The sequence below is a fragment of the Modestobacter sp. VKM Ac-2978 genome (assembly GCF_026968025.1).
Classification (GTDB): domain Bacteria; phylum Actinomycetota; class Actinomycetes; order Mycobacteriales; family Geodermatophilaceae; genus Modestobacter.
This window is the reverse complement of record NZ_JAPVBP010000003.1, coordinates 558,066-614,448: the sequence shown is the minus strand read 5'-3', so window position 1 is coordinate 614,448 and position 56,383 is coordinate 558,066. Positions and strand designations below refer to the sequence as shown.

Here is a 56,383-nt window from a genome sequence, read left to right as displayed (position 1 = left end):
CTTGGCCACCGGGTCTGCCACCACCTCGCGGCCGGTGTCGGTGACCGCGGAGCGGATCCGCTTCGCGGTCACCTTCGGGTCGTCCAACAGGTTCACGCACCCGGCCGGCGGGAGGCTCTTGCTCATCTTCTTGTCCGGCGACTGCAGGTCCAGCACCTTCGCCGCACCCGGCGGCACGTAGGCCTCCGGGAGGACGAAGGTGTCGCCGTACCGGCCGTTGAACCGGGTCGCCAGGTCCCGGGTGAGCTCGAGGTGCTGTCGCTGGTCCTCGCCCACCGGCACCCGGGCGGCCTGGTACAGCAGGATGTCGGCGGCCTGCAGCACCGGATAGGTGAACAGCCCGACCGACGTCGTCCCGGCGCCCTCGCGGCTGCTCTTGTCCTTGAACTGGGTCATCCGGCCGGCCTCGCCGAACCCGGTGAGGCACTGCAGCACCCAGGCCAGCTGGGCGTGCTCGGGGACGTGGCTCTGCACGAACAGCGTGCTGCGCGACGGGTCGACGCCCAACGCCAGCAACTGCGCTGCCGACACCAGCGTGCGCTGGCGCAGGACCGCCGGGTCGGGCTGCTCCGCCGTGATCGCGTGCAGGTCGACGACGCAGTAGAAGGCGTCGTGGTCGTCCTGGAGGGCGACCCACTGCCGCAGTGCACCCAGGAAGTTGCCGAGGTGGAAGGAGTCCGCCGTCGGCTGGATGCCGGACAGCACGCGGGGAGCAGGCACGCCCTCCATCGAACCACGCGCCCCGGGAGCGCTCGCTCAGGCTCCGGCAGCACCCGCCGGCGCGCTGGTCAGGACGTCGTCCAGCGCGCCGAGGAAGACGTCGTCCTCCTCCGGGGTGCCGACGGTCACCCGGATCCCCTCACCGGCGAACGGCCGGGTGATCACCGCGCGGGCCTCCAGCGCAGCGGCGACCTCGGCGGCCCGCTCCCCCAGCGGCAGCCACACGAAGTTGGCCTGGCTGTCGGCCACCGGCAGGCCGCGTTCCCGCAGGGCGCCGGTCAGCCGGGCGCGCTCGGCGACGACGGCGGCGCAGCGCTCGCGCACCTCGGCCTCACTGGCCAGTGCCGCGACCGCCGCGGCCTGGGCGAGCGAGGAGACGCTGAACGGCACGTGCGTGCGCCGGACCGCGTCGGCCACCGCCGGGTCCTCGGCGAGCAGGTAGCCGACCCGCAACCCGGCCAGCCCCCACGCCTTGGAGAACGTGCGCAGCACCGCGACGTTGGGCCGCCCGCGCATCAGCTCGACCCCGTCGGGGACCTCCGGGTCGGTGACGAACTCGCGGTAGGCCTCGTCCAGCACGACCAGCGTCTGCGCCGGGACGGCGTCCAGGAAGCGCTCCAGCTCCGCACGCCGCACCGCCGTCCCGGTCGGGTTGTTCGGGTTGCAGACGAAGACCAGCCGGGTCGTGTCGTCGATCGCCGCGGCCAGCCCGTCCAGGTCGTGGGTGTCCGCGGCCCCGCCGGGCGTGCCCGGGACGAGCGGCACCTGCTGGGCACGGGCGCCGGCCACCTGGGCGAGCAGCGGGTACATCTCGAAGGAGCGCCAGGCGAAGGCGATGCTCGTGCCCGGGTCGTTGTAGGCCTGGGCGAGCTGCTGGCAGACGGTGACCGCACCGCAGCCGGTGGCCACCTGCGCCGGCTCGACGCCGTAGCGCTCGGCCAGGGCCCGGGTGAGGACGACGGCACCGTTGTCCGGGTACCGGTTCGTCTCCCCCGCGGTCGCGGCGATCGCCTGGACGACCGCCGGCAGCGGCGGGAAGGCCACCTCGTTGCTGGCCAGCTTCACGGCGCGGTCGACACCGATCTCACGGGCCAGGTCGGCGGGGTTGCGGCCGGGTCGGTAGACCGGCATGGCGGCCACGGCAGGGCGGGCGCTGACCACGGGCTCCTCCTCCTCGGTCGGACCGGAGGTCGTCCGGGCCACTCACTAGGGTTGGCGGCATGCGCGTACTCGTCACCGGTGGGGCCGGCTACATCGGCAGCGTAGTCACGGCGGCCCTGCTCGAGGGCGGCCACGAGGTCACCGTGCTCGACGACCTGTCGACCGGCCACGAGGACGCCGTACCCGCCGGCGCCCGGTTCGTCCGCGCCTCGCTGCACGACTCCGCGCCCGTGCTGGCCGACGTCCGGCCCGAGGCGGTGCTGCACTTCGCGGCCAAGAGCCTGGTCGCGCAGAGCCAGGTCGCGCCGGAGGTCTACTGGCACTCCAACGTCGGCGGCTCGCTGGCGCTGCTCGAGGCGATGCGCGCGGTCGACTGCCGGCGGATCGTCTTCTCCTCGACCGCCGCCACCTACGGCGAGCCCGACCAGGTGCCGATCCCCGAGGACGCCCCGACCCGGCCGACCAACACCTACGGGGCCAGCAAGCTCGCCGTGGACGCGATGCTGACCTCCTACGCGGTGGCCCACTCGTTCGCCGCGGTCAGCCTCCGCTACTTCAACGTCGGCGGAGCGGCGTACGGCGTCGGCGAGCGGCACGCCACCGAGACCCACCTGATCCCGATCGCGCTGCAGGTGGCTGCGGGCACCCGCGAGGCGCTCACCGTGTACGGCTCGGACTACCCGACCCCCGACGGCACCTGCATCCGCGACTACGTGCACGTCAAGGACCTCGCCGCGGCCCACCTGCTGGCGCTGCCCGCCCCGGCCCCCGGTGAGCACCGCATCTACAACCTGGGCAGCGGCACCGGCTTCTCGGTGCAGGAGATGGTCGACGCCGTCCGCAGCGTCACCGGGCACCCGCTGCCGGTCGTCGTGGGCGAGCGGCGGCCCGGGGACCCGGCCCGGCTGGTGGCCAGCTCGGCCCGGATCCAGGACGAGCTCGGCTGGGCACCGCAGCACACCGACCTGCGCGAGATCGTCGCCGACGCCTGGGCGTTCACGAAGGACCTCCGCTAGCGCTCGCCGCGGTGTCGGCGTCGTCCTGCTGCGGTGCGGCGCTGACGCTGATCCGGGCGATCCGGCGGCCGTCGAGCTCGAGCACCGTCAGGGTGCGCTCCTCGACCGTCACGGTGTCCCCCAGCACCGGGAGACGCCCCAGCTCGGCGAGGACGTACCCGGCGACCGTCTCGTACGGGCCCTCGGGGAGGTGCAGCCCCGTCGCGCCGGCGAAGTCGTCGAGGTTGAGCAGCCCGTCGACCTCGTGCGGCCCCTCGGCCGGCTCCTCGGAGTCGGGCGTGACGTCCTCGTCGTACTCGTCGTAGATGTCGCCGATGACCTCCTCGATGAGGTCTTCCAGGGTGACGATCCCGTCGGTGCCGCCGTACTCGTCGACCACGATCGCGAAGTGCCGGTTCTCCTTGCGCATCCCCGACAGGGCGGTCAGCACGCCGGCGGTGCCCGGCAGCTGCTTCACCTCGCGGGCGAGGTCGCCCACGGTCGCCGCCCGCCCGGCCGGGTGCGTGGGCAGGAAGAGGTCGCGCACGTGCACGAAGCCGACGACGTCGTCCTCGTTGCGGCCCACGACCGGGTAGCGCGACCAGTTGGAGTCCGCGACCTGCTTGGCCGCGCGACTGGCGGTCATGCCGGACTCCAGGAAGTGCACCTCGGTGCGCGGGGTCATCACCTCGCGCACCTCGCGGTCGCCGGCCCGGAAGACCTCGTCGATCAGCCGGCGCTCGTCGCTGGACAGCGACTCGTGCGCGGCGACCAGGTCCCGCAGCTCCTCCTGGCTGATCGACTCCCCGCTCGCCTGCGGGTCGCCGCCCAGCAGGCGGACCAGCACGTTCGTCGACTTCGACAGCAGCCAGATGATCGGCCGGAACAGCTTGGCGATGGCGTTGAGCGGGGCGGCGACCACCAGCGAGAAGCCCTCGGCCCGCTGCAGGGCCAGCCGCTTGGGGGTCAGTTCGCCGACGACCAGCGACAGGTAGCTGATCGCGATGGTGACGGCGACGAAGGACAGCGGGTCGGCCACCCTGGGCTGCACCCCCCAACCGATCAGGACGTCGCCGAGCGGCCCGGACAGGGTGCTGGCGCCGAACGCGGCGGAGAAGAAGCCGGCCAGCGTCACGCCGACCTGGACGGAGGCGAGGAACTGGTTGGGGTCGGCGAGCAGCTTGTTCAGCGCCTGCCCGCGCCGGCCGGTCTCGGCCAGGGCACGGACCTGGGACTCGCGGAGGGACACCAGCGCGATCTCGGCGCCGGAGAACGCGCCGCCGACCAGCACGAAGGCGAAGACCATGACGATGTTGAGCCAGACGTCGCTCACGGGCGGCGCGTTCCTCCAGAGATGGTCTCGACGGGACTGTCCCGCGACCGACCACGGTAGTGGCTGCGCCGGCCCGCCGATCCGAGACGACCACCCCTGCCCCCTGCCCGGGGCCCTCCTCGCCCGAGGGGCCCGGTGACCGTCCGCATGCGTCTACCCTCGCTTGGGTGACGACCTGTGCTCGGTGAGGGCGACCGCGTGCCGCGCCGCGCCTCCCCGCCGTCCCGGCTGCTACGGGCGGTCCTGCTGCTGACCGTCGTCGCCGCGGTGGCGCTCACCCTCGCGTTGAACGGCGGCTCCCTGCCCGGGCTCGGCGACACGGCGGGCTCGTCGGACGTCGACCGGGGCACCGCACCCCCGGCTGCCGCGGCCGGCGGTGCCGCGACCACCGGCCGCGCGCCGGTCCCCTCCCCGGACACCCCGGCCGAGGTGCCGGCGACGACCACCGCCGCGGCGCCGACCGAGTCCCCTGCGCCCTCGCCGGCAGCGGCCGGGCAGACCAGCACGCCCGCGCCGTCGGTCCAGCCCGAGCCGGCGCGCGGGGCCCCCGTTCCGCCACCTGCGGCCGCCGCGGCGGTGCCGCCTCCCCCGGCCCGCGCCGCACTGCCGCCCCCGGCCCCCGCCGCACCGCCTCCCGCGGCCCGCGCCGCACCGGCTCCTCCGGCGCCCGCTGCACCGGCGGCGGCGCCCGGACCGGAGGGCCAGGTGCTCGCGCTGGTGAACGCCGAACGGACCTCCGCCGGCTGCGCCCCGGTCAGCGCCGACGCCGGCCTGGCCGCGGTGGCCCGGGCACACAGCGCCGACATGCGGGACCGCGGCTACTTCGACCACGTCACGCCCGAGGGCCTCGACCCCTCCGCCCGCGCCCGCGCGGCTGGTATCGGCTACGCGAGAGCAGAGAACATCGCGTCCGGCCAGCCGGACGCGGCCGCGGTGATGGCCGCCTGGATGTCCAGCCCCGGGCACCGGCAGAACATCCTGAACTGCCAGCTGCGCACGTTGGGGGTCGGCGTCGCCACCGGTTCCGGCGGCCCGTGGTGGACCCAGCTGTTCGGCGCCTGACCGTCCGCCCGCCGCGCCGAGCTCGGGCTGATGGCTGTCTCGCCGTGGTCGAGACAGCCACCAGCCCGAGCTGATCACTGCAGGGCCGCGCGCAGCCGGGCGATCATAAGCTCCGGGGAGTGGAGATCGGCCGCGGTCACGACCAGCACGCGCCAACCGGCGGCCGCGAGTGCACTGAGCCGCTGCCGGTCCCGCACGAACTGACCGGGTCCGTCGTGCCAGACCCCGTCGTACTCCAGCGCCACCCGGCGCTCGGGCCAGCCGAAGTCGACGCGGGCCAGGAAGCGCCCATCGGCGCGCACCTCGAACTGCGCCACCGGCGCGGGCAGCCCGTGCGCAGCGAGCAGCAGCCGCACCCTGGTCTCCTGGGGCGACTCCGCCCGCCCGTCCGCCGCCGCTGCTGCCCGGCGGGCCCGTGCCGACCCGCGGCAGGTGGGCAGCGCGCTCACCGCCGCGCGGACCTCGTCGAGGCCCACGACCCGCGCGTGCACGAGCTGGTCGAGCAGGACGACCGCCTCCTCCGGCGGCGCGAACCGGGCCAGGTCGACCGCCGTCCGCAGGCCGGTCGTCCAGCGGAGGAAGGCCCCGCGGGTCAGCACGGCACCGTCGAGGTGCGCCGCCCGGACGACGATCCCCGGCTCCGGGTCCCAGCGGGTGCCCCGCGCGACCACCACCTCGACCGGGTCGCCCGCGCCCGCCACGTCGCGCACCCCGAGGAGGTCCGCGGCGCTCCGCCCACCCAGGACGGCGCCCCGGGGCATCCGCAGCGCCGCGCCACGGGCGTGCAGCCGGTGGGTGTCGGGCAGCGTCGCGTCGGCGTACACGTCCTGGCGCAGCCGGCGCCATGCCGAGCTCCGCAACTGCGCCCTGGTCAGCAGGCCGACCTCGATCGCCCAGGTGCCACGGAAGACCCGCCCGTAGAGCACCGCAGGGCGGTGCGGAGGAAGCGGCACCGGGGCAGCCTGCCGCGACCAGCCTGCCCTGCGTGGGCGTCGTCCACAGGGAGGTGATCACCTCGGGCCGGTGGCTGCCTCGTTCGGACCGAGGCAGCCACCAGCCCGACCTCGGCACCGCACCACGACGCAGAACGGCCCCCGCGACCAGAGGTCGCGGGGGCCGTTCTGAGCTACGACAGCTGTCGTCAGGCCATGGCCTTCTGCAGGTTGCTGTCGATGGCCGCCAGGAAGTCCTGGGTGGTCAGCCACGGGGCGTCCTTGGAGATCAGCAGCGCCAGGTCCTTGGTCATCTGGCCGCTCTCGACGGTCTCGACACAGACCCGCTCGAGGGTCTCGGCGAACCGGGTCACCTCGGGGGTGCCGTCGAGCACACCGCGGTGGGCCAGGCCCCGGGTCCAGGCGAAGATCGACGCGATCGGGTTCGTCGAGGTCTCCTTGCCCTGCTGGTGCTGGCGGTAGTGCCGGGTGACCGTGCCGTGCGCGGCCTCGGCCTCGACGGTCTTGCCGTCCGGGGTGGCCAGCACCGACGTCATCAGGCCGAGCGAGCCGAAGCCCTGGGCCACGGTGTCGGACTGCACGTCACCGTCGTAGTTCTTGCAGGCCCAGACGTAGCCGCCCTCCCACTTGAGGGAGGCGGCGACCATGTCGTCGATGAGCCGGTGCTCGTAGGTGATCCCGGCCGCGTCGAACTGCTCCTTGAACTCGGCCTGGAAGACCTCCTCGAAGATGTCCTTGAACCGACCGTCGTAGGCCTTCAGGATCGTGTTCTTCGTGGAGAGGTAGACCGGGTAGCCGCGGTTGAGCCCGTAGTTCAGCGAGGCCCGGGCGAAGTCGCGGATCGACTCGTCGAGGTTGTACATCGACAGCGAGACGCCGGCGCCGGGGGCCTGGAAGACCTCGCGCTCGATCGGCTCGCCGCCGTCCTCGGGGGTGAAGACGACCTTCAGCGTGCCCGCGGAGGGGAACGTGAAGTCGGTGGCCCGGTACTGGTCGCCGAAGGCGTGGCGGCCGATGATGATCGGCTTCGTCCAGCCCGGCACCAGCCGCGGCACGTTCTCCATGATGATCGGCTCGCGGAAGATCACGCCGCCGAGGATGTTGCGGATCGTCCCGTTCGGGGAGCGCCACATCTTCTTCAGGCCGAACTCCTCGACCCGCGCCTCGTCCGGGGTGATGGTGGCGCACTTGACGCCCACGCCGTGCTGCTTGATCGCGTTGGCCGCGTCGACCGTGACCTGGTCGTCGGTCGCGTCGCGGTTCTCCATCCCGAGGTCGTAGTACTCCAGGTCGACGTCCAGGTACGGGAGGATCAGCTGGTCCTTGATGAACTGCCAGATGATCCGGGTCATCTCGTCGCCGTCGAGCTCGACGACCTTGCCCTCGACCTTGATCTTGCTCACGTCGTTCTCCTTTGTGCGCTCATGGCCCCGCTGCAGGGCCCCGCCGCGCGCGTGCGAGCGGTGGGGGGCAGCGGGGTCCTTCCTCAGAGGTCGGCTACGTCGGCCTGCTTCGCGCGTACCGCCTCGGCGGCCTCGCGCAGGCCGGCCAGCTCACTGTCGGAGAGGTCGCCTTCGACGACCTTCCGGACACCTTCCCGGCCGATCTCGGCCTCGACCCCCAGGTAGACCCCCGAGATCCCGTACTCGCCGTCGACCCAGGCACACACCGGCAGCACGGCGCCGCTGTCCTCGATCACGGCGCGGGCCATCCGGGCGGCCGCGGCCGACGGCGCGTAGTAGGCGGAGCCGGTCTTCAGCAACGCCACGACCTCGGCCCCGCCGTTGCGGGTGCGGTCGACCAGGTGGGCGATCCGGTCGGCGGCCAGCACGTCGGACAGCGGCTTGCCGTCGACGGTGCAGCGGGAGGGCACCGGGACCATCGTGTCGCCGTGCGAACCGAGCGTCAGCGTGCGCACCGAGCCGACCGGGACGCCGAGCTCCTCGGCGACGTTGTTGCTGAACCGCGCGGTGTCCAGCATCCCGGCCTGGCCCATGACGCGGGCCTTCGGGAACCCGGTGGCCAGCTGCGCCAGCGCGGTCATCTCGTCCAGCGGGTTGGACACGACGATGACCACGGCGTCCGGAGAGGTCTGCGCGACGTTCTCGGCGACCTGGCGGACGATGCCGGCGTTGGTCTCGATGAGGTCCATCCGGCTCATGCCGGGCTTGCGCGGCAGCCCGGCGGTGATGACCACGACGTCGGAGCCCTCGGTGCCCGCGTAGGAGCCGCCGCCGACCCCCACGACCTGGGTCTCGAAGCCCTCGATCGGGCGCGACTGGTTGATGTCCAGCGCCAGCCCCTCGGGCTTGCCCTCCACGATGTCGGTGAGCACGACCGTCTCGAACACGTCGTACTCCGCCAGCCGCAACGCGGTCGTCGAGCCGTAGAAGCCGGCACCTACCACGGTCACCTTGCTGTTCCGGGCCCGATCTGCCATGCCCGCCAACCTAGCCCGGCACGGCGTCGTCCGGCCATGCGGGGGCCGCTCCGGGCTGGTCAGGACGGCGGGATGTTCAGTGCCATGAGCACCAGCGCGACGCCGGCGCACCCCGTCAGGGCGACGTCGACGCGCTGGCTGCGGACGGCGAGGAAGCCGATGCGACGCAACGGGAGCAGCAACCGCAGCGCGGCTGCGGCGACCAGGGCGAGCCCCATCACGACCAGCCCCTGACGCCACCGGTCACCGGCGACGAGCAGCAAGCCCACCCCGGCGATGACGATGACGGCCAGCAGCGGCCACTGCCGGAGGAAGCCGGCCAGCAGCGGTCGGCGCAGGTAGAGCGGCGACCGGTCGGGCGCCGGCGCGCCGGCGCGCCGGCTCATGCCGTCAGCACCTCGAGCCCGGCCGCCTGCTCGGCGGCGAGGACGACGTTGGCCAGCAGCATCGCCCGGGTCATCGGGCCGACGCCACCGGGGTTGGGGGCCACGAAGCCGGCCACCTCCCGCACGTCCGCGGCGACGTCGCCGGCGATCTTGCCCTCGACCCGGCTGACCCCCACGTCCAGCACGGCCGCCCCCGGCTTGACCATGTCGGCGGTGATCAGCCCCGGGACGCCGGCCGCCGCGACGACGACGTCGGCCGCGCGGGTGTGCGCGGCCAGGTCCCGGGTGCCGGTGTGGCAGAGGGTCACGGTCGCGTTCTCGGTGCGCCGGGTGAGCAGCAGGCCCAGGGGCCGGCCGACGGTGATGCCGCGGCCGACCACGACCACCTCCGCACCGGCCAGCGGCACGTCGAAGCGGCGGAGCAGCTCGACGATCCCGACCGGCGTGCAGGGCAGCGCCCCGGGGACGTTGAGCACGAGCCGGCCGAGGTTGACCGGATGGAGGCCGTCGGCGTCCTTGGCCGGGTCGATCCGCTCGAGCACGACGCTCTCGTCGATGCCGCGCGGCAGGGGCAGCTGCACGATGTAGCCGGTGCAGGCCGGGTCGGCGTTGAGCTCGTCGACGACGGCGAGCACCTCGGCGAGGTCGGCGGTGGCCGGCAGCTCCCGCTGGATGCTGGCGATGCCGACCTGCGCGCAGTCGGAGTGCTTGGCGCCGACGTACCAGCGGCTGCCCGGGTCGTCGCCGACCAGCAGGGTGCCCAGCCCCGGCCGCCGCCCGGCCGCGGCCAGGGCGGCCACCCGCTCGGTCAGCTCCGCCCGGATCGTCGCCGCGGTCGCCTTGCCGTCGAGAGTCGTCGCTGCCACGTGGTGCAGTCTGCCCGATGCGCCCGCCCCCTGGGCTCGACGTGACCAGCCGCTGCCCGACCGGCCGTCCGGGTGGGTGACGCCCCGGCCGACTGCAGCCCTCAGTCGGCCACCAGGGCGCCGTGGGCGCGGGTGAACAGCACCGCCTGCACCAGGTCCAGCCGGACCCCGGTGGGGTCGAACCCCTGCCAGTTGACGCCGTCGGTCTCGGCTCCGCGCAGGTCCGCCCCACGCAGCAGGGTGGACTGCAGCCGCGCCCGCCGGAGGTCGGCCCGGGTCAGGTCGGCGTCGGTCAGGTCGGTGTCGGTGAGGTCGGCCTCGGTCAGCTTCTGGCCGGCCAGGTCGACGCCGGACAGGTCGACGCCCCGCAGCGACACGTAGGACCAGTCGGACTCCTCCGAGGTCATCGGCCGCATCGTGGCACCGGGGAACTGCGAACCGGTCAGCTTGCAGCCGGTCCAGGTGACGTTGGAGAGCTTCGCCCGGTCGAACCGGCAGGAGAGGAACGCCGTCCCCTCGTGCCGGGAGCCCGACAGTGCGGCGCCGGTGAGGACGCAGCGCTCGAACACGCACCGGCTGGTGACCAGCTCCGCCATCGAGGCGTCGTCGAACCGACAGTCGATGAACGTGACCCGCTCCAGCCGGACCCAGTCCCAGTCCACGCCCGCGAGGTCCTCGTCCTCCCAGACCGTGTCCGGCTCCGGCGGTTGCGGGTCCTCCATCAATGCGCGAAGTGGCGGGTGCCGGTGAGGTAGAGCGTCACCCCGGCGGCCTGCGCGGCGGCGACGACCTCCTCGTCCCGCACCGACCCGCCCGGCTGCACCACTGCCCGCACACCGGCGTCCAGCAGGACCTGCAGCCCGTCGGCGAACGGGAAGAACGCGTCGGAGGCGGCGACCGAGCCGGTGGCCCGCTCCCCTGCCCGGGCCACCGCGAGCCGGGCGGAGTCGACCCGGTTGACCTGCCCCATGCCGACCCCGACGGTGGCCTTGTCGGCGGCGAGCAGGATGGCGTTGCTCTTCACCGCACGCACCGACCGCCAGGCGAACACCAGGTCGTCCAGCCCGGCGGCGTCCAGCGGTGCACCGGCGGCCAGCGTCCAGCTGGTCGGGTCGTCGCCCGGGGCGTCGATCCGGTCGGCGGTCTGCAGCAGCAGCCCGCCGCTGATGGCGCGCAGCTCCACCGACAGCCGGGGGGCCTCGGGCATGCGCAGCAGCCGGATGTTCTTCTTCGCGGTCAGCACGCCGAGGGCGTCCTCGGTGAACGACGGGGCGACGACGACCTCGGTGAAGACCTCGGAGATCTGCTCGGCCAGGGTCAGGTCGACCTCACGGTTGGCCGCGATCACGCCACCGAAGGCGGAGACCGGGTCGCAGGCGTGTGCCTTGCGGTGGGCGGCGGCGATGTCGGCCCCGACGGCGATCCCGCAGGGGTTGGCGTGCTTGATGATCGCCACGCACGGGTCGGCGTGGTCGTGCGCGGCCCGCCAGGCGGCGTCGGTGTCGACGTAGTTGTTGTAGGACATCTGCTTGCCGTGCAGCTGCTCGGCGTCGGCCAGCCCCGACTGCCCGCTGCGGTACAGCGCCGCGCCCTGGTGCGGGTTCTCGCCGTAGCGGAGGACCTCGGTGCGCTCCCAGCTCCCGCCGACCCACTCGGGGAAGCCGCTCGCGTCGTCCGGGGCGAGCACGTTGCCCATCCACGAGGCGACGGCGACGTCGTAGGCGGCGGTGTGCCGGAACGCCTCGGCCGCCAGCTCCCGGCGCTGCGCCAGGGTGAACCCGCCGGCCGCGACCGCCTCGACCACCTCGTCGTAGCGGCCCGGGTCGACGACGACGGCGACCGAGGGGTGGTTCTTCGCCGAGGCGCGCACCATCGCCGGGCCGCCGATGTCGATCTGCTCGATGCACTCGTCGGGCGATGCGCCGGAGGCCACCGTGTCGCTGAACGGGTAGAGGTTCACCACGACCAGGTCGAACGCGGCGATGCCCAGCTCGTCGAGCTGGGCGACGTGCTCCGGCCGGCGGCGGTCGGCGAGGATCCCGGCGTGCACCGCCGGGTGCAGCGTCTTCACCCGCCCGTCCAGGCACTCGGGGAAGCCGGTGACCTGCTCGACCGGGGTGACCGGCAGGCCGGCGGCGGCGATCCGGGCAGCGGTGGCGCCGGTGCTGACCAGCTCCACCCCGGCGTCGACCAGCCCACGGGCCAGCTCCTCGACGCCGTTCTTGTCGTAGACCCCGAGCAGGGCGCGGCGGACGGGGGTGCGGTCGCTCATCGGGTGCTCTCCTGTGTCGGTGCGTCGGTGGGGGGCAGTCCGGCGGCCTGGACCACGAGGCCGGCCAGGGTCTGCACCAGGAGCTCCCGCTCCACGTCCTTGATCCGTTCGTGCAGGCGCTCCTCGTCGTCCCCGGGCAGCACCGGCACCGGGCGCTGGGCCAGCACCGGGCCGGTGTCGACACCCGAGTCGACGAGGTGGACGGTCGCGCCGGTGGTGGTGACGCCGGCGGCCAGGGCGTCCCGGACGGCGTGGGCGCCGGGGAAGGCCGGCAGCAGCGCCGGGTGGGTGTTGACCACCCGGCCACCGAACGCGCCCAGGACGGCGGGGCCCAGCAGCTTCATGAAGCCGGCGCAGACGACCCAGTCCGGCCGGTGGCGGGCCAGCTCCGCGGCCAGCGCAGCGTCCCAGCCGGCCCGGTCGGGGGCGTCGCGCAGGGCGGTGACGAAGGTGGGGACGCCGGCGTTGCGCCCGTGCGCCAGCCCGGGGGCGTCGGCGCGGTCGGAGCCGACGGCGACGACCTCGGCGGGGTACCCGGGCGTGGCGGTGGCGGCCAGCAGCGCGGCGCACAGCGTGCCGGCGCCGGACAGCAGGACCACGACGCGGGCCCGATCGGGGCCAGACCGCGGGACGGCGGTCGCGTCGGCGGACACGCTTGCCAACCCTAGCCGTCACCTCGGACGAGTCCGACCGCGGCCGGGGTCAGCCCCGCGAGCGCCAGCGGCAGACGGCGGCGGCCACGGCGGCGGCGAGAGCTGCCTGGGCGGCGATCGCCAGCCCCGTGGCGAGCGCCGGCGCACCCACCTCGGCCAGCGCCGCGTCACCGAGCCGGCCGCCGGCGACCAGCACCCACAGCCCGGCGCAGACCCCGACACCCAGCCCGGCGACGACGCCCCACAGCGCAGCGATCACCGTGCCGCCGTCGTCGTCCCCGAGTCGACGACCGACCACCGCACCCGTGACCAGGCCGGCCACCGCGGGCAGGGCCTGGGAGAGGAAGGCCAGCAGCGGCACCGCCTGCGTGTCGGGCAGCGCGGCGAGCAGCGGCAGGGCCGGCACGCTGCCCAGCGTCACCCCGCTGGTGGACACGAACGTCCCGGCGCCCACCAGGAAGCCGGGGCCGGCGGCGAGGCCCATCACCGCGGCCACGGCGTTGGGCAGCAGCAGCAGGCTCAGCCCCACCTGCCCGGCGGCTCCGGCACCGGCGCCGCCGAGGCCGGTGATGACCCGGCCGAGCCCGGCCACGTCGTGGACGAGGGCCACCGCGACCACCGCGGTGCAGCAGGCGGCCAGCGCCAGGGTCCCGGCGGCCACCGCGCGCAGGACCACCCGGCCGGGACCGGGGAACCGGTCGACCAGCTCCACACCCAGGCCCGAGTCGCGCAGCACCCCCAGCCCGCCGGCGACGAGTGCGACGACGCCGGCTCCCAGCACCGCACGCGGCAGGGCGACCGAGGCACCCGGGGCCTCGACGACCAGCGCCAGGCCGGCGGTGAGGGCGACGTGGACGGCGACGACGACCGCCAGCACCACCGCCGCTCCCCCTGCGGTGCGCGACCGCCGGAGAGCCGCCACCGACCCTGCTGCCCGGCTGATCCCCCAGGCGATCCCCGCGGTCACCGCCAGCGGCGCGAGTCGCAACGGGCCCGAGGACAGCTGGAGCTCCGCGCCCTGCGCGAGCAGCCACAGCTGACCGGCCACCCGCGCGGAGGCCGTCAGCGGCAGCCCACCGTCGGGGTCCAGGGTCTGGACGACGACGACGGCGAGGGTCAGACCGGTCAGTCCCAGGACCGACACGGCCAGTGCTGCGGCCACGGCCAGGACGCCGGTCAACCGGGTGCGACGCTCCCCCGGCCCGACGGAGGGCAGGCGCGTCCGCACGGAGGTCACCCCTCCACTGTCGCAAGGCACACCGGGCCTGGCCCGGCGCACGCGCCGGGGCGACTCAAGTCACGGTCCCGGCCGTGGCACGGGGTCAGTGGTCAGGTGCAGGCCGTGGTCGGTCGGGACCGACCGGCGGCTGCCAGGGCTCGGCAGGCTGCCCGTACTGCGGCTGTCCGTGGTCCGGCTGTCCGTACGGCGGCTGTCCCCAGCCCGTCGGCTGTCCGTAGTGCGGTCGGCCGTACTGCGGCGGCCCGCCCAGCGGCCCCCCGTGCTGCAGCGGCTGGCCCTCACCGGGCCGGCTCCCGGCGGGCGCCCCGGCCGGGCCGGCCTGCTGGCCGGACCACGCGCGGAGCCCGGGCAGCAGGGACGACGCGGCCAGCACGGTCACGGCGGCGGCGACGAGGACGCCCAGCAGAGCGGGGAACTGGAAGCCGTAGTCGAGGCTCCGCAGCCACGCGATGAGCGTGCACAGCAGCGCGAACGCGGCCAGGACGACGGCCGGTGCGGCGCGCAGGAGACCGGCCCGGTCCGGGCGGACGGCCGGGAACACCGCCCACGCTCCCGCGCCGAGCAGCAACAGCGCGCTCAGCACGACCAGCGCGGAGAACTCGTACCCGCTGGCCGTGATCCGGCCGGCGAAGTCGAGGGTGACCGAGGCCCACGGGAGCAGACCGACGAGCAGGTAGAGGACGGCTCCCCCGGCCACCAGGAGGTCCACCGTCGTCAGCCGGCTCCGGTCGAACCCGCGGACGCCCGCCGGCGGGGGCGGTGGCGCCCAGGCCGGCTCGGGACCACTCGACGTCATCGTGCGCTCCTCGTGCGTGGACGGTCGGGTACGGGCGGGCACCCGCGAGTCTCCGCCGTCCCGGCGCCGACGGGCACCCCGGGCACGCCGCTGCCCGGCACCCTCCGCAGAGAGGCCGGGCAGCAGCGGTGCAGTTCGGCTCCGTCCCGGGGAGGACGGGGTCCTCCGTCAGCCGCCGACGATCTCCCGCATGAGGCGGGCGGCCTCCGACGGGGTCTTGCCGACCTTCACGCCGGCGGCCTCGAGGGCCTCCTGCTTGGCGGCGGCCGTGCCGGCCGAGCCGGAGACGATGGCGCCGGCGTGGCCCATCGTCTTGCCCTCGGGGGCGGTGAAGCCGGCGACGTAGCCGACGACCGGCTTGGTCACGTTGGCCTTGATGAAGTCCGCGGCGCGCTCCTCGGCGTCGCCGCCGATCTCGCCGATCATCACGATCGCCTCGGTCTCCGGGTCGTCCTGGAACGCCTGGAGGCAGTCGATGTGCGTCGTCCCGATGACCGGGTCACCGCCGATGCCGACGGCGGTGGAGAAGCCGATGTCCCGGAGCTCGTACATCATCTGGTAGGTCAGCGTGCCGGACTTGCTGACCAGCCCGATCTTGCCGGCCTGGGTGATGTTCGCCGGGATGATGCCGGCGTTGGACCGCCCGGGGCTGATCAGGCCGGGGCAGTTCGGGCCGATGATCCGGGTCGAGCCGCCCTGGGCGTGCGCCCAGAAGTAGGTCGAGTCGTGCACGGGGATGCCCTCGGTGATGACCACGGCCATCCCGATCTGCGCGTCGACGGCCTCGAGGACGGCGTCCTTGGCGAACTTCGGCGGCACGAAGACGACGGTGACGTCGGCCCCGGTCTCCTTCATCGCGTCGGCGACGGAGCCGAAGACGGGGACGGTCGTGCCGTCGAAGTCGACGGACTGGCCGGCCTTGCTGGGGTTCACGCCACCGACGACGGCGGTGCCGGAGGCGAGCATCCGCGCAGTGTGCTTGCGGCCCTCGGATCCGGTGATGCCCTGGACGATGACCTTGCTGTTCTCGGTGAGGAAGATCGACATCTGTCTGGTGTCCTGTTCGAAGCGGGGCGGTCAGGAAGCGGCGAGCTCGGCGGCGCGGCGGGCGGCGCCGTCCATGGTGTCGACCACGGTCACCAGGGGGTGGGCGGCCTCGGCGAGGATCCGCCGGCCCTCCTCCACGTTGTTGCCGTCCAGCCGCACGACCAGCGGCTTGGTGGCCTCGTCGCCGAGCAGGCCCAGCGCCGAGACGATGCCGTCGGCGACGGCGTCGCAGGCGGTGATCCCGCCGAAGACGTTGACGAAGACGCTCTTCACGGCCGGGTCGGACAGGATGACGCCCAGCCCGTCGGCCATCACCTGGGCGGAGGCGCCACCGCCGATGTCCAGGAAGTTGGCCGGGCGGACGCCGCCGAACTCCTCACCGGCGTAGGCGACGACGTCCAGCGTGCTCATGACCAGGCCGGCGCCGTTGCCGATGATGCCGACCTGGCCGTCCAGCTTGACGTAGTTGAGGCCCTTCTCCTTGGCCGCGGCCTCCAGCGGGTCGGCGGCGGCGGAGTCCTCGAGGGCGTCGTGCTCGCCGTGCCGGAAGGAGGCGTTCTCGTCCAGGGTGACCTTGGCGTCCAGGGCGAGCACGGTGCCGTCGGGCGCCTTGGCCAGCGGGTTGATCTCGACCAGGGTGGCGTCCTCCTTGCTGAAGACGTCCCACAGCTGGACGGCGATGGCGATCACCTGGTCGCGGACCTCGGCCGGGAAGCCGGCGGCGTCGACGATCTCGGCGGCCTTCTGGGCGTCGACACCGATCGAGGCGTCGACGGGGACCCGGGCCAGCGCCTCCGGGCGCTCGACGGCGAGCGTCTCGATCTCCACGCCGCCCTCGACCGAGGCCATGGCGAGGAAGGTGCGGTTGGAGCGGTCGAGCAGGTAGGAGAAGTAGTACTCCTCGGCGATGTCGCTGGCCTGGGCGACCATCACCCGGTGGGTGATGTGCCCCTTGATGTCCAGCCCGAGGATGTCCTGGGCCCGCGCCTTGGCGGCCTCAGGGTCGTCGGCCAGCTTCACGCCGCCGGCCTTCCCGCGGCCGCCGACCTTCACCTGCGCCTTCACGACGACCGGGGCGGAGATCTCGCGGGCGATCGCCTCCGCCTCCTCGGGCGTCTCGGCTACGCCGCCGGGGAGCACGGGCACGCCGTGCGAGGCCAACAGGTCACGGGCCTGGTACTCGAAGAGATCCACGAGCAAGGACCGTAGCCCGCCACCGGGGCGCCTGCGTCAGGTGCCCTCCGACCGAGGGGGACGTCTCACCCGTCTCTTCCGCTGAGCGGGTGCCGGACGAGGCGGTCAGGCCTCGGCGGAGACGCCCACGTGGTCCCGGACCCAGCCCACGATCTCCTCGGTGTTCGCGCCCGGGGTGAACACCCGGGCCACCCCGAGCTGGGCCAGCTCGGGCAGGTCGGCGTCGGGGATGATCCCGCCCCCGAAGACGACGACGTCGTCGACGTCCCGCTCGCGGAGCAGCTCGGCGAGCCGCCGGAACAGCGTCATGTGGGCGCCGGAGAGCACCGAGAGGCCGACCGCGTCGGCGTCCTCCTGGACGACGGTGTCCACGATCTGCTCCGGCGTCTGGTGCAGCCCGGTGTAGACGACCTCCATGCCGGCGTCGCGGAGCGCCCGGGCCACGATCTTGGCGCCCCGGTCATGGCCGTCGAGGCCCGGCTTGGCGATCACGACTCGAATGCGCTCAGCTGCCACGACCGCGACTCTAGGGGCGCAAGGGTGGCCCACGTCACCCCCGAGCGGGGGAACCGCGCCGCCAGCGCCAGGCCAGCAGGGTGAGCCCCACCGCGCCGAGGGCCAGCACCAGCAGGCCGGCGCCCGGCACGGTCCACTCCAGGTCGGGACTGGACCAGGCGTCGCGGAGCCCGGTCAGCGCGCTGTCCAGCAGGAAGACGGCGACGGCGAGCAGGCCACCGACGGCGGCGAGCCGGGGCCGCAACGACGGCGCGACGACGGCGGACAGCACGAGTGCGCCGGCCAGCAGCAGCCCGCCCAGCAGGGCCAGCCCCGGCCGCTCCAACAGCGCCTGCGGCCCCTCCTGGTCCACGACGACCTCCAGCCCGGTCAACGGGTCGGTCACCACCCGGTCCGGGACGTCGGCCGCCGGCAGCGCCAGGGCCAGCACCGCTGCGACGCCGAGGAGCGCCGCCGAGCCGGCGAGCACCGGCCGCAGCGGGTCCAGCGCCCCGCCGTCCTCCATCACGGTGCGGCTCCAGGCGGCGAAGGCGGTCAGGCCGGCGAGGACGGCGAGGCTCAGGGCGAGGACCCCGAGCACCCAGCCGGTGGCGGTCTCCACCGAGCTGGTGAGCACCAGCTCGCCGGCCAGCACCTCGACCGCCGGCCGGGTGGTCGACCCCTGCCCCCGGTGGAGCTCGATGAGCAGCCGGCCCACGGCCAGCGCACCGGTGACCGCCGCGTAGGCCAGGCCGAGTCGAGGCACCCGCCCGAGAGCCAGCCCGGCGCCCACGGCGATCGAGGCGACCGGCGCCACGAGGGAGACGACGGCGTCCAGCGCCCCCTGCACCGGGGTCACCGCGATCCCCCCGACCACGAGGTAGGTCGGGAAGACCGCCGCTGCGCCGGCCAGTCCGGCGAGCAGGAGCAGCACCCCGCAGATCCGGGCCAGCACCGGGACCGCTCCGACGACGAGCTGGTCGGGGCCGGGGGTGGACGGCGCGGTGGCACCGGCCCGGGAGCCTCCGGAGCGGCGGGCCGCGGGGGTGCGCGCGGCGGCAGGCCGGCCTGGCTCGCCGGTGCGGGCGGGGTCGCGGTCACGGGCGGGCACTGGGGTTCTCCTCCGGATCGAGCTCTCTGGCCGCGAGCGCGTGTCGCGTGACAGTTGTATGACGTTCAACACAACGGGGCATTACGGTCCCCTGAACCGAGCACACCACTGCTCATGGCGCGCCGCCCGGCGCGGTGCCGAGGCGGACGGGAGGGGGAACGGCGTGCACGAGCCCGTCCTGCCCTCCGCACCAGCCTGGCACGCCCCGCGCGCGGGAGCACGGAGCGACGTCCCCGCGGCGCCGACACTCCCGCGCCGCACCGGCCTCCGGCGACTGGTCTCCCCGGGTGCGCTCACCGGCAGCCTCACCGAGCTGGCCTGGGTCGGCGCTCACACCCTGCTCTACCCCCTGGGCACCCGCACCGAGCGGCTGCGCCCGGACGGGAGCTACCGCCCCGGCGCGCAGCCCGCCGCCGTCCGCGCCCTGTTCGCCGCCGACCCCCTCGCGGCCCGGATCCCCGTCGTGCTGGTCCACGGGCTGATCGACAACCGGTCGGTGTTCACGGTGATGCGCCGCAGCCTCCGCCGGCGCGGCTTCGCCCAGGTCTGCACCTGGAACTACAGCCCGCTCCTGCGCGACGTGGAGAGCGCCGCCGAGGCACTGGGCCAGCACATCGAGGAGGTCTGCCGGGCGACCGGCCACGACCGGGTGCACGTGGTCGGTCACAGTCTCGGCGGGCTGGTCGCCCGGTACCTCGTGCAGCGCCTGGGCGGCGATGCGCGGGTGGAGTCCCTGGTGACCCTCGGGACGCCGCACGGCGGGAGCCGGTGGGCGCACGTCCTACCCACCCGCCTGGTGCGCCAGCTGCGGCCGGGGTCGGACCTGTTCCAGGAGCTCGCCGCCCCGGCGCCGCAGTGCCGCACCCGCGTGACGGCGGTCTACAGCGACCTGGACCAGATGGTCGTGCCGTCGTCGGCCGGGCGATGCGAGCACCCCGATCTCCGGGCCCGCAACGTGCTCGTACCGGGCGTCGGGCACATGTCGCTGCCGATCCACCGGGGCGTGGTCGACGAGGTCGCCGCGACCCTGGCCGGCCTGCGCAGCGCCGAGGCGGACCCTCCCGCCGCTGCCGCCTGACCACGACGACAACACCTGCCAAGTGCGGGTGTCGTCACTCATCGTTTGTGGTGTCGACACGCGCTGTCAGATCGTTGAACCACCCATCGCCCCTCCGTAGCGTCGCGAATGACACCGATGGGATTTCCACCGGCGTCACCGAACCGCAGTGCCAGCACCCGCCGCCCCGCGCGGCCCGCTGGTGCTCGACGACGCCCGGCTCCCCGCGGCGTGCTGCCCGGGAGGTGCCCGTTGTCCCGTATGCGAACACTCGTGGGCCGCACGCAGTCCGAGATCGTCCCCGCCGTCGCCCCGACCGACCCGTCCGGCGACTGGGCCGACGACTTCGACGGCGACTGGGACTGGGACCGCGAGTGGGCGGCCACCCAGGACGCCGACCCGAGCACCGCCGCCCGCGCCACGGCGGGACCCGACGAGACCCCCGCGAGCCCCCCGGACGACGTCGCACGACGCGCGTTCCCCCGCCCGCCGCGGCGCCGGGCACCCGCGCTGCTGGCCGTCGCCGTCGCCGGCGCCCTGGCGACCTCGCTGCTGGGCGGACTCAGTGACCCGGAGCCCGCGCCGGTGGCCTCTGGGGTGGACTACGGGCTGGGTCTGGCCGATGCCAGCTTCGCCGGCGGCGTGGACGTCGAGGGCGCGCGCGGGGAGATCAGCCAGGCGGAGGCCCAGGCCCGGCTGAGCGAGATCGCCGCCTCCCGGGCCGCCCGCGAACCGGACTTCGTCGTCCCCACCGCCGGGCGGCTGACCACCTGCTTCTGCCAGCGCTGGGGCACCATGCACTGGGGTCTGGACCTCGCTGCCCCGCTCGGAACCCCGATCTTCGCTGCCGCCGACGGGGTCGTGCTGCGCGCCGGCCCGGCGTCGGGCTACGGCAACGCCGTGTACATCCAGGACGCCGACGGGAACGTCCAGATCTACGGGCACATGCGCTACTACGACGTGGCGGCCGGCGACGTCGTCTCGGCCGGCGAGCAGATCGCCAAGGTCGGCAACCAGGGCCAGTCGACCGGGCCGCACCTGCACTTCGAGATCCACCGCGGTGGGATGAACGGCAAGCCGATCGACCCCGAGGACTGGCTCGCCGAGCGGGGCCTCTCCGTCGGCTGAGGCACCGCCGACGTCCCTACGCTGCCGGGCATGACCGCCCCGACTCCGTACCTGCACCTGCCCGGTACCGCGCGTGAGGCGCTGGCCTCCTACGCGGCCGTCTTCGGCTGCGGGTTCGCCGCGCACTCCTTCGCCGACTTCGGGCGCGAGGACGGCCCGGCCGACGCCGTGGCCCACGGGTACCTGGTGGACTCACCGGTCGCCCTGTTCGCCGCCGACGCGGCCGGCGACGAGCAGGCCTTCCGGTCTGCGGGACTGATGTGGTCGCTGCTGGGGGTCGCCGCCCCGGCCACCCTGCGCAGGTGGTTCACCGGCCTGTCGGCGGGTGGGCGGGTCGTGGAGGACCTGCAGCGGCGCCCCTGGGGCGCCTCCGACGGCCAGGTGGTCGACCGCTTCGGCGTCCACTGGCTGATCGGCTTCGAGGGCGACGAACAGCCCTGACCCACGGGCCCCTTGCAGCGGGGACGCGCCTCAGAGCTTGACGAGCGGGGCGTACCGCAGCACGAGCCGCTTGGTGCCGCCGGAGCCGAAGTCGACCGTGGCCTGCGCCTTGTCACCGGCGCCGTTGATCTCGACCACCGTGCCGAGCCCGAAGGCGTCGTGGCTGACCCGGTCGCCGACGTCGACGCTGATCACCGCCCGGTTGCCCGCACCGCCGCGCAGGCCCCCGGTCGACAACCCGGTCGAGGCGACCCGGGCCTGGGCGGAGCTCATCGGCTTGCTGGGCGCCGGCTCCAGCCGCTCCCAGTGGACGGCGTCGGACGGCAGCTCGTCGAGGAACCGGGACGGCGGGTTGTAGGCCGGCTGCCCCCAGCTGGTGCGCACGGTCGCCCGGGAGAGGAACAGCCGCTGCCGCGCCCGGGTGATGCCCACGTAGGCCAGCCGCCGCTCCTCCTCCAGCTCCCGCGGGTCACCGAGGGCCCGCAGGTGCGGGAAGACGCCGTCCTCCAGGCCGGTGAGGAAGACCACCGGGAACTCCAGGCCCTTGGCGGTGTGCAGGGTCATCAGGGTGACCACGCCGGCCTCGTCGCCGCTGACCGGGATCTGGTCGGCGTCGGCGACCAGCGAGACCTGCTCGAGGAACTCGGTGACGGTGCCCCCGGGGTTGGCCGCCTCGAACTCGGCGGCCACCGAGATGAGCTCGTTGAGGTTGTCGACCCGTCCCTCGTCCTGCGGGTCGGTGCTGGCCTCCAGCTCGGCGAGGTAGCCGGTGCGGTCCAGCACGCTCTCCAGCAGCGCCGCCGGGCCCGATCCGGTCTCGACCAGCTGCTCGAACTCCTCCAGCAGCGCGACGAACTCCTGGATCGCCTTGAGCGACCGGGTGGCCAGGTCACCGACCTCCGAGCACCGGCGCAGCGCGCTGGCGAACGGGATCCGCTCGCGGTCGGCGAACCGCTCGACGCACGCCTCGGCCCGCTCGCCGATGCCGCGCTTGGGGGTGTTCAGCACCCGCCGCAGGCTCACCACGTCGGCCGGGTTCGCGACCACCTTCAGGTAGGCGACCGCGTCCCGGACCTCCCGGCGCTCGTAGAAGCGCACCCCGCCGACGACCTTGTAGGGCATGCCGACCCGGATGAACACCTCCTCGAACACCCGGGAGGCGTTGTTGGTGCGGTAGAAGATCGCGATGTCCTTGGGTTGCGCCTTGCCCTCGTCGGTGAGGGCGTCGATCTGCTCGGCGACCCAGGCCGCCTCGTCGTGCTCGTTGTCGGCGACGTAGCCCTCGATCAGCTCGCCGTCACCGGCGTCGGACCACAGGTTCTTGGGACGGCGGGCGGTGTTGCGGGCGATCACCTGGTTGGCCGCGCGCAGGATGCGCTGGGTGGAGCGGTAGTTCTGCTCCAGCACGATGGTCGTGGCGTCGGGGTAGTCGCGCTCGAACTCGTCGATGTTGCGGATCGTCGCGCCGCGGAAGGCGTAGATCGACTGGTCGGCGTCCCCGACGACACACAGCTCGGCCGGTGGCACCGGGCCACCGTGCGTGCCGACCAGCTCGCGGACCAGCACGTACTGGGCGTGGTTGGTGTCCTGGTACTCGTCGACCAGCACGTGCCGGAACCGGCGGCGGTAGTGCTCGGCCACGTCGGGGAAGGCCTGGAGCAGGTGCACCGTGGTCATGATCAGGTCGTCGAAGTCCATCGCGTGCGCCTCGCGCAGCCGCCGCTGGTAGAGGGTGTACGCCTCCTTCAGCACCTTCTCCGGCGCCGTCTGCGGGGCGTAGGACTCCTCGTCCACGAGCTCGTTCTTCAGGTTCGAGACCTGGTTGGCCAGGCTGCGACCGGGATACCGCTTGGCGTCGAGGTCCAGGTCGCGGGCGACCATCGTCATCAGCCGGACCGAGTCGCCCTGGTCGTAGATGGTGAACGAGCTCTTCATGCCGAGCTTGGCGGCCTCGGCGCGCAGGATGCGCACGCACATCGAGTGGAACGTGGACACCCACATCGCCCGGGCCCGCGGGCCGACGAGGGCGGCGACGCGCTCCTTCATCTCGCCGGCGGCCTTGTTGGTGAAGGTGATCGCCATGATCTCGCCGGGCTGCACGCCGCGGGCACCGAGCAGGTAGGCGATGCGGTGGGTGAGCACCCGCGTCTTGCCCGACCCGGCGCCGGCGACGATGAGCAGCGGACTGCCCTCGTGCACCGTGGCCTCCCGCTGCGGGCCGTTCAGGCCGGCGAGCATCCGGTCGAGCTCGCGGCCGATCTGGCCGGAGGTCTGCCGGGGGAGCGCGGCGGTGCCGGGGAGGGTGTGCTGGGGGCTGTTCATGACCCCGCCACTCTAAGCCGGGGCACCGACAGCTCCGGGGGTCCCGCGTGTCGCCCCGGGACGGCGCGACCTGGCCACGCGGTCGGCCGTGTGACAGACTCCTCGGCGTGCTGACGCATCGCGAGTTTTCCTACGGCCACCGGGTTCCGGTGTCCGTACTCGCTGGCTGATCAGCCACCGCACACGACGCCCCGGGCCCAAGGCCCCGGGGCGTTTTCTGTGTCCCGGGTCCGATGGCCTCATCCCCGCCCCGGAGGACCCGATGAGCAGCACCCTCTCCCCTAGCGTCCCCACCGAGGACCCTGCCGACCCGGCCGAGCACATCGACGCACTGCGCGCCGAGATCGACGCCTGCGACGCGCAGATCATCGAGCTGGTCCAGCGTCGGCTGGCCGTCTCCCAGGAGATCGGCGCGCTGCGCACCGCCACGGGCGGCATGCGGCTGTCGCTGTCCCGCGAGCAGCGGGTGCTCGCCCGCTTCCGCGACGCCCTCGGCCCGGACGGCTCGACCCTCGGGATGATGCTGCTGCGCCAGGGCCGCGGCCGGCTCTGACCCCACCGGTCCCCCGATCGGGTTGAGCCCCGCGCGGGATGTTCAACGACCGGTCGCGCACGACCGATCCAGGTGGGGTGAGACCTCCTCCCGCCGGGTCCCGCGCGATGCGGTGGCTGCGCGGTGACGCACAGGACCGGACCCGGTTCGCCGACATGTACCTGCGTTTCCGGCGCCCGTACGTGTTCGGCGGCGCGGTCTCGGTGGCCAAGGTCGTCGGTGTCCCCTGGTTCGGCCTGCCGCTGGTCGCCCTCTTCCTCGCCGGGGGGCTGACCATGCTCGGCGCCGTGGTGGTCCAGCGCCGGCTGCGACGCCCGTCGGAGCCGGTGGTCGCCGCCGCCGTCCTGCTGCTCCAGCTGAACCTGGCCGTCGTGGTCCTGCTCACCGGCGGGGCCACCAGCCCCTACCTGGTCCTGCTGACCATCCCGCTGTTCAGCCAGGCGGTGTGCTTCCGCCCACCGGTGCTGGCCACCGGCGCGGCGCTCACCTTCCTGTTCGCCGGACTCGCCGTGCTCTTCGCCGACACCTTGCCAGCCGTCCCCGCCGCCCCGAGCACGGTCGGCCTCGTCGCATTCGGCACCGTGCTCCTCTGCCTGACGACGGCAGCCCGGTACCTGGCGTCCGCGGACCTGCACTCGCGCGACGGGGCCGTGCTCGATCCCATGACCGGGCTGTACAACCGGCTGACCCTCGCCGACAGGTTCGTCCAGGCCCAGGAGCGAGAAGCCGCCACCGGTGGGTCGCTCGCCCTGGTGATGTGCGACGTCGACCACTTCAAGTCCGTCAACGACACGTACGGGCACGCGCGCGGCGATGCCGTCCTGCAGGAGCTGGCCGACCGGCTGCGCACCGGCCTGCGCAGCACCGACGTCGCCTATCGGGTCGGCGGAGAGGAGTTCGTCGTCCTGCTCCCCGGCCGGGACGCCGCCGGTGCACAACGGGTCGCCGAGCGGATGCGGGCGGCGGTCGCCGACACCCCGGTGGCCGGGCTCCGGGTCACCGTCTCCGCCGGCGCGGTGAGCGCTCCCGCTGCGCAGGCCTCGCTGCCTGAGCTGCTGCGGGCGGCCGATGCGGCGCTCTACGCGGCGAAGGACGCCGGACGCAACCGGGTCGTCACCGGCGTCCCCGGCCAGCGCCTGGTCATCCCGCCGCACCCCGCTGCCGCGCACCCCCTCCTGGTGCCACCACTGACCTGATCCGACCGGCTCCAGGAGACCAGCTCATCCGGCTGACCCCGCGGACACAGGACGAGCCACCTAGGCTGCGCCGGGTGATGTCGCTGTGATGCCCGTTCCCCAGCACCCGGCCGAACACGTCGAGCGCGCCCTGTGCGTGCTCGCCCACCCCGACGACGTCGACTTCGGCAGCGCCGGCACGGTCGCCACATGGACGGCGGCGGGCACCGAGGTCACCTACTGCATGGTGACCGACGGGGACGCCGGGGGCTTCGACGAGACCCCGCGCGACCAGATGGGCCCGTTGCGCCGCGAGGAGCAGCGAGCCGCGGCCGCGGCGGTCGGTGTCACCGACGTCCGGTTCCTCGGGTACCCGGACGGACGGCTCGAGCCCACCCTGGACCTGCGTCGCGACATCAGCCGGGTGATCCGCCAGGTGCGGCCGCAGCGGGTGCTCACCAGCTCACCCGAGCGCTTCTGGGAGCGGATCGGCGCCAGCCACCCCGACCACATGACCGTGGGCGAGTCCACGTTGCGCGCGGTGTACCCCGACGCCCGCAACCCCTTCGCCTTCCCCGAGCTGCTGGCCGATGAGGGCCTGGAGGCCTGGACGGTGTCGGAGGTGTGGCTGGGCGGCGGCCCCCGCTCGGACCACGCCGTGGACGTGACCGACGTGCTCGACCGCAAGCTCGCCGCGCTGCGCTCGCACGTCAGCCAGGTCTCGCACTGGCCCGAGGGCCAGCTGGCGGAGTTCCTGACCGGCTGGATGCGGCAGAACGCGCGTGCCCACGGCCTGCCCGACGACCGCCTCGCCGAAGCGTTCCAGATCGTGCACACAGCGTGACCGACACCGGTTCGGACACCGGCCTGGAACGTGCCGGACTCCTGGCCACACAGCAGTAACACAGCTCACGTACACCTCTTCCGGTCCGCCCCCTCCGGCACCGGGAGAACACGATGACCGACGCACCCCACGAGCAACCGGAGCCGGCGACCGCCGCCGCACTGCTGGAGCGCGGGCTCGGCCGCCGCGCCTTCGTCCAGGCCGCTCTCGCCACCAGCGCCGTCATGGCCAGCGGCGTCGCCACGGCATCGCCGGCCGCCGCGACCGGGCGGTACCGGGGCAAGCTGCCCCGGCAGGTCCTCCAGCCGGGCACCGGCCCCATCGACGGGGACGTGTACCTGCCGTCCCGCGTCGACGAGGTCTACTGGGGCTACCTGCCCCGCACCACCGACGCACCGATCGCCCGGATGCGTTCCGGGCAGACGATCACCATCGACACGGTGAGCCACGAGGGGCTGCTGGAGGACCAGGGCCGCGACCCGGCGGCGTGGTTCGCCGCCCAGGGCGTCCCCCGCGAGCACGTGCTGGACGACGCCGTCGCCATCGCGGCCGGTTACGGCCGGCACCCGCGGGACTTCGACGTCGACGGCCCGCACGTGGTCACCGGCCCGGTGTACGTCGAGGGAGCGGCCCCCGGTGACGTGCTGAAGATCGAGCCGTTGTCGGCCTGGCCCCGGGTGCCGTACGGCGTCATCTCCAGCCGGCACGGCAAGGGCGCGCTCGCCGTCCAGTTCTCCCCCGACGCCGGGATCAGCCCCGCCGAGACGATGCCGCAGACGCCGGACGGCCGTGCCACCGGGGACCCGGCCCAGTACGGCAACGTCTCGGTCTTCACCCCGGTCCGCCTGGGACGTCGCGGCATCCCCACCGCCCACCTCCCGGTGGGCACGAGCGGCGAGGTCAGCTGGCCGCTGGACCCCTTCGCCGGGCTGATGGCGGTCGCCACGGTCGGCGACGCCCCGCAGCTGAACGACCCGTTGGTGAACTCGATCCCGCCGACCGTCGGCGGCGGCAACATCGACGTGAAGCACCTCAACGTCGGGTCCGCCTTCTACGTGCCGGTGGTCGCCGAGGGCGCCCTGTTCTCCACCGGCGACCCGCACATGTCGATGGGCAACGGCGAGGTGGCCCTCACCGCGATGGAGGGGTCGCTCCGGATCACCTACCGGCTCACCGTCTGCCGCCCGGGATCCGGCGACGCACCGTCGGTCGCCTTCCGGTACCCCTTCGGGGAGACGCCGGACGCCTGGGTGCCGATCGGCCTCTCCGACCCCGACGGCTCCCGCAACGGGCAGGGCAGTGACCTGGACGTCGCCAGCCGGCGGGCCGTGGTCAACGCGCTGGACTTCCTGCAGCACGACCTCGGCATGGACCGGGCGGTCGCCTACGCCTACCTGTCGGCGGCCGCGGACTTCGAGGTGTCCCAGGTGGTGGACCGCACCGTCGGGGTGCACGGCGTGATCCAGAAGAGCCACTTCCGCTGACGGAGGCCCCCGTCCTCGCGCGCCCGGGGCGAGCCGCGGGGGCGGGGCCTCACAGCAGGCGGTTCGTGGCCGCCCAGCGGGTGAGCTCGTTGCGGTTGGACAGCTGCAGCTTGCGCAGCACGTTGGAGGCGTGCGACTCCACCGTCTTCACCGAGATGAACAGCCGCCCGCCGATCTCGCGGTAGGTGTAGCCGCGGGCCAGCAGCTGCATCACCTCACGCTCGCGGGCCGACAGCAGGTCCAGGCCCGGGTCGGTGGCCGGGTCCTCGGCGGGGACCGGTGCGGCGGGGCCGGCGGAGAAGGCGTCCAGCACGAAGCCGGCCAGCCGGGGGCTGAAGACGACGTCGTCCTCGGCGACCCGGCGCACCGCGTCGCGCAGGTCGACCCCGGAGATCGTCTTGGTGACGTACCCGCGGGCCCCGGCCCGGATGACGGCGATGACGTCCTCGGCGGCGTCGGAGACCGACAGCGCCAGCCACCGGGTCTCGGGCAGCTCCGTGCGCAGCGACTCGAGGACGGCGTGGCCACCCCCGCCGGGCAGGTGCACGTCGAGCAGGACGACGTCCGGTGTGCTGGCCCGGATGCCGGTCACCGCGGTCGGGACGTCGGCTGCCTCGCCGACCACCTCGACCTCCTCGCCCAGCTCGGCGCGCACGCCGGCGCGGACCATCGCGTGGTCGTCGACGAGGAAGACCCGGGTGCGGTTCACAGCGACGCCTCCATCTGCGCACGTGGGAGGCAGAGCTCCACCTCGGTCCCCTCTCCCGGCGCGGACCGCACCGTCGCCGTGCCGTCCAGCCGGGTCAGCCGCCCCACCACCGAGTCGCGCAGTCCGCGCCGGTCGCCCGGCACGGCGGCGGGGTCGAACCCGGTCCCGCGGTCCCGGACGAAGACCGTCACCGAGCCCGGCGTCACCTCGCTGTACAGCGAGACCGACGACGCCCCCGAGTGCTTCGCCGCGTTGACCACCGCCTCCCGAGCGGCCTGGCCGAGAGTGGCGACCGCGTCGTCGACGGGCAGGTCACCGACGACGACGGGCTCGACGGTGACGGCGTGGTCGGCCTCCACCTCGGCCACCAGCCGGGCGACCAGCCCGGCCCAGGTGCCGCCGGTGGCGACGGTCGGCTCGTACAGCCAGGCCCGCAGCTCCCGCTCCTGGCTGCGGGCCAGCCGGTTCACCACCGTGGGGTCGGCCGCGTGCCGCTGGATCAGCGCGAGGGTCTGCAGCACCGAGTCGTGCAGGTGGGCGGCGACCGCGGCACGCTCCTCGGAGCGGATCCGGGCAGCCCGCTCGGTCGCGCGCTGGTCCAGCAGCCGGCGCCACAGCGGGGCGGTCGCCAGCGTCAGGCCGACCAGGATCACCACGGTGGCGGTGAAGCCGTTGCGCGCGTTGGCCAGCTGCCCGGTGGTGGCCAGCAGCAGCACCACCCCGACCACGCCGACGACGACGCCGGCGGCCAGCCCCCAGCGACTGGCGCTTCGGGAGAGCGAGGCGTCGGTCTCGGTCTGCCGCCAGATCAGCGCCAGCCCGATCCCGGCGAGCACCAGCGGCAGGACGACGTCGTAGCCGCCGAAGGTGAGCAGCTGGGAGACCAGCCCGAAGACGACGAAGGACAGCAGCGCCAGCAGGATCATCTGGCGGCGGCTGGGGCGCTGCCCGATCACGGCAGTCGGGTCGTCCTCCCCGGACGGGTCGGCGACCGGCATGGTCAGCCAGAGCAGCGCATAGGCGACGACGCCGACCCCGGTGAACGCCAGCCCGACCACGACGACCCGCACCACGAGCGGGTCCAGGCGCAGGTGTGCGGCGGTGCCGGCGACCACCCCGGCCAGCAGCCGGTCGCCGGCCGGCCGCGCCAGCGGGGGACGGGCCGGGCGGCCGTCGGGGAGCCGAGCCGCGGCCGGGGCGGGATGCCCGGCCGTCGGCGCGGTGCTGGTGGTCACGACACCGATGGTGTCATCGTCCCCGCGCCACGCACACCGGTGATCACCCGGAGGCAGGGCGACCGTCGCGGATCAGGGTCGGTCCAGGGGGTTCCCTGATACCGCGAGGCGATCGGAGTCGGCAGGCTCGTGGCATGACCTCAGCACTCCCTCCCTCCGCCCCGCCCCCGGCGGCCGAGCAGCCACCGGGCTCGTGGCCGCCTCCGCCGCCACCGGGCCCGGTGGCGCGTCCGCCGCTGCGCCGCAGCCGCACGGACCGGGTGATCGGCGGCGTCGCCGGCGGCCTGGCCGACTACACCGGTGTGGACGCCCTGCTGTGGCGGGTGGGCGCCATCGCGCTGACCCTCGCCGGCGGCAGCGGCCTGATCATCTACGTGCTGCTGTGGCTGCTCATGCCGGCCGCCCCCGCGGCGCCGCCCGGCCAGCCCGGTGTCCCGGACCAGGCCCGCACCGGCCCGCGTTCGCCGGTGCCCGGCGTGACGGTCGCGGCGCTGCTGATCATCGCTGGCATCGCGGTGCTGCTGGACCAGTTCACCGACGTGGAGCTGGGCGCCCGCGGCGTCCTGGGCATCGCCCTCCTCGTCGTCGGCGTCGGCCTGGTGGTCGGCGCGCTGACCGGGATCGGCCGGGGCGCCAAGGGCGGGCTCATCGGGCTGGGCCTGGTGCTCTCCGTGGCGCTGGCGATCGCCTCGACCGTCGACGTCCCGTCCGGCGGGATGGGCGACCGCACCTGGCGGCCGGCGTCGGCCGCCGCCGTGCAGTCGGACTACGAGAACGGCGCCGGCGACCTGCTGCTGGACCTGCGCGACGTCGACCTCGACGACCTGGACTCCCCGATCACCACCCGGATCGAGTCCGGGATCGGCGACATCGAGGTGATCGTGCCCTTCTCCGCCGACGTGGAGCTGGACGTCGTCCAGGGGATCGGCGAGACCGACCTGTTCGGCGACAGCGTGACGAGCGGCTTCTTCCCCGGTGTGGGAACGGACGAGTGGTCCGGGGACTCCGAGCCGGAGTTCGAGATCATGATCGACTCCGGACTGGGCGACGTGGAGGTGTCCCGTGGCTGAGCACGACCCCTACGGACGGCAGGACACCGAGGTGTTCCCGCAGAGCACGACCGGCAGCTCCACCGCCTCCCCCGGCGACTCCTCCGACCGCCGACGCGACATCGACCCGGGGGCACTGGTGGCCGGGGTGCTGTTCATCCTGGTGGCGGTGCTGCTGATGGCCGGGGTGGACCTGGACCTCGCCTGGTTCGGCGGCGGCATCGCCTGGGTCATCCTGGTCGGGGCCGGGGTCGCGCTGCTGGTCAACGAGTGGCGCAAGGCCCGCCGCCGGGGCTGAGATCAGTGGTGGCCGGGCCCGGGGGACGCCCCCGGCCCCGGCCACTCAGCGCGTGATGACCGCCAGGGCCACGGTGCCGAGGTAGATCAGCGGCAGCAGGATGCCCTCGAAGCCGATCCCCTTGCGCTCGCGCATCACCAGCCCGGTCGCCAGCACGACGGTCATCAGGATCGTGCCGCCGAGCAGGACCAGGCTGATCTCACCGGCGTCGCGGTAGACCGGCCCCTCCAGGTAGGCGATGTCGGCCACCGGGATCATCAGGGTGTCGAAGACGTTCCCGCCGATGATGTTGCCGATGCCCAGGGTCAGCGCCCCCATCCGCACCGCGGTGATCAGCACGACGAGCTCCGGCAGCGAGGTGACCGCCGTGGTCAGGGTGAAGCCGACGACGCCGCTGGGCAGCCCGGTCGCCTGGACGACACCCAGTCCCGCCTGGCCGATCACCCAGCCGGCGACGCCGACGACCAGCGCCAGCGACGCGAGCCGGCCCCACAGCCGACGGGTCGAGGCGTCGGTGCCGTCGGGTTCGACGTCCTCGACCGTGGCCGAGGTCTGGATGGGTTGCCACATGGGGTGGTCGTGCATCCGCCGGAGCAGGACCAGCCCGTAGCCGTAGAGCAGCGGGATGAGCAGGGTCACCGGGTGGATCCAGCCCCACTGCAACGTGGGGGTGGCGTAGGCGACCACCGGCAGGGACAGCATCCCGACCAGGAGCAGCGCCTGCAGCACGTTCTCCAGTGAGGCGGCGGCGTGCTCCAGGTTGGCCCGGCGGTAGACCAGGTCGGCGATGGCCAGCCAGACCGTCTGCACCGCGACCCCGCCGATCGGGTTGGCCAGGCCGAACCCGGGATCGCCCTCCAGTGCGCCCGTCGCGGTGGTCACGATGCCCGGCAGGGAGGTGACCGCACCGAGCAGCAGGGCGCCACCGATCGCGTCGCCCAGCCCGGTCCGGTCGGCGAGCTCGTCGGCGGCGCGGGTCAGCCGGATGCCGGCGAAGACGATCACCGCCGCCATGGCGACGAGGGCCAGCGCGCTCGGCCAGAGTGGCCACACCCCGGCGGTCACTCCGGTACCTCCTCGCGTGGTCGATCAGATCGCCGACAACCTGATCATGAGGGCCCGGGCCCCGCCACTCGGCGCCCCCGAACAGGTGACGCGTCGGAGCGCCCCGTCCGACCTCTGCAGCGACGTCAGAAAGAGCTGCCGCGCCGGAGCGCCCCCGCCCGACCTGCGCGGCGGCATCAGGGCGTGGTGACGGGCCAGGTCAGCCTCGCGGCTCTGGTGCCCGGCCCGAGCGCCAGCGAGGGCCGGTCAGGCCCCCTCCAGGGGCCCGCCCTGAGCCTGCGAAGGGTGGGGAGGAGGGGGTCCTTACTCCCACTCGATGGTGCCCGGCGGCTTGCTCGTCACGTCGAGCACGACCCGGTTGACCTCGGCCACCTCGTTGGTGATCCGGGTGGAGATCTTCGCCAGCACGTCGTAGGGCAGCCGGGTCCAGTCCGCGGTCATCGCGTCCTCGCTGGACACCGGGCGCAGCACCACGGGGTGGCCGTAGGTGCGCCCGTCGCCCTGCACGCCCACGCTGCGGACGTCGGCCAGCAGCACCACCGGGCACTGCCAGATCTCGGTGTCCAGGTGCGCCGCGGTGAGCTCCTCGCGGGCGATCGCGTCGGCCTGGCGCAGTACGTCCAGCCGGTCGCGGGTGACCTCGCCGATGATCCGGATGCCCAGGCCCGGGCCGGGGAAGGGCTGGCGCTGCACCAGGGTGTCGGGGAGGCCCAGCTGCCGGCCGACCTCGCGCACCTCGTCCTTGAACAGCGTGCGCAGCGGCTCGACCAGGGTGAAGGTGAGGTCCTCGGGCAGCCCGCCGACGTTGTGGTGGCTCTTGATGTTCGCCGTCCCGGTGCCGCCACCGGACTCCACCACGTCGGGGTAGAGGGTGCCCTGCACCAGGAAGTCGACGGTCTCGCCGTGCTCCTTGGCGTCGGCGATCACGTCGAGGGCAGCCTGCTCGAAGACCCGGATGAACTCCCGGCCGATGATCTTCCGCTTCGTCTCCGGGTCGCTGACCCCGGCCAGCGCGGCGAGGAACTGCTCGCTGGCGTCGACGACGCGCAGGTCGGCTCCGGTGACGGCGACGAAGTCCCGTTCGATCTGCTCGGTCTCGCCCTCCCGCATCAGCCCGTGGTCGACGTAGACGCAGGTGAGCCGGTCCCCGATGGCCCGCTGGACCAGCGCCGCGGCCACCGCGGAGTCGACCCCACCGGAGAGCCCGCAGATGGCCCGCCGGTCGCCGATCTGGGCGCGTATGGACGCCACCTGCTCGTCGACGACGTTGGCCATCGTCCAGCTCGGCTCCAGGCCGGCGATGTCGAACAGGAAGTGCTCGAGCACCGTCTGCCCGTGCGGGGTGTTCTTCACCTCGGGGTGGAACTGCACGCCGGCCAGCCGCCGGTCGACGTCCTCGAAGGCCGCTACCGGGGCGCCGGTGCTGGTGGCGGTGACGGTGAACCCGGGCGGCGCGGCGCTGACCGCGTCGCCGTGGCTCATCCACACCGACTGCTCGTTCGGCAGCTCGCCGAACAGCTGACCGGGGGTGGTCACGGTCAGCGGGGTGCCGCCGTACTCCCGGTCGCCGGTGCGGGCCACGGTGCCGCCGAGGCTGGCGGCCATCGCCTGGAAGCCATAGCAGATGCCGAAGGCCGGCACCCCCGCCTCGAAGACGGCCGGGTCGACCTGGGGGGCGTCCTCGGCGTAGACGCTGGAGGGCCCGCCGGAGAGCACGATCGCCGCCGGCTTGCGGGCCAGCAGCTCGGCGACCGGCACGTCGGAGCCGACGAGCTCGGAGTAGACCCCGGCCTCTCGGATCCGGCGGGCGATCAGCTGGGCGTACTGGGCACCGAAGTCGACGACCAGCACGGTCGGGAAGTCCATCGTGGCCGGGCTGCTGGTGGTGGGGCTGCTCATCGGGGGCGTCAGCCCACCAGGTGGCCGGGACCGGCCGCGGTCTCGCCGTTGCCACCGATCACCAGGTCGACCCGCTGGAACTCCTTGAGGTCCCGGTAGCCGGTCTTGGCCATGGTGCGGCGCAGGGCACCGAAGAGGTTGGTGCGCCCGTCGGCGGCGGTGGCCGGGCCGAGCAGCACCTCCTCCAGCGAGCCGCGGGCCGTCGCCGGTGCGGACGTGCCGCCGCGGGGCAGCCGCGGGTGCGCGGCCACGGAGTCCCACCACACGCCGCCGGCCGGCGCCTCCGCGGCGGTGCGCAGCGGCTCCCCGAGCTGGACGGCGTCGGCACCACAGGCCAGCGCCCGGGCGATGGCGCCGCTGGTCTCGATCCGACCGTTGGCGATGACGTGCACGTACCGGCCACCGGTCTCGTCGAGGTAGTCGCGGCGGGCCGCCGCTGCGTCGGCGATCGCGCTGGCCAGCGGGACCCGGATGCCCATCACGGCGTCGGCGGTGGACCAGCTGTCGGCCCCCACGCCGACGATCACGCCGGCGGCGCCGGTGCGCATCAGGTGCAGCGCGGTCTGGTAGTCCGCCGCGCCGCCGACGATCACCGGGACGTCGAGGTCGGCGATGAACTCCTTGAGGTTCAGCGCCTCCCCGGTGGTGGTCACGTGCTCGGCGGAGACGATCGTGCCCTGGATGACCAGCAGGTCGACCCCGGCGGCGAGCACGGTCGGGGCGAGCGCCACGGTGTGCTGCGGGGAGACGCGCACCGCCGTGGTCACCCCGGCGTCCCGCACCTCCTTGATCCGGGCGGCGATCAGGTCCGGCTTGACCGGCTCGGCGTAGACCTCCTGCAGCAGCGCGGTCGGCGGGCCGCTGTCGGCCCCGGCGGCGTCGCGCAGCCGGCGGTAGACGTCGGTCGGGTCGTCGTACCGGGCCCACAGGCCCTCGGCGTTGAGCACACCCAGCCCGCCGGCCTGACCGACCGCGACGGCGGTCTCCGGGCTGACCACCGCGTCGCTGGGGCTGGTGACGAGCGGGATCTCGAACCGGAAGGCGTCGATCTGCCAGGCGGTGGAGACGTCGTCGTGGTCCCGGGTGCGCCGGGACGGGACGATCGACACCTCGTCCAGGTCGTAGCCCCGGCGGGCGAAGCGGTTCAGGCCGATCTCGACGTTGTCACGTACTGGCATGGGGTCAGCGGCCTCGGTAGTTGGGGGCTTCGACGGTCATCTGGATGTCGTGCGGGTGGCTCTCGGTGAGCCCGGCGGAGGTGATCCGGGTCAGCTGGCCGCGCTCCTGCAGGTCGGCGACGGTGGCCGCACCCGCGTAGCCCATGCCGGCACGGAGGCCGCCGACCAGCTGGTGGGCGACCCCGGACAGCGGCCCGCGGTAGGGCACCTGGCCCTCGATCCCCTCGGGCACGAGCTTGTCGTCGGAGAGGACGTCGTCGGCGAAGTAGCGGTCCCGGCTGAAGGACTGGTTGCCGCGCTTCTGCATCGCGCCGAGGGAGCCCATGCCGCGGTAGGTCTTGTACTGCTTGCCGTTCATGAAGACCAGCTCCCCTGGGGCCTCCTCGACCCCGGCGAACAGGCCGCCGATCATGACGGTGTCCGCGCCGGCGACCAGCGCCTTGACGATGTCACCGGAGTACTGCAGCCCGCCGTCGGCGATGACCGGCACCCCGGCCGGGCGGGCGGCGAGCGCGGCCTCGTAGATGGCGGTGACCTGCGGGACGCCGACCCCGGCCACCACGCGGGTGGTGCAGATCGAGCCCGGCCCGACGCCGACCTTGACCGCGTCGACCCCGGCGTCGATCAGCGCCTGCGCGCCGGCGCGGGTGGCGACGTTGCCGCCGACCACCTGCACGCCGTGGCCGACGTTCGCGAACTCCTTCTTCACCCGGGCGACCATGTCCAGCACGGCGCGCTGGTGGCCGTGGGCGGTGTCGACGACGAGCACGTCGACCCCGGCGTCCACGAGCAGGCCGGCGCGCTTGTAGGCGTCCTCGCCCACGCCGAGGGCGGCACCGACGGTCAGCCGGCCGCCGACGTCCTTGGTGGCGTTGGGGTACTGGTCGCGCTTGACGAAGTCCTTGACGGTGATCAGCCCGCGCAGCCGGCCGGCGTCGTCCACCAGCGGCAGCTTCTCGATCTTGTGCTGCTTGAGCAGCGCCAGCGCCCGATCCGGGTCGACGCCCACCGGGGCGGTGACCAGCGGCAGCGGCGTCATCACGTCGCGCACCAGCTGGTGCTGGTCGGTCTCGAAGCGCATGTCGCGGTTGGTGACCATGCCGACCAGCACGCCGTCGGCGTCGACGACCGGGGCCCCGGAGATCCGGTAGCGCGCCGACAGCGCGTCGACCTCGGCGAGGGTGTTCTCCGGGGAGCAGGTGACCGGGTTGGTGACCATGCCGGCCTCGGAGCGCTTGACCAGGTCGACCTGGCCGGCCTGGTCCTCGGCGGCGAGGTTGCGGTGCAGGACCCCGATGCCACCGGCACGGGCCATGGCGATCGCCATCCGCGACTCGGTGACGGTGTCCATCGCGGAGGAGACCAGCGGGATGGCGAGCCGGATGCCGCGGGTCAGCCGGCTGCTGGTGTCCACGTCGGTGGGCACGATGTCCGAGGCCCCGGGGACCAGCAGGACGTCGTCGTAGGTCAGCCCCAGCGGGGCGAACTTGGCCGGCAGTTCAGGGATGCGCTCGTCGGGCTGCATGTGCCGCCACCCTCTCGACTTCTTCGGTGGGAGCGCCTCGCCAGGCGCACGGGATCCCCTCACATGCTAGGCGGAGCACCGGAGGGCTCCCTCGCCCCGCTACCGTGGTCCGGCGGCCGGGCGTGCCCGGCCGACTGCTGGCTGACCAGCAGTGACCGAGGATGCCGGCCCTGGCCGGTGAGGAGGACACGTGGACGCGTGGGACGACGCATTCGGCGCGACCCCGGATCGCGACCCGGACTTCGGGGGCGAGCTCGGTTCCGGTGACCACTCGGTGCAGCCACCGCTGACCATGGAGGAACGGGCCGGGGTGCTCGACGACCTGGCCGAGCTGGAGGTCTTCCGCACGCTGCTGGAGCCCACCGGGGTCAAGGGCATCGTCGTGGACTGCCCCGACTGCGACGAGGAGCACCACGTCGACTGGGCGCTGATGCAGGCGAACCTGCGCCAGCTGCTCGACGAGGGGCAGACCGGCCGGCACGAGCCGCCGTTCGACCCCGACCCCGACGACTACGTCAGCTGGGACTACGCCAGCGGCTACGCCGACGGGGTCGCCGCCCTGGCCGAGCGCGAGGAGCCCACCGGCCGGCACGGCACCGGCGGCCGGCACGCCCGCGACGACTGACGGAGGCCCCGGAGGCTGAGCCGTATCGTCGACCGGTGACCCGCTGAGCGACACGGTCCACCGGTCGGCCAGGCGGCTCACCCCAGCGAGGCGCGCACCCGCCCCACGTCGCGCGGCACCGCACGGAAGAGCCGCTCGGCCGGGCCCGGGACCTCGAGCTCGCGGAGCACTCGCCGCTCCACCGCCGTCCAGCCCGGGCCGAGGTCCTCGTCGACGAGCCGGACGAACCGGATCCCGGTCGCCCGCACCAGGTCCTTCCGTCGCTTCTCGTCGAAGAGCACGTCCTCGGGGCGGCCGCCGTACGCGGGCCGCACGTACTTGACCCGACCGTCGAACTCCACGGCCACGGCGGCGTCCTCGTACCAACCGTCCACGACCTTGACCGACCGACCGTCGATCCACAGCTCCACCTGCGGCAGGTAGGGCGGCAGTCCAGCAGCGCGGAAGCGCAGCCGCCCCTTCGTCTCCAGCCACGTCTCGGCCCTCCCGTCCGCCGCGGCCACCGCCCGGACGGCCAGCGGAGCACGGGGAGCGAACCGGTGACGATCGAGGGTCGCCTGCAACTGCTCCGTGGTGACCAGGCCGCGCAGGAGTGCTGCGTCCAGCGCCGCGACCGCCGGCAGCTCCGGCCACTCCCGTGCGGTGTCGACCAGGGTCCGCGCGGGGGTCGTGAGCCGGAACTGGCCGCGGACGGTGACCTCGTCGTCCGGGAGCTGCGCCTTCGCCATCACGTAGCCCGGGCCGGTGCGCCAACGGAGCGGGTCGGTCAGCCGGACGTCCGGGGACAGGCCGGTGTGCAGCGGCAGACCCCACAGCCGGGCCGCGGTCGCGTGGCTCAACGCCGCAGTCGGCCGGGCCAACGCCGTGGTCACGAGAGCCACCTCAGCGACCGTTCGGCCGCTGCACGCCCCGGCTCACCGGTCGGTCAGGCGGCCGAGGCCCGCGCTCAGGCGTGTCTGCCTGCCTCAGCTCAGTGCATCATCCCGCGGCGGAAGCCGGTGGCCACGGCCTCGGCGCGGTCCTTGACACCCAGCTTGCGGAACAGCCGCCGCGCGTGGGTCTTGATCGTGTCCTCGGACAGGTAGAGCTCCCGGCCGATCTGGGCGTTGCTCTTGCCCTGGCTCATCCCGGTGAGCACCTGCATCTCCCGCGCGGACAGGGCGACCTGCGGCGTCTCGGGCACGGTGGAGCGCACCGTGGTCGGGGCCAGGCCGGCCAGCGGGCTGGCACCACCCCAGCCCGAGCCGGCGGGTGCGCCGGCGAACACGCCCGCCTGCTGGGGGCTGCGTGGCGCAGGGGCCAGCTGGTGGGGCAGGCGCCCGCCGTCGGGGCGCATGCCGGTACGGGACAGGCCCAGCCCGAGCTCGAGCGGGCTGGCGTCCCAGCGGAGGTACCCGCGGGCGCCGAGGGACACCGCGGCGCGCACGGTCTCGGCGTCGTCCGGTGCCCCGAGCATGAGCACCGGCAGCGCCGGGTGCGTGCGCAGGACCTGGGTGGCCACGGACAGCCCGCTGTCGGTCGCCCGCTGCGTGCCGACGAGCAGGACGTCGGGCACGCGGTTGTCCAGCCGGGCCATCAGCGACGCCGGGTCGGCGACGGCCTCGACGCGGCTGACGAACGGCAGGGCGAGCAGCCGGCCGGCGACGTCGTCCCGGACCCGGCGACGCTCGTCGAACACCCAGACGACGGATCCACCGCTGCCGTTGCCCCGCGTCCTGTCCTCGATCACGACTGCTCCCGTCTGCGCCGGTCGGAGCCGGCGGCGTACCGACCGGGCGTCGCCCGGGCGGGTGGCCGGAGCGGGGTGGTCCCCCCGCTCCCGGGAGCGCCGGCACCTCCGGTCTCCCGGACGGGTGTCGGGGTGTCCCCCACCCTGGTGGTCGGCACTCACTGTGATCACCTTGATCCTGTGGGTAGCGCGGCGACAGTGGCCGTCACCCCCGCGGGTGACGACCCGTGAGTGCGCGACGGCCGAAGCACAACTCGGCCGATCTCGCACGACGAACGCGATCGGTCGTGTTTGCGGCTCGTCGGCAGCGGGCATCGGCCCGGAAGCGACCGGGCAGACCCCCCGGTGCACCGAGCCGAGGAGGTCCAATGGCTGACATCCGCCGACTGCCCAACCCCGTGGCCGAGGTCTGGGACTGGCAGTTGCACGGTTCCTGCCGGGGCGAGAGCACCTCGCTCTTCTTCCACCCCGACGGTGAGCGCGGGCCGGCCCGTGCGCGCCGCCAGGCCGCTGCCAAGGCCGTCTGCGGACGTTGCCCGGTCATCGAGTCCTGCCTCCAGCACGCCCTGTCCGTCCGCGAGCCCTACGGGGTCTGGGGCGGCATGAGCGAGGAGGAGCGCGCGCGGCTGATCGCCGCCGAGCCCGCCGCCATCGCCGCTGCGGTCTGATCCGTCCGCGGGAGGCCTCCCCCGCTGACGAGATGCCGAGAGGGCCGGTCCGACGAACACGTCGGACCGGCCCTCTCGGCTGTTCGGGACCTGCTCACCCCAGCTCGCTGACGACGCGGTCCCGTCCCCGGGTCTTGGCCTCGTACAGGTGCTCGTCGGCGCGGCTGAGCAGGTCGGCGGGCGCCGTCCGCGCGCCCCCGGCCGTGGTCGCCACCCCGGCACTGAGGGTCACCGTGAGTCCGTCGGCCAGCTCGGCCCAGGGGTGGGCGGCAACCGCCCGGCGCAGGTCGTCCAGCTGCCGGACGGCGCGCGGCAGGTCCCCGCCGACGAGCACCAGCAGGAACTCCTCGCCCCCCATCCGCGCGACGAAGCCACCCGGCACGGCACCGCCCGACGCCGCCACCTCGAGTCTCGCCGCCACCGCGCGGAGCACCTGGTCACCGACGTCGTGCGACCACGTGTCGTTGATCCGCTTGAAGTGGTCCAGGTCGACCAGTGCCACGGAGACGATCTCGGTGGTCACGCTCGCCCGGTCCAGCAGCTGCGGCAGCTGGTCGTCGACGAAGCGGCGGTTGTACAGGCCGGTCAGCGGGTCGCGCAGCGAGAGCTCGCGGTAGCGCCGGCTCTGCCGCCGCGCCTCGGTCGCCTCGTACATCGCCTGCAGTGCCCGGGCCCGGGCGTCGCGTTGCGCGGACTGGAGGTCCAGCGCCGCCTGGCTGTAGAGCTGGTGCTCCTCGAACGCCGCCTTGTAGTCCGCACCCGCTGCGTGCAGCTCGGCCTGCTCCCGCCGGGCGCGCACCCGGATGGCGGTCAGCCCGTGCTGCTCGCACCGGCGCACGCACTCGTCCAGCACCTCCTGGGCGCCCGCCACGTGCCCCCGCCGGCGGCGCACCTCGGCCAGGGTCAGCAGGAAGTCGGCGCCGGCGTCCCCGTCCGGCGAGGCGTCCAGCGCCCCGGACTCGGTCCCCGGGGCGAGCGCGTGCTCCGCCTCCTCCAGCCGGCCCAGGCCCAGGAGGGCACGGGCGATGGTGTCCAGCCGCCCGACGTGCAACGGCACCCGGTGCCGTTCGGCGAGGGCCTGCAGCTGCGTGCTCAGGCCCAGTGCGCCCTCGTACCGGCCGGCGATCGTCTCCACGTAGGCCCAGTTGTTCAGGATCAGCAACTGGCGGTCCACGTCGCCGAGCTGCTCGGCGAGACCGAACACCTCCGCATAGCGCTCCCGGGCCCCCTCGTCACCCTGCAGGCCCTGGCAGTCGGCCATCCGGGCGAGGTGGTCGATCCGCTGCACCGGCGGGTCCTCGTCCCCGAGCAGGTGCACCGACTGGACGGCGTGCTCCAGGGCGAGCGACAGGTCGCCCAGCTCCTGCAGGACGGCCGCCAGCAGGAAGTGGCTGCGGGACAGCAGGTGCCGGGCGTTCGCGTCGGTGGCCCAGCGCTGCACCTCGCGGGCGATCCGGCCGGCCTCGGCCACGTCGCCGCGCCGTCGGGCCAGGTCGGCCAGCACCAGCCGGGCACGCAGCTCCAGCTCGGGTGCGCCCAGCGCGCGGGCGGCGTCCTCGGCCTGTTGCGCCCGGTCGCCGATGCCGTCGACGTCGAAGCGGGACAGCGCCTCCAGTCGGTCGAGGGCAGCCGCCAGCTCGACGGCGTCCTCAGGGGTCGCCGGATCCGGGCGGGCCACCGCCCGCTCACCGACCTCCACGTCCTGCACCCCACCCCATCGGCGGCACGAACGGCACGTTGAGCCCCTGTCTCGGTGGACTGACCCTCTTGGGTGGTGCGCCCGCGACCACGAACGGGTCCGCCCCCGCTCCCAGACGGGAACGGGGGCGGGTGTCAGCCGGTCGCGCTCAGCTCAGTGGCTGTGCCCGTGGCCGTGCGAGTGCCCGTGGGTGTGGTGCCCGGCGCCGTCGGACTCCTGCTCGGCGGGCTTCTCCACGATCGCGGAGTCGGTGGTGAGCACCATCGCCGCGATCGAGGCGGCGTGCGAGAGCGCCGCCTTGGTGACCTTGACCGGGTCGATGACGCCCTGGGCGGCCAGGTCGCCGTACTCGCCGGTGGCGGCGTTGAAGCCCTGGCCGATGCCCAGCTCACGGACCCGGCCGACGACGACCGGCCCCTCGAACCCGGCGTTGGAGGCGATCAGCGCCAGCGGGGAGTCGATCGCCTTGCGCACCGACCGGGCGCCGATCAGCTCGTCGCCGGTCAGGTCCAGGTCGTCGATCGCCGTGGCGGCGTGCACCAGCGCGGAGCCACCGCCGGGGACGACGCCCTCCTCCACCGCAGCGCGGGTGGCGGCGATCGCGTCCTCGATGCGGTGCTTGCGCTCCTTCATCTCGACCTCGGTCGCAGCACCGACGCGGATGACCGCGATGCCGCCGGCCAGCTTGGCCAGCCGCTCCTGCAGCTTCTCGCGGTCCCAGTCGGAGTCGGTCGCCTCGATCTCCTTGCGGATCTGGGCGACCCGGTCGGCCACGGCGCCGGAGGTGCCGCCGCCGTCGACGATCGTGGTGTCGTCCTTGGTGACGGTCACCCGGCGCGCGGTGCCCAGCACCTCGAGGCCGACGCCGTCCAGGGACAGGCCGACGTCCTCGCTGACGACCTGGCCGCCGGTGACGATGGCGAGGTCGGTCATGAACGCCTTGCGCCGGTCGCCGAAGTAGGGCGACTTCACCGCGACGACCTTGACGGTCTTGCGGATGGAGTTGACGACCAGGGTGGACAGCGCCTCGCCCTCGACGTCCTCGGCCACGATCAGCAGCGGGCGGCTGCCGGTCGCCAGCACCTTCTCCAGCAGCGGCAGCAGGTCGGCCAGGGCGCTGACCTTGCCGCTGACCATGAGGACGAGGGCGTCCTCGAGGACGGCCTCCATCGACTCGTTGTCGGTGACGAAGTACGGCGACAGGTAGCCCTTGTCGAACTGCACGCCCTCGGTGACGTCCAGGTCGGTGGTCATCCCGTTGGCCTCTTCGACGGTGATGACGCCGTCCTTGCCGACCCGCTCCATCGCCTCGCCGATCAGCTCGCCGACCTCGGCGTCCTGGGCGGAGACGGTGGCGACCCCGGCGATGGCCTTGCGGTCGTCGACGGGGATGGCGACGGCGTCGAGGGCGGCGGAGACCGCGTCGACGGCGGCGCGCATGCCGCGGCCCAGGCTCATCGGGTTGGCCCCGGCGGCGACGTTGCGCAGACCCTCGTGCACGAGGGCCTGGGCGAGCACGGTGGCGGTGGTGGTGCCGTCACCGGCGACGTCGTTGGTCTTGGTGGCGACGTTCTTGGCGAGCTGGGCGCCGAGGTTCTCGTACGGGTCCTCGAGCTCGATCTCCCGGGCGATGGTCACGCCGTCGTTGGTGATCGTCGGGGCGCCGAAGTTCTTGTTGATGACCACGTTGCGGCCACGGGGGCCGAGGGTGACCTTGACGGCGTCGGCGAGCTTGTCGACGCCACGCTCGAGGGCGCGACGGGCGTCCTCGTCGAACAGGATGATCTTGGCCATGCCAGACCTCTCTCAGGTGGTGCGGAGGAGAACGGGGGCAGACGACGACCGCCCCGGGACCCGGTGGTTCGGGTCGCCGGGGCGGTGTCGTGCTGGTCTAGCGGAGGAGTGTGGTCACTTCTCCACGACGGCGAGCAGGTCGCGCGCGGACAGCACGAGGTAGTCCTCGCCGCCGTAGCGCACCTCGGTGCCGCCGTACTTCGAGTAGATGACCACGTCGCCGACGTTCACGTCGAGCGGGACCCGGTTGCCGTTGTCGTCGACGCGGCCGGGGCCGACAGCGACGACGGTGCCCTCCTGGGGCTTCTCCTTGGCGGTGTCCGGGATGACCAGGCCAGAGGCGGTGGTGGTCTCGGCCTCATTGGCCTGGACCACCACGCGGTCCTCGAGCGGCTTGATGTTGACCTTGGTAGCGGTCGTCACGTCGTGACGCCCCCTTCGGTGTCGGACGGGCTCTCGAATGGATGGTGCTGATGCTGTGGCACGGGGGCTGGGCCTCGCCGTCGCGGGGGTCGGGGCCCGGCCCGTGTCGATTGGCACTCTACCCATGTGAGTGCCAGCCACTCAACCGGGGTCCCGCCCAGGTGGGGACGGCGATGCGCCACGCTGTGCCCGTGTCCGGCGACCCCCACGACGACCAGACCGACGGGCAGGCCGCGGCGACGGTGCGCCAGCTGGCGGCGCTCGCGACCCCGGCCGGCGCGGCCGCGCTGACCCGCGCGCGGGAGCTGCTGGCCGAACGCGCCGACGCGGTCACCGCGCTGACCCGGCTGCGGTCCGAGGTGGGGGTGGAGCTGGCCGGCCCGGCCTGGGGCATCGCCCGGCAGCGGGAGCGGGCCCGGCCGGCCTTCGGCGCCGACGCCGACCGCTTCTTCTTCACCGCCGACGCGCTGGAGCAGGCCGGCCGCCCGCTCCTCGCCGACCGGCGGGCCGCCCGGCTGCTGGCCGACGGCGCCCGGTCCGTGGTCGACCTCGGCTGCGCCGCCGGCACCGACACGATCGCGCTGGCCCGGGCCGGCGCCGCCGTGGTCGCCGTCGACCTGGACCCGGTCGCCCGCGAGCTCACCCGGCTCAACGCCGCGGCGGCGGGGCTCCGCGGGGTCGAGGTCCGCGCGGCCGACGCGGTCGACCTGGTGGCCGCCGCGACCGGGGGCCGGGTGGCCGGCTGCGACGCCGCCGTCCTGGACCCCGCCCGGCGGGCCGGCGGACGCCGTCAGCTCGACCCCGACCGCTGGTCCCCGCCGTGGTCGACGGTGCAGGCCCTGCTCGACACCGCCCCGGCCTGCCTGGTCAAGGTGGCGCCCGGGCTGGACCACGACCGGGTGCCCGCCGGGGTGGAGGCCGAGTGGGTGTCGCTGGGCGGGTCGATCGTCGAGGCGCTGCTGTGGGGGCGGGCGCCGTCGCGCACCTGGCGCCGGGCAACCGTCGTCGGCCGGGACGGCGGGCTGCACGAGCTGACCGCCGACACCGACCCGGGTGATGCCGAGCCGGGCCCGGTCCGCGGCTGGCTGCACGAGCCCGACCCGGCGGTGATCCGCTCCGGTCTGATCGCCCTCGCCGCGGCCGAGCTGGACGCGACCCTGATCGACCCGACGATCGCCTACCTGACCTCCGACGCGGCCGCGGACTCCCCGTGGGTCAGCTCCTACCGGGTGACCGACGTGCTGCCGTTCAACCTGAAGAAGCTCAAGGCGCTGCTGCGCGCCCGCGGCGTCGGCCGGGTCGTGGTGAAGAAGCGGGGGTCGCCGATCGAGCCCGAGGCGCTGGCACGCCAGCTGCGCGGCCCCGGCGAGGGCAGCGCGGTCGTCGTCGTCACCCGCGTCGCCGGCGCCCCCACCGTGCTGGTCTGCGCGGCCTCCTAGCTCCCACCACAATGGCCATTTTGGTGGTTCAGCGGGAGATGAGGTCGATCGGCATGGAGCTGTCGGCGCCCAGGTCGATCGGCGCCGCCGGCACGCCCGCCTCGACCAGCCGCGAGCCGAGCGCGGCCACCATCGCGCCGTTGTCGGTGCACAGCCGCGGGCTCGGGGTGCGCAGCACGATCCCGGCGGCGTCGCAGCGCTCCTGGGCCAGGGCGCGCAGCCGGGAGTTGGCCGCCACGCCGCCGCCGATGACCAGGTGGTCGACCCCGTGGTCGCGGCAGGCCCGCACCGCCTTGGCGGTCAGCACGTCGACCACCGCCTCCTGGAAGGACGCCGAGACGTCGGCGACCGACACCGGCTCCCCGGCCCGCTGCCGGCCCTCCACCCACCGGGCCACCGCCGTCTTCAGGCCGGAGAAGGAGAAGTCGTAGGTCGCGTCCCGGGGACCGGTGAGCCCGCGCGGGAAGGCGATCGCCCGCGGGTCGCCCTCCCGGGCGGCGCGGTCGATCGGCGGGCCGCCGGGGAACGGCAGGTCGAGCACCCGGGCGACCTTGTCGAAGGCCTCCCCCGCGGCGTCGTCGATCGTCCGGCCCAGCTCCTGCACGTCCTGGGCGAGGTCGGGCACCAGCAGCAGGGAGCTGTGCCCGCCGGAGACGAGCAGCGCGATCGAGGGCTCGGCGAGCCGGCCGTGCTCCAGCTCGTCGACGGCGACATGCGCGGCCAGGTGGTTCACCCCGTACAGCGGGACGTCGAGGGCCAGCGCGTAGGCCTTGGCCGCGGCCACGCCCACCAGCAGCGCACCGGTCAGCCCCGGGCCGGCGGTGACCGCGATCGCGTCGACGTCGCGCAGTATCACCCCGGCGTCGGCCAGCGACCGGTGCACGGTCGGGACCATCGCCTCCAGGTGCGCCCGGCTGGCGATCTCCGGGACCACCCCGCCGAAGCGCTCGTGCTCGGCCATGGACGTGGCCAGCGCGTCGGACAGCAGCGTCTGCCCGCGCACCAGCCCGATCCCGGTCTCGTCGCACGAGGTCTCGAACCCCAGGACCAGCGGCTGGCTCATCGCCGTGCCTCCCGCAGCATCACGACGGCGTCCTTCCCACTGAGCGGGTAGTAGTTCGGGCGGCGGCCGATCTCGGCGAACCCGCGCCGGCGGTAGAACGCCTGGGTCACCTCGTCGTCCTCGCGCACCTCCAGCAGCACCGGGGTGCGCCGCCCGTCCGCCTCGGCGAGCAGGGCGTCCAGCAGCAGCGCCCCGATCCCCTCGTGCTGCCGCGTGCCGGTGACCCCGATGGTCGCGATGTGCGCCTCGTAGGGATAGGAGATCAGCCCGGCGTAACCGAGCACGGCGTCGCCGTCGGCGTCGGCATCGACGGCGACCAGGTAGTGCCGGGTGTCGGGACGGGCGAGCTCGTCCCGGTACATCCACTCGGTCCAGGTGTCCGGCGCGAAGAGCTCCTCCTCCAGCTCCATCACCCGGGGCAGGTCGGCGACGGTCATGTCGCGCAGCCGCACGCTCACTGGCTCACCGGCTTGCGGGTCACCGACGGCACCGCGTCCGGACGGCGCAGGTACAGCGGCTCCAGCGGTGCCGGCGGCCGGTCGAACAGCGGCAACGCCGCGCGCAGCAGCCCGGCGGTGGTGACCTCGGCGGCGACCACCTCCCGGCCCAGCCGCTCGGCGAACCGGCCGTCCCCGACCACCGGGTCGGTGACCGGGGCCTCCTCCGGCCGGTCGACGCCGGGGCCGGTCAACCGCGCCCCGGCGTCGTCGTAGGTGGCCCAGTGGACCTCCTTGCGCCGGGCGTCGGTGACCACCGAGCGGGCGCCGTCGCCGACCGCGTCCAGCGAGCAGACCCCGTAGACCGTCGTCCCGATCGCGTCACCCAGGGCGGCGGCGGTGACCACCCCGACCCGCAGCCCGGTGAACGGGCCCGGCCCCAGCCCCACCACGAACGCCTCCACCCGACGCATCGGCACGCCGGCCTCGGCCAGCACCTCGCGGATCGCCGGGGTGAGCAGCTCGGCATGCCGGTTCCCCGACGGGAGGGCCCGTTCGGCGAGCACCGCGACGGTGCGCTGGGCGGGGAGCAGCTGCGCACCGTCGACCCGGGCGGAGGTGACCTCGGCCAGCCCGACGACGAGGGTCGGGGTGGCGGTGTCGAGCGCGAGGACGAGCACGACCGTCGAGGGTAGATGCCGCTCCCCGGCCCGCCGTCGGCAGCGGCCGGGTGGTTGCGCCCGAGGCAGGCTGTTGATCGACTGCGCGGGCCCGCCTCCCCCGACGACGAGGAACCCGCATGCCCGCCACCCTGGTCCTGGTCCACGGCGCCTGGCACACCCCGTGGTGCTGGCAGCCGCTGGTCGACCACCTGCCCGGCGTCGACGTCGTCCGCGTCGCGCTGCCCAGCTCCGGCACCGACCCGCAGTCGCTCGGCGACCTCACCGCCGACGCCGCGGCCGTCCGGGACGCGCTCGCCGGGGTCGACGGGCCCGTCGTCCTGGTGGGGCACTCCTACGGCGGGATCCCGATCAGCGAGGCGGCCAGCGCGGAGCTGGGCGTGGCGCACCTGGTCTACCTGTGCGCCTTCCAGCTCGACGTGGGCGACTCGCTGGCGAGCAGCCTGGGCGGTCAGGTCCCGTCCTGGCAGGAGCTGCACCCGACGCACGTGCGGGCCACCGCGCCCGAGGAGGTCTTCTACAACGGGGTCTCCCCGGAGCTCACCCGGCAGGCGGTGGCCGAACTACAGCTGCAGTCCACGGCCGCGCTCACCCAACCGCTGAGCCGCGCCGCCTGGACCGAGCTGCCGAGCACCTACGTCGTCTGCGAGCAGGACCAGGCCATCCCGGTGGCCGCCCAGGAGTCGATGTCCTCCCGCGCCGGCACCGTGCTCCGGCTGGACACCGGCCACTCGCCGTTCCTGGCCGCGCCGACGGAGCTGGCGGCCCTGCTGCGCCCGATCGTCGAGCAGGCCGGCTGACGCTCAGGCGTCGGTGAGCCGCTGCTCCCAGCCCGGGCCGACGGGCACCAGCCGGACGGTGCGGACGTCGTCGTCCCGCCGGTCGAGCTCGACCACCAGGTGCTCGTCGACCAGCTGCTCGACCAGGCCGTGGCCCCACTCGACGACGGTGACCGCCTCGTCGGTGGTGGCGTCCAGGTCCAGGTCGTCGACGTCGGCCATGCCGGCCAGCCGGTAGGCGTCGACGTGCACCAGCGGGACGCGTCCGCCGCGGTGCACCCGGGCCAGCACGAACGTCGGTGAGGTCACCGGGCCCGGCACCCCGAGGCCGGCGCCGATCCCCTGGGTCAGCGCGGTCTTCCCCGCACCCAGCGGCCCGGCCAGCACGACCAGGTCACCGGCCCGGAGCAGCCCGGCCAGCTCGCGGCCGAACGTCTGCGTGTCGGCGACGGTGGGCAGCTCGTGCACGCGCCTCACAGCGAGCCCGCCACCGCGCGCAGGTCGGCGGCGAGCGCGGCTCGGGGGGCGCCGTTCGGGCCGAACCGGATCGCAGCCGACGGGTGGTAGGTGACCCACACGGCGCGCCCGTCGACGTCGTGCGCCCGGCCACGCACCTGGCCGAGCACGGTGCGTGGGCCGAGGAACCACTTCGCCGAGGAGAGCCCGAGGGCGACCACGACGTCGGCGCCGAGCAGGTCGAGCTGGCGGCGCAGCCAGCCGCTGCACCGGGCGACCTCGGGCGCCTTCGGGGTGCGGTTGCCCGGCGGGCGGCACTTCACGATGTTGAGCACGGCCACCTCAGCCCGGGGCAGTCCGGCCTCGCCGAGCAGCAGGTCCAGCAGCGCCCCGCTCTTGCCCACGAACGGCCGGCCGGTCTCGTCCTCGGTGGCGCCCGGCGCCTCCCCCACGACCACCAGCCGCGGCCGACCCGTCACCGGCACGTCCCCGACGACGACGTGCTGCCGGGTGGCGGCCAGCTCGGGGCAGGCGACGCAGGAGCGGGCGACCTCGGCCAGCGAGGCCCAGTCCGGCGCGGCCGCGGCGGTCGCCGCCACCTCGGTGGCGGCCGCGTCGAGGCGCGGCGGACGGGTGGAGACCACGCGCAGACCCTACGGCGGGGCCGAGCCGGCGGTCAGCCGGCGGGGCGCTGCGCGGCAGCGACCCGGCGGATCAGGCCGGCCAGCACGTCGGTCACCTGTCCCGGGTGCTCCAGCGGCACCAGGTGCCCGGCGTCCGGGACGGCGACGTACTCGACGGCCCCCTCCCCCGACTCCTCGAGCCGCGTCCGGATCCGCTCGCTGTGCGCCTTGGGGATCAGCTTGTCCGCGTCGCCGGTGAGCACCACGGTCGGCACCCGGCACAGTGGCTCGATCGCGCCGCTGACGTCCAGCCCGGCGATCGCCGGGTAGAACTCGGCCACCACGTCGACCGGGGTCCCGGCGATCATCGCGTCCACGTAGCGCCCCAGTGCCGGGTCGACGCCGGTGGAGGAGAACGACATCGACCAGGTGACCGCCGACACGACGTCCTTGGCCAGTCGCCGGGTCACCTCGGCGAGCCCGGGCCTGCGGCGCATGGTCCAGACCGCGACCGGCAGCACCGTGGCGCGCACCCGGGTCAGCAGCGCGGGCAGCCCGAAGTCCAGGTCGCCGAGGTTGCCGCTGGAGGTGGACACCAGCGCCACCCCGGCGACCCGGGTCCCGAACAGCTCCGGCCGGCGTTGGGCCAGGGCGAGCACCGTCATCCCGCCCATCGAGTGGCCGACCAGCACCACCGGCCCGCGCGGCACCCGCGCGGTGAGCACCGACTCCAGGTCCGCGGCCAGCTGGTCGATCGTCGAGCGCTCGGCGGCACCGCGGCCGGAGGAGCCGTGCCCCCGCTGGTCGTAGAAGACCAGGCGCGCGGTGGGCCGGTGGCCGTTGGCGGTGGCCAGTTGCTCGCCGAGGTCCCGACGCTGGAACGTCCAGGAGGCCATGGACAGCGCGTAGCCGTGCACGAAGACGACGGTCAGCGGAGCATCGGTCGGGCCGACCTCCTCGACCGTGAGCGCCACCCCGTCGTCGGCCCGCACCACCACCGTGCGGTCGGCGGCGCGGCGCCCGGAGCCCAGCGGGTCCTCCTGGCGCAGCTGGTTCACCGGCACGTCCTCGACGGGGCGGCCGTCCTCCCCGCGCTGACCGGCCAGCTGGCCGGCTCGCACCCGGGCCGTCGCCGTCCGGGTGACGGCGACCCCGACCGCCGTGCCGGCCGCGGCCAGGCCGACCGCGGCGCCGACCAGACCGGCGGTGCGGCCCAGGCGGAGGTGGCCGTGCTGCGCCATCAGGCGATCCCGGCGGTGCCGACGTAGCGGCGGGAGAAGCGGCCGCCCACCCGGGTGACGAGCTCGTAGTGGATGGTGTCGACCGCGTCGGCCCACTGCTGGGCGGTCGGCTCGCCGTCGGCCCCCGAGCCCCACAGCACCACCGCGTCACCGGGTGCGATCGGGTCGTCGCCCACGTCGAGGACGAACTGGTCCATGCAGACCCGGCCCGCGATGGTCCGCTGCGCCCCCGCGGCGAGCACCGGTGCCCGGTTGCCGGCGGCGCGGGGCACCCCGTCGGCGTAGCCGACGGGCACCAGGGCCAGCGTCGTCTCGCCCGCCGGGGAGTAGGTGTGGCCATAGGAGACCCCGGTCCCGGCCGGCACCCGCTTGGTCAGCGCCACCTGGGCCTGGACCGTCATCGCCGGGCGGAGCCCGTACTGCCCCGGGTCGCCGCCCAGCGGGTCCAAGCCGTACAGCGCGACCCCGGGCCGGACCATGTCGTACCAGGTCTCGGGCAGGGCGATGGTGGCCGCCGAGTTGGCCAGGTGCCGGCGGGCGTCGGTCAGCCCGGCCCGCCGGGCCAGCGCCACCGCCTCCTCGAAGACCTGGACCTGCCGGGCGATGGTCGGGTGGGTGGGGGCGTCGGCGTAGGCGAGGTGACTCCACAACCCGGTGACGACGACGTCGCTGTCGGCCTGGGCCCGCGCCGCCGCGGCCACCAGCCCGGGCCAGGCCTCGGGTGTGGCGCCCTCGCGGGACAGGCCGGTGTCGGCGAACAACTGCACCCGGGCGGTGCGGCCGGTGGCGCGGGCGGCGTCGACCACCTCGGCCAGCGCCCACTCCGCGTTGACCGACAGCTCGACGTCGGCGGCCAGCCCCGCGGCGTAGTCCTCCCCCGGCGCGTGCTGCCAGGACAGCAGGGGTGCGGTGACCCCGGCGGCGCGCAGCGCGAGCGCCTCCTCCAGCACCGTCACCCCGAGGGCGTCGGCCCCGCCGGCGAGCGCCGCCCGGGCAGCGGGCACCAGCCCGTGCCCGTAGCCGTCGGCCTTGACCACCGCCATCAGCGGCCGGCCGGCCCGCGCGCGAAGCGCCGCGGTGTTCGCCGCGATCGCGTCGAGGTCGACGACCACCTCGGCCCGGCTGCCCAGCACCTGCTGCACCTGCGTCACACCGCCCACTGTCCCAGGCCGCCGCGGTCAGCCCGCACCGGCGCGCAGCCGGGCCAGCGTCTCCGGCAGCCGGCGGACCAGGTCACCGGCGATCAGCGGTCCCTGCTCGGCGGCCAGCTGACCCGCCCGGCCGTGCACGTGGGCGGCGACGGCCGCCGCCTCCGCGGCCGGCAGCCCGGTCGCCAGCACCGCCCCCAGCACCCCGGCGAGCACGTCCCCGGTGCCGGCGGTCGCCAGCCACGGGGTGCCGGTGCCGTTGACGAAGGTCGTGCCGGCGGCGTCGGCGACGACGGTCGCGTCGCCCTTGAGCAGCACCGTGCAGCCCAGCTCCGCCGCACCCCGGCGCGCAGCGGCCAGCCGGTCGCTGCCCACCTCACCGAAGAGACGGGCGAACTCGCGGTCGTGCGGCGTGAGCACGGTGGGTGCCGTGCGGTCCGCCACCAGCTCCGGTCGCTGGGCGACCAGGGTCAGCCCGTCGGCGTCGACCACCACCGGCAGGTCGGTGGCCAGCACCTCGGCGAGCACGCTGGCGGCGTCGTCGTCGGTGCCCATCCCCGGGCCCACCACCCAGGCCTGCACCCGTCCGGCGTCCCCCGGGCGGCCAGCGGTGACGATGACCTCCGGCCAGGCGGCCCGGACGCCCTCTGCGGCGGTGCCGGCGTACCGGACCAGGCCCGGCCGGGTCCGCACCGCCGCACCGGTGCACAGCACCCCGGCGCCGGGGTAGGTCGCCGAACCGGCCAGCACGCCGACCACCCCGCGGGAGTACTTGTCGTCGTCGGGGGCGGGGGCGTCCAGGTGCGGGACGACGTCGGCGTCGGTCAGCTGCTGGGCCGCCGGTTCGGCGAGGGCGGGGCCGAGCCCGATGTCGACCAGGTGCACCGTGCCGGCCTGCCGGCGACCGGCGCCCACCACCAGCCCCGGCTTGACGGCACCGAAGGTGACCGTGTGCTGCGCGGGGAAGGCGGCCCCGGGCACCTCGCCGGTGTCGGCGACGACGCCGCTGGGCAGGTCGACCGCGACCAGCAGCCCCGGCCCGGCGGTCGCCTCCCGGACCAGCGCGGCGGCCGGTTCCCGCAGTCCGCCGGTGCTGCCGAGGCCGACGATCCCGTCGAGGACCAGGTCGGCGCGGTGCAGTCCGGCGTCCGCCGCGTCGGCGACCCGCCCACCGGCGCGACGGAAGGCGGCCAGCCCCGCCGCATGCGCCCGCTCCGGGCTGAGCAGCACCGCGGTGACAGCGGCGCCGCGCTGCGCCAGCAGGGCACCGGCGAACAACGCGTCCCCGCCGTTGTCCCCGGAGCCGACCAGCAGCACCACGCGGACACCGTGCGCCCGGCCCAGCAGGCCCAGACAGACGGTCGCCAGCCCGGTCGCGGCCCGGTGCATGAGCGCTCCCGCCGGGAGCCCGGCCAGGACGGCCTGCTCCGCAGCCCGGACCTGCTCACCGGTGTACAGCCCGATCACGGCGCAGTTCCCTCGGCGACCACCATGGCGGAGGCGATGCCCCCGTCGTGGCTCAGCGACACGTGCCAGGCGGTGACGCCCAGCTCCGCGGCGCGGCGGGCCACCGTGCCGCGGACCTCCAGGTGCGGACGTCCCCGCTCCCCGACGACCACCTCGGCGTCGTGCCAGCGCAGGTCGCCCGGGGCGCCCAGCGCCTTGGCCAGCGCCTCCTTGGCGGCGAAGCGGGCCGCCAGGGACTCGCTGCTGCGCTCACCGCCGGCCGGGGTGCGCTGCTCGGCCGGCGTGAACAGCCGGTCCCGCAGCCCCGGGGTGCGGGCCAGCGAGGCGGCGAACCGCTCGACCGGGCAGACGTCGACACCGATCCCGATGATCACCCGGACAGTGTGCCCGCGCCGCCGTCCACCCCCACCGACGGCTGTCCCCCCGCACCGACGCCGGTGCGGGGGGACGACCGGTGATCAGGTCAGGTGCTGCTACTCGACGGTGACGCTCTTGGCGAGGTTGCGCGGCTGGTCCACGTCCAGGCCGCGGGTGGCGGCGATCTCGCAGGACAGCACCTGCAGCGGCACGGTCGTCACCACCGGCGCGAGCAGGGTCGGGGTACGCGGCACCCGGATGAGGTGGTCGGCGTAGGGCAGCACGTCGTCATCGCCCTCCTCGGCGATCACGATGGTGCGGGCGCCCCGGGCGCGGACCTCCTGGATGTTGCTCACCACCTTGCCGTGCACCGACCCCCGGCTCAGCGGCGACGGGACGACGATCACCACCGGGGTGCCCTGGTCGATCAGCGCGATCGACCCGTGCTTCAGCTCGCCGGCGGCGAAGCCCTCGGCGTGGATGTAGGCGAGCTCCTTGAGCTTGAGCGCCCCCTCGAGGGCCACCGGGTAGCCGACGTGCCGACCGAGGAACAGGATCGTGTTCGCGGTGGCCAGGTCCCGGGCGAGCTCCCGGACCGGCTCCATCGCGGCCAGCACCTCGGTCACCTGCGCCGGCAGCGCCCGCAGGTCCTCGACGATGGCGGAGACCTCGTCGGCGTACTTGACCCCGCGCACCTGGGCCAGGAAGAGCCCCACCAGGTAGCAGGCCACGACCTGCGTCAGGAAGCCCTTGGTCGAGGCGACGGCGACCTCCGGGCCGGCGTGGGTGTACAGGACGGCGTCGGACTCCCGCGGGATGGTCGACCCGTTGGCGTTGCAGATCGCCAGGACCTTGGCCTTCTGCTGCCGCGCGTGCCGCAGCGCCATGAGGGTGTCCATCGTCTCGCCGGACTGGCTGATGACCACGACCAGCGTGCTCCGGTCCAGCACCGGGTCGCGGTAGCGGAACTCGCTGGCCAGCTCGACCTCGACCGGGACGCGGGTCCAGTGCTCGATCGCGTACTTGGCGATCAGGCCGGCGTGGTAGGCCGTCCCGCAGGCGACGACGAAGACCTTGTCGACGTCGCGCAGCTCCTGGTCGGAGAGCCGGACCTCGTCGAGCACCAGCTCACCGGTCTCGCCGAGCCGGCCCAGCAGGGTGTTGGCCACCGCCTCGGGCTGCTCGGCGATCTCCTTGAGCATGAACCAGTCGTAGCCGCCCTTCTCCGCGGCCGCGGCGTCCCAGTCGACGGTGCGGGTTGCCGGCTCGACCACGGTGCCGGCGAAGTCGGTCACCGTGACCCCGTGCTCGCGGTCCAGGAGCACGACCTGGTCCTCTTCCACGTCCAGCGCCACGCGGGTGTGCCCGATGAACGCCGCCACATCGGAGCCGAAGAAGTACTCCCCGTCGCCCACCCCGACCACCAGCGGGCTGTTGCGGCGCGAGGCGACCAGCCGGTCGGGCTCCGCGACGTGGGTGGCGACCAGGGTGAACGCGCCCTCCAGGCGCCGGCTCACCCGGCGCATGGCCTCGGCGAACCGATCCGGGCCCTCCGGCGTCTCCCGGTAGATCGCGGCGAGGAGGTGGGCGACGACCTCGGTGTCGGTCTCGGAGGAGAACTCGATCCCGGTGGCCTCGCACTCGGCGCGCAGCGGCGCGAAGTTCTCGATGATGCCGTTGTGGATCACCGCAACGGTGCCGTCGGCGGACACGTGCGGGTGTGCGTTGCGGTCGGTGGGCCCACCGTGCGTGGCCCAGCGAGTGTGGCCGATGCCGATGGTCGAGGCGGGCAGCGCCTCCTCGGCCAGCTCCTTCTCCAGGTTGGCGACCTTGCCCGCCTTCTTGGCGGTGGTCAGCCGGCCATCGGCCAGCACTGCCACCCCGGCTGAGTCATAGCCCCGGTACTCGAGTCGGCGCAGGCCCTCCAGGACGATCTCCAGGGAGTCCTGCGGGCCGACGTACCCCACGATGCCGCACATTCGACCGAGGGTACCGGCTCGTCCGCACTTCGCTGTGACGCCGCGGAAGCCGAGCCCCAGCTGTCCCACCGGACACTCGTACCGCCCGATCGGACACCGCGGGCCCCCGTTCCACCCGCGCGGGACCCCCTCTCCCCGGCCGCCGACGACGGGTCAGCGCGTGGCGGCCACGACCTCCGCCAGCCGTGCAGCGACGGTGTCGGCCTGTTCCTGGGTCGGCGCCTCCACCATCACGCGCACCAGCTGCTCGGTCCCCGACGGCCGCAGCAGCACCCGCCCGGAGGCGCCGAGCTCGGCCTCGACGGCATTGACCGCCCGTGCGACCTCGTCGCTCTCCGCCACCGCGAGCCGGTCGGTCACGGGGACGTTGACCAGGGTCTGCGGCAGCCGCTTGACGACCGAGGCCAGCTCGGCCAGGGAGGCGCCGGTGGCGCTCATCCGGGACATCAGGGCCAGCCCGGTGAGCAGCCCGTCGCCGGTGGTCGCCCAGTCCAGGAAGACCAGGTGGCCGCTCTGCTCGCCGCCGAGGGAGAGCCCCCGCGAGCGCAGCGCCTCCAGGACGTAGCGGTCACCCACGGCGGTCGTCTGCACGGCGATGCCGGCGGCCTGCATGGTGTGGTGGAAGCCGAGGTTGCTCATCACCGTGGCGACGACCGTCTGGTCGGTCAGGTTGCCGCTCTCGTGCAGCGCCAGTGCACAGATCGCCAGGATCGCGTCGCCGTCGACGACGTCGCCCTGCGCGGTCACCGCCAGGCAGCGGTCGGCGTCACCGTCGTGGGCGATGCCGATGTCCGCACCGTGCCGTGCGACGGCGTCGATCAACGGCCCCAGGTGGGTGGAGCCGATGCCGTCGTTGATGTTCCAGCCGTCGGGCTCGCCGCCGATGACGTGCACCTGCGCCCCGGCCCGGCGGTAGATCTCCGGCGCACACCGGTAGGCGGCCCCGTGGGCGCAGTCGACGACGACGCGCAGGTCACGCAGGGGCTCGCGCAACGCGGAGAGCACGTGGGTGGTGTAGTCCTCAGCGGCGCCGGCCAGGTCTCGGACGCGGCCGATGCCCCCACCGGTCGGGCGGTGGTCGCCGCGGGGG

Annotated in this window: 55 protein-coding genes (2 of these 55 only partly in view); 15 read left to right on the top strand and 40 right to left on the bottom strand. The window is 74.3% G+C overall.

Annotated elements, in window-relative coordinates; translation table 11 throughout:
* Together trpS and hisC are read right to left on the bottom strand one after the other, a co-directional pair.
* Nucleotides 1-729: the 5' portion of a tryptophan--tRNA ligase gene (trpS, locus tag O2W53_RS10710; RefSeq protein WP_442928851.1), read on the bottom strand. 297 nt of this gene lie to the left of the window's left edge; the window shows 729 of its 1,026 coding nt (coding positions 1-729); its start codon is at nucleotides 727-729; its stop codon lies off the left edge, out of view.
* Between the two features lie 27 nt (nucleotides 730-756).
* Nucleotides 757-1,881 carry a histidinol-phosphate transaminase gene (hisC, locus tag O2W53_RS10705; RefSeq protein ID WP_269163000.1) on the bottom strand — a complete coding sequence of 375 codons (1,125 nt, stop codon included), beginning with the start codon at nucleotides 1,879-1,881 and terminating at the stop codon, nucleotides 757-759.
* 59 nt (nucleotides 1,882-1,940) lie between these two features.
* On the opposite strand from hisC, the gene galE reads away from it, so the two are divergent.
* Entirely contained in the window at nucleotides 1,941-2,897 is a 957-nt protein-coding gene (galE, locus tag O2W53_RS10700) for a UDP-glucose 4-epimerase GalE (RefSeq protein ID WP_269162999.1), read from the top strand.
* Here the strand turns inward: galE and O2W53_RS10695 are convergent.
* Nucleotides 2,878-4,209, bottom strand: a complete 1,332-nt coding sequence (locus O2W53_RS10695) for a hemolysin family protein (protein WP_269162998.1) — start codon at nucleotides 4,207-4,209, stop codon at nucleotides 2,878-2,880. The genes galE and O2W53_RS10695 overlap by 20 nt on opposite strands.
* A gap of 198 nt (nucleotides 4,210-4,407) precedes the next feature.
* Between O2W53_RS10695 and O2W53_RS10690 the strand changes: the two genes are divergently transcribed.
* Nucleotides 4,408-5,271 (top strand): CAP domain-containing protein, encoded by an 864-nt coding sequence (locus O2W53_RS10690; protein WP_269162997.1) that lies wholly within the window; start codon nucleotides 4,408-4,410, stop codon nucleotides 5,269-5,271.
* A gap of 74 nt (nucleotides 5,272-5,345) precedes the next feature.
* On the opposite strand, the gene O2W53_RS10685 is transcribed toward O2W53_RS10690, so the two are convergent.
* From O2W53_RS10685 to O2W53_RS10620, 14 genes are all read right to left on the bottom strand, one after another.
* On the bottom strand, nucleotides 5,346-6,224 hold the full coding sequence (locus O2W53_RS10685) for an endonuclease domain-containing protein (protein WP_269162996.1): 879 nt from the start codon (nucleotides 6,222-6,224) through the stop codon (nucleotides 5,346-5,348).
* A gap of 188 nt (nucleotides 6,225-6,412) precedes the next feature.
* Nucleotides 6,413-7,627: an NADP-dependent isocitrate dehydrogenase gene (locus O2W53_RS10680; protein WP_269162995.1), complete on the bottom strand. Its 1,215-nt coding sequence runs from the start codon at nucleotides 7,625-7,627 to the stop codon at nucleotides 6,413-6,415.
* 83 nt (nucleotides 7,628-7,710) lie between these two features.
* Complete coding sequence (gene mdh / locus O2W53_RS10675; RefSeq protein ID WP_269162994.1) at nucleotides 7,711-8,664, bottom strand: malate dehydrogenase; 954 nt, start codon at nucleotides 8,662-8,664, stop codon at nucleotides 7,711-7,713.
* A 59-nt stretch (nucleotides 8,665-8,723) separates the two neighbouring features.
* Complete coding sequence (locus O2W53_RS10670; protein WP_269162993.1) at nucleotides 8,724-9,050, bottom strand: DUF3017 domain-containing protein; 327 nt, start codon at nucleotides 9,048-9,050, stop codon at nucleotides 8,724-8,726.
* Complete coding sequence (locus tag O2W53_RS10665; protein ID WP_269162992.1) at nucleotides 9,047-9,916, bottom strand: bifunctional methylenetetrahydrofolate dehydrogenase/methenyltetrahydrofolate cyclohydrolase; 870 nt, start codon at nucleotides 9,914-9,916, stop codon at nucleotides 9,047-9,049. Before O2W53_RS10665 ends, O2W53_RS10670 begins: the two co-directional genes overlap by 4 nt.
* 101 nt (nucleotides 9,917-10,017) lie before the next feature.
* Complete coding sequence (locus tag O2W53_RS10660) at nucleotides 10,018-10,638, bottom strand: pentapeptide repeat-containing protein (RefSeq protein ID WP_269162991.1); 621 nt, start codon at nucleotides 10,636-10,638, stop codon at nucleotides 10,018-10,020.
* Entirely contained in the window at nucleotides 10,638-12,188 is a 1,551-nt protein-coding gene (gene purH / locus O2W53_RS10655) for a bifunctional phosphoribosylaminoimidazolecarboxamide formyltransferase/IMP cyclohydrolase (RefSeq protein ID WP_269162990.1), read from the bottom strand. The genes O2W53_RS10660 and purH overlap by 1 nt, the downstream gene beginning before the upstream one ends.
* The gene (gene purN / locus O2W53_RS10650) at nucleotides 12,185-12,841 is read right to left on the bottom strand and encodes a phosphoribosylglycinamide formyltransferase (protein WP_269162989.1); all 657 of its coding nucleotides are present in this window, start codon (nucleotides 12,839-12,841) and stop codon (nucleotides 12,185-12,187) included. Before purN ends, purH begins: the two co-directional genes overlap by 4 nt.
* Before the next feature lie 49 nt (nucleotides 12,842-12,890).
* Complete coding sequence (locus O2W53_RS10645) at nucleotides 12,891-14,078, bottom strand: cell division protein PerM (RefSeq protein ID WP_269162988.1); 1,188 nt, start codon at nucleotides 14,076-14,078, stop codon at nucleotides 12,891-12,893.
* Between the two features lie 85 nt (nucleotides 14,079-14,163).
* A complete protein-coding gene (locus tag O2W53_RS10640; RefSeq protein WP_269162987.1) occupies nucleotides 14,164-14,877 on the bottom strand; it encodes a hypothetical protein in 714 nt (237 codons plus the stop codon).
* Between the two features lie 168 nt (nucleotides 14,878-15,045).
* Nucleotides 15,046-15,924: a succinate--CoA ligase subunit alpha gene (sucD, locus tag O2W53_RS10635; protein ID WP_036334175.1), complete on the bottom strand. Its 879-nt coding sequence runs from the start codon at nucleotides 15,922-15,924 to the stop codon at nucleotides 15,046-15,048.
* Between the two features lie 30 nt (nucleotides 15,925-15,954).
* Nucleotides 15,955-17,118 (bottom strand): ADP-forming succinate--CoA ligase subunit beta, encoded by a 1,164-nt coding sequence (sucC, locus tag O2W53_RS10630; protein ID WP_164699872.1) that lies wholly within the window; start codon nucleotides 17,116-17,118, stop codon nucleotides 15,955-15,957.
* Between the two features lie 105 nt (nucleotides 17,119-17,223).
* Nucleotides 17,224-17,634 (bottom strand): cobalamin B12-binding domain-containing protein, encoded by a 411-nt coding sequence (locus O2W53_RS10625; RefSeq protein ID WP_269162985.1) that lies wholly within the window; start codon nucleotides 17,632-17,634, stop codon nucleotides 17,224-17,226.
* 34 nt (nucleotides 17,635-17,668) lie between these two features.
* Nucleotides 17,669-18,724 (bottom strand): hypothetical protein, encoded by a 1,056-nt coding sequence (locus O2W53_RS10620; RefSeq protein ID WP_269162984.1) that lies wholly within the window; start codon nucleotides 18,722-18,724, stop codon nucleotides 17,669-17,671.
* A gap of 163 nt (nucleotides 18,725-18,887) precedes the next feature.
* On the opposite strand from O2W53_RS10620, the gene O2W53_RS10615 reads away from it, so the two are divergent.
* From O2W53_RS10615 to O2W53_RS10605, 3 genes are all read left to right on the top strand, one after another.
* Complete coding sequence (locus O2W53_RS10615) at nucleotides 18,888-19,802, top strand: esterase/lipase family protein (protein WP_269162983.1); 915 nt, start codon at nucleotides 18,888-18,890, stop codon at nucleotides 19,800-19,802.
* Between the two features lie 252 nt (nucleotides 19,803-20,054).
* Nucleotides 20,055-20,909 (top strand): M23 family metallopeptidase, encoded by an 855-nt coding sequence (locus O2W53_RS10610; protein ID WP_269162982.1) that lies wholly within the window; start codon nucleotides 20,055-20,057, stop codon nucleotides 20,907-20,909.
* 30 nt (nucleotides 20,910-20,939) lie between these two features.
* Nucleotides 20,940-21,350 carry a VOC family protein gene (locus O2W53_RS10605; protein WP_269162981.1) on the top strand — a complete coding sequence of 137 codons (411 nt, stop codon included), beginning with the start codon at nucleotides 20,940-20,942 and terminating at the stop codon, nucleotides 21,348-21,350.
* Nucleotides 21,351-21,380: 30 nt separating this feature from the next.
* Here the strand turns inward: O2W53_RS10605 and pcrA are convergent, their stop codons facing one another.
* On the bottom strand, nucleotides 21,381-23,672 hold the full coding sequence (gene pcrA, locus O2W53_RS10600) for a DNA helicase PcrA (protein WP_269162980.1): 2,292 nt from the start codon (nucleotides 23,670-23,672) through the stop codon (nucleotides 21,381-21,383).
* 262 nt (nucleotides 23,673-23,934) lie between these two features.
* Between pcrA and O2W53_RS10595 the strand changes: the two genes are divergently transcribed.
* From O2W53_RS10595 to O2W53_RS10580, 4 genes are all read left to right on the top strand, one after another.
* On the top strand, nucleotides 23,935-24,225 hold the full coding sequence (locus O2W53_RS10595) for a chorismate mutase (protein ID WP_269162979.1): 291 nt from the start codon (nucleotides 23,935-23,937) through the stop codon (nucleotides 24,223-24,225).
* A 77-nt stretch (nucleotides 24,226-24,302) separates the two neighbouring features.
* Nucleotides 24,303-25,421: a GGDEF domain-containing protein gene (locus O2W53_RS10590; protein WP_269162978.1), complete on the top strand. Its 1,119-nt coding sequence runs from the start codon at nucleotides 24,303-24,305 to the stop codon at nucleotides 25,419-25,421.
* A gap of 88 nt (nucleotides 25,422-25,509) precedes the next feature.
* Complete coding sequence (locus tag O2W53_RS10585; RefSeq protein ID WP_269162977.1) at nucleotides 25,510-26,244, top strand: PIG-L deacetylase family protein; 735 nt, start codon at nucleotides 25,510-25,512, stop codon at nucleotides 26,242-26,244.
* 113 nt (nucleotides 26,245-26,357) lie between these two features.
* A complete protein-coding gene (locus tag O2W53_RS10580) occupies nucleotides 26,358-27,728 on the top strand; it encodes an acetamidase/formamidase family protein (protein ID WP_269162976.1) in 1,371 nt (456 codons plus the stop codon).
* A gap of 49 nt (nucleotides 27,729-27,777) precedes the next feature.
* On the opposite strand, the gene O2W53_RS10575 is transcribed toward O2W53_RS10580, so the two are convergent.
* Nucleotides 27,778-28,437: a response regulator gene (locus O2W53_RS10575; RefSeq protein ID WP_269162975.1), complete on the bottom strand. Its 660-nt coding sequence runs from the start codon at nucleotides 28,435-28,437 to the stop codon at nucleotides 27,778-27,780.
* The gene (locus O2W53_RS10570; protein WP_269162974.1) at nucleotides 28,434-29,672 is read right to left on the bottom strand and encodes an ATP-binding protein; all 1,239 of its coding nucleotides are present in this window, start codon (nucleotides 29,670-29,672) and stop codon (nucleotides 28,434-28,436) included. Before O2W53_RS10570 ends, O2W53_RS10575 begins: the two co-directional genes overlap by 4 nt.
* Before the next feature lie 134 nt (nucleotides 29,673-29,806).
* Between O2W53_RS10570 and O2W53_RS10565 the strand changes: the two genes are divergently transcribed.
* Nucleotides 29,807-30,742 carry a PspC domain-containing protein gene (locus O2W53_RS10565; protein WP_269162973.1) on the top strand — a complete coding sequence of 312 codons (936 nt, stop codon included), beginning with the start codon at nucleotides 29,807-29,809 and terminating at the stop codon, nucleotides 30,740-30,742.
* Nucleotides 30,735-31,019: a hypothetical protein gene (locus tag O2W53_RS10560; protein ID WP_269162972.1), complete on the top strand. Its 285-nt coding sequence runs from the start codon at nucleotides 30,735-30,737 to the stop codon at nucleotides 31,017-31,019. The genes O2W53_RS10565 and O2W53_RS10560 overlap by 8 nt, the downstream gene beginning before the upstream one ends.
* A 45-nt stretch (nucleotides 31,020-31,064) precedes the next feature.
* Here the strand turns inward: O2W53_RS10560 and O2W53_RS10555 are convergent, their stop codons facing one another.
* The 4 genes from O2W53_RS10555 to guaB form a co-directional block, all read right to left on the bottom strand.
* Nucleotides 31,065-32,084 (bottom strand): sodium:calcium antiporter, encoded by a 1,020-nt coding sequence (locus tag O2W53_RS10555; RefSeq protein ID WP_269162971.1) that lies wholly within the window; start codon nucleotides 32,082-32,084, stop codon nucleotides 31,065-31,067.
* A 303-nt stretch (nucleotides 32,085-32,387) separates the two neighbouring features.
* The gene (gene guaA / locus O2W53_RS10550; protein ID WP_269162970.1) at nucleotides 32,388-33,983 is read right to left on the bottom strand and encodes a glutamine-hydrolyzing GMP synthase; all 1,596 of its coding nucleotides are present in this window, start codon (nucleotides 33,981-33,983) and stop codon (nucleotides 32,388-32,390) included.
* An 8-nt stretch (nucleotides 33,984-33,991) separates the two neighbouring features.
* Nucleotides 33,992-35,161, bottom strand: coding sequence for a GuaB3 family IMP dehydrogenase-related protein (locus O2W53_RS10545; RefSeq protein WP_269162969.1), 1,170 nt, complete (start codon nucleotides 35,159-35,161; stop codon nucleotides 33,992-33,994).
* A 4-nt stretch (nucleotides 35,162-35,165) separates the two neighbouring features.
* A complete protein-coding gene (gene guaB / locus O2W53_RS10540; RefSeq protein WP_269162968.1) occupies nucleotides 35,166-36,686 on the bottom strand; it encodes an IMP dehydrogenase in 1,521 nt (506 codons plus the stop codon).
* 190 nt (nucleotides 36,687-36,876) lie between these two features.
* Between guaB and O2W53_RS10535 the strand changes: the two genes are divergently transcribed.
* Entirely contained in the window at nucleotides 36,877-37,311 is a 435-nt protein-coding gene (locus tag O2W53_RS10535; RefSeq protein WP_269162967.1) for a DUF5319 family protein, read from the top strand.
* A 77-nt stretch (nucleotides 37,312-37,388) separates the two neighbouring features.
* Here O2W53_RS10535 and O2W53_RS10530 read toward each other — a convergent pair whose 3' ends face one another.
* Nucleotides 37,389-38,183 (bottom strand): hypothetical protein, encoded by a 795-nt coding sequence (locus O2W53_RS10530; protein WP_269162966.1) that lies wholly within the window; start codon nucleotides 38,181-38,183, stop codon nucleotides 37,389-37,391.
* Nucleotides 38,184-38,281: 98 nt separating this feature from the next.
* The gene (locus tag O2W53_RS10525) at nucleotides 38,282-39,040 is read right to left on the bottom strand and encodes a response regulator transcription factor (protein ID WP_269162965.1); all 759 of its coding nucleotides are present in this window, start codon (nucleotides 39,038-39,040) and stop codon (nucleotides 38,282-38,284) included.
* A gap of 368 nt (nucleotides 39,041-39,408) precedes the next feature.
* On the opposite strand from O2W53_RS10525, the gene O2W53_RS10520 reads away from it, so the two are divergent.
* A complete protein-coding gene (locus O2W53_RS10520; RefSeq protein WP_036334333.1) occupies nucleotides 39,409-39,708 on the top strand; it encodes a WhiB family transcriptional regulator in 300 nt (99 codons plus the stop codon).
* A 94-nt stretch (nucleotides 39,709-39,802) separates the two neighbouring features.
* Here the strand turns inward: O2W53_RS10520 and O2W53_RS10515 are convergent, their stop codons facing one another.
* The 3 genes from O2W53_RS10515 to groES form a co-directional block, all read right to left on the bottom strand.
* Nucleotides 39,803-41,407 (bottom strand): GGDEF domain-containing protein, encoded by a 1,605-nt coding sequence (locus O2W53_RS10515; RefSeq protein WP_269162964.1) that lies wholly within the window; start codon nucleotides 41,405-41,407, stop codon nucleotides 39,803-39,805.
* Between the two features lie 153 nt (nucleotides 41,408-41,560).
* Complete coding sequence (gene groL, locus O2W53_RS10510) at nucleotides 41,561-43,201, bottom strand: chaperonin GroEL (RefSeq protein WP_269162963.1); 1,641 nt, start codon at nucleotides 43,199-43,201, stop codon at nucleotides 41,561-41,563.
* Nucleotides 43,202-43,315: 114 nt separating this feature from the next.
* Nucleotides 43,316-43,624: a co-chaperone GroES gene (groES, locus tag O2W53_RS10505; protein WP_036334331.1), complete on the bottom strand. Its 309-nt coding sequence runs from the start codon at nucleotides 43,622-43,624 to the stop codon at nucleotides 43,316-43,318.
* A 191-nt stretch (nucleotides 43,625-43,815) separates the two neighbouring features.
* Between groES and O2W53_RS10500 the strand changes: the two genes are divergently transcribed.
* Complete coding sequence (locus O2W53_RS10500; RefSeq protein ID WP_269162962.1) at nucleotides 43,816-45,063, top strand: class I SAM-dependent methyltransferase; 1,248 nt, start codon at nucleotides 43,816-43,818, stop codon at nucleotides 45,061-45,063.
* Between the two features lie 28 nt (nucleotides 45,064-45,091).
* On the opposite strand, the gene tsaD is transcribed toward O2W53_RS10500, so the two are convergent.
* From tsaD to tsaB, 3 genes are read right to left on the bottom strand one after another with little or no spacing between them, the layout of a single operon-like run.
* Nucleotides 45,092-46,126, bottom strand: coding sequence for a tRNA (adenosine(37)-N6)-threonylcarbamoyltransferase complex transferase subunit TsaD (tsaD, locus tag O2W53_RS10495; RefSeq protein ID WP_269162961.1), 1,035 nt, complete (start codon nucleotides 46,124-46,126; stop codon nucleotides 45,092-45,094).
* A complete protein-coding gene (gene rimI / locus O2W53_RS10490) occupies nucleotides 46,123-46,584 on the bottom strand; it encodes a ribosomal protein S18-alanine N-acetyltransferase (protein WP_269162960.1) in 462 nt (153 codons plus the stop codon). Before rimI ends, tsaD begins: the two co-directional genes overlap by 4 nt.
* The gene (tsaB, locus tag O2W53_RS10485; RefSeq protein WP_269162959.1) at nucleotides 46,581-47,243 is read right to left on the bottom strand and encodes a tRNA (adenosine(37)-N6)-threonylcarbamoyltransferase complex dimerization subunit type 1 TsaB; all 663 of its coding nucleotides are present in this window, start codon (nucleotides 47,241-47,243) and stop codon (nucleotides 46,581-46,583) included. The genes rimI and tsaB overlap by 4 nt, the downstream gene beginning before the upstream one ends.
* Nucleotides 47,244-47,362: 119 nt before the next feature.
* On the opposite strand from tsaB, the gene O2W53_RS10480 reads away from it, so the two are divergent.
* A complete protein-coding gene (locus O2W53_RS10480; protein WP_269162958.1) occupies nucleotides 47,363-48,043 on the top strand; it encodes an alpha/beta hydrolase in 681 nt (226 codons plus the stop codon).
* A 3-nt stretch (nucleotides 48,044-48,046) separates the two neighbouring features.
* Here O2W53_RS10480 and tsaE read toward each other — a convergent pair whose 3' ends face one another.
* The 8 genes from tsaE to glmM form a co-directional block, all read right to left on the bottom strand.
* Nucleotides 48,047-48,490: a tRNA (adenosine(37)-N6)-threonylcarbamoyltransferase complex ATPase subunit type 1 TsaE gene (tsaE, locus tag O2W53_RS10475; protein ID WP_269162957.1), complete on the bottom strand. Its 444-nt coding sequence runs from the start codon at nucleotides 48,488-48,490 to the stop codon at nucleotides 48,047-48,049.
* 5 nt (nucleotides 48,491-48,495) lie between these two features.
* Complete coding sequence (locus tag O2W53_RS10470) at nucleotides 48,496-49,122, bottom strand: uracil-DNA glycosylase (protein ID WP_269162956.1); 627 nt, start codon at nucleotides 49,120-49,122, stop codon at nucleotides 48,496-48,498.
* Between the two features lie 32 nt (nucleotides 49,123-49,154).
* Nucleotides 49,155-50,342, bottom strand: coding sequence for an alpha/beta fold hydrolase (locus tag O2W53_RS10465; protein ID WP_269162955.1), 1,188 nt, complete (start codon nucleotides 50,340-50,342; stop codon nucleotides 49,155-49,157).
* Complete coding sequence (gene alr, locus O2W53_RS10460; protein WP_269162954.1) at nucleotides 50,342-51,493, bottom strand: alanine racemase; 1,152 nt, start codon at nucleotides 51,491-51,493, stop codon at nucleotides 50,342-50,344. Before alr ends, O2W53_RS10465 begins: the two co-directional genes overlap by 1 nt.
* Before the next feature lie 27 nt (nucleotides 51,494-51,520).
* Entirely contained in the window at nucleotides 51,521-52,957 is a 1,437-nt protein-coding gene (locus tag O2W53_RS10455) for an NAD(P)H-hydrate dehydratase (protein ID WP_269162953.1), read from the bottom strand.
* Nucleotides 52,954-53,331, bottom strand: a complete 378-nt coding sequence (locus O2W53_RS10450; RefSeq protein ID WP_269162952.1) for a holo-ACP synthase — start codon at nucleotides 53,329-53,331, stop codon at nucleotides 52,954-52,956. The genes O2W53_RS10455 and O2W53_RS10450 overlap by 4 nt, the downstream gene beginning before the upstream one ends.
* A gap of 99 nt (nucleotides 53,332-53,430) precedes the next feature.
* Nucleotides 53,431-55,293: a glutamine--fructose-6-phosphate transaminase (isomerizing) gene (gene glmS, locus O2W53_RS10445; protein WP_269162951.1), complete on the bottom strand. Its 1,863-nt coding sequence runs from the start codon at nucleotides 55,291-55,293 to the stop codon at nucleotides 53,431-53,433.
* 153 nt (nucleotides 55,294-55,446) lie between these two features.
* Nucleotides 55,447-56,383 carry the 3' portion of a phosphoglucosamine mutase gene (gene glmM / locus O2W53_RS10440; protein WP_269162950.1) on the bottom strand. 419 nt of this gene lie beyond the right edge of the window, so only the last 937 of its 1,356 coding nucleotides appear in the window; its start codon lies off the right edge, out of view; the stop codon is at nucleotides 55,447-55,449.

What these genes read in the sequence shown, in the direction of transcription:
- galE (WP_269162999.1), top strand. Translation starts at nt 1,941, where the DNA reads ATGCGCGTACTCGTCACCGGTGGGGCCGGCTACATCGGCAGCGTAGTC.
- mdh (WP_269162994.1), bottom strand. Translation starts at nt 8,664, where the DNA reads ATGGCAGATCGGGCCCGGAACAGCAAGGTGACCGTGGTAGGTGCCGGC.
- O2W53_RS10670 (WP_269162993.1), bottom strand. Translation starts at nt 9,050, where the DNA reads ATGAGCCGGCGCGCCGGCGCGCCGGCGCCCGACCGGTCGCCGCTCTAC.
- O2W53_RS10660 (WP_269162991.1), bottom strand. Translation starts at nt 10,638, where the DNA reads ATGGAGGACCCGCAACCGCCGGAGCCGGACACGGTCTGGGAGGACGAG.
- purH (WP_269162990.1), bottom strand. Translation starts at nt 12,188, where the DNA reads ATGAGCGACCGCACCCCCGTCCGCCGCGCCCTGCTCGGGGTCTACGAC.
- O2W53_RS10640 (WP_269162987.1), bottom strand. Translation starts at nt 14,877, where the DNA reads ATGACGTCGAGTGGTCCCGAGCCGGCCTGGGCGCCACCGCCCCCGCCG.
- sucD (WP_036334175.1), bottom strand. Translation starts at nt 15,924, where the DNA reads ATGTCGATCTTCCTCACCGAGAACAGCAAGGTCATCGTCCAGGGCATC.
- O2W53_RS10605 (WP_269162981.1), top strand. Translation starts at nt 20,940, where the DNA reads ATGACCGCCCCGACTCCGTACCTGCACCTGCCCGGTACCGCGCGTGAG.
- pcrA (WP_269162980.1), bottom strand. Translation starts at nt 23,672, where the DNA reads ATGAACAGCCCCCAGCACACCCTCCCCGGCACCGCCGCGCTCCCCCGG.
- O2W53_RS10595 (WP_269162979.1), top strand. Translation starts at nt 23,935, where the DNA reads ATGAGCAGCACCCTCTCCCCTAGCGTCCCCACCGAGGACCCTGCCGAC.
- O2W53_RS10585 (WP_269162977.1), top strand. Translation starts at nt 25,510, where the DNA reads ATGCCCGTTCCCCAGCACCCGGCCGAACACGTCGAGCGCGCCCTGTGC.
- O2W53_RS10580 (WP_269162976.1), top strand. Translation starts at nt 26,358, where the DNA reads ATGACCGACGCACCCCACGAGCAACCGGAGCCGGCGACCGCCGCCGCA.
- O2W53_RS10565 (WP_269162973.1), top strand. Translation starts at nt 29,807, where the DNA reads ATGACCTCAGCACTCCCTCCCTCCGCCCCGCCCCCGGCGGCCGAGCAG.
- guaA (WP_269162970.1), bottom strand. Translation starts at nt 33,983, where the DNA reads ATGAGCAGCCCCACCACCAGCAGCCCGGCCACGATGGACTTCCCGACC.
- O2W53_RS10545 (WP_269162969.1), bottom strand. Translation starts at nt 35,161, where the DNA reads ATGCCAGTACGTGACAACGTCGAGATCGGCCTGAACCGCTTCGCCCGC.
- guaB (WP_269162968.1), bottom strand. Translation starts at nt 36,686, where the DNA reads ATGCAGCCCGACGAGCGCATCCCTGAACTGCCGGCCAAGTTCGCCCCG.
- O2W53_RS10520 (WP_036334333.1), top strand. Translation starts at nt 39,409, where the DNA reads ATGGCTGACATCCGCCGACTGCCCAACCCCGTGGCCGAGGTCTGGGAC.
- groL (WP_269162963.1), bottom strand. Translation starts at nt 43,201, where the DNA reads ATGGCCAAGATCATCCTGTTCGACGAGGACGCCCGTCGCGCCCTCGAG.
- tsaD (WP_269162961.1), bottom strand. Translation starts at nt 46,126, where the DNA reads ATGAGCCAGCCGCTGGTCCTGGGGTTCGAGACCTCGTGCGACGAGACC.
- O2W53_RS10480 (WP_269162958.1), top strand. Translation starts at nt 47,363, where the DNA reads ATGCCCGCCACCCTGGTCCTGGTCCACGGCGCCTGGCACACCCCGTGG.
- O2W53_RS10465 (WP_269162955.1), bottom strand. Translation starts at nt 50,342, where the DNA reads ATGGCGCAGCACGGCCACCTCCGCCTGGGCCGCACCGCCGGTCTGGTC.
- glmS (WP_269162951.1), bottom strand. Translation starts at nt 55,293, where the DNA reads ATGTGCGGCATCGTGGGGTACGTCGGCCCGCAGGACTCCCTGGAGATC.